A 55,280-nucleotide genomic window follows, 5' to 3' on the forward strand; every position below is an offset into this window, starting at 1 on the left:
CAGGAACACGGCCGACAGCACCGTGCAGGACACGAAGCCCGCGACGATGAGCCCCTTGTGCCGGTGCTCGAACTGGCTGAACGCGTAGAAGAACGCGTAGCAGGGGATGAGCAGCACCATCACTCCCGTGCCCACGCTGCGGCGGAAGGCATGGACGATGAGGAAGGCGGCGCACACCAGGGCGACGAGACTGGACAGGATGGCGAGCGGGAGCAGCGGCACGCCCTCCCCTTAACACGTTCCACCCCTGGCCAGGGCGTCGTGCACATACTAAGCACGGCCTGTCGTCCCCCTGCCGAGGTGATTGCGCATGAACGCCGCCAAGACACTGCTCAACTTCGTCCTCGCGGGTACCCTGCTGGGCATCCTCGTCGCGTCCTGGGCCGGTCCCCACTTCATCGGCTGGTACAACGAGACGCCCCTGGCGACCCAGACGATGTGCAACCTGCCCCAGGTGGTCCGCAACGTCAGCTCGGACCTGCTCACCTGGCAGACCATTGGCGCCGGCATCGGCGCCGCCGCCTTCCTGGCGCTGGGCATCCTCTTCACCCTCCGCGGCAACCGGAAGGCCCGCGAGCAGGAGGCCCAGACGCCGCCTCCGGCCGCACCGTCCCAGACCGCGCCCTGAAGGGACCTTCCCGGCCGACTACGGCACGCGCACCAGCACGGAAGGCGTCGTGCCCAGCACGCCGCCGCCCCCGCTGTCCATCACGTTGACCTGCAGCAGGAAGTGCGTCGGCTCCTTCACGCCCTCCGGAGCCGTCCAGGTCGGGGTGCGCGAGTGGGAGTCGCTGAAGTGACCCGCGGGCTCCGCGGGGTTCTGCGTCCAGACGTACTCCATCTCGTCACCATCGGGGTCCTGCACCTCGAACACGAGCTGCACGACGCCCCCGGGCTCCACCGTCTTCGGGCTCGGAATCGGCCCCGCACTGACATCCGGTGGATGGTTGACCACCCGGCCACACCCCAGGGCCAAGATGACCAGTGCGGCGAAGACTCCTGAAAGCGACCGAAGCATGGACTGCCCCCTGTGAAGAATGGTCCCACGGTAACGCGCGACACCGCGTTCGGGTATCGAGGGACCCGACACAAAAGACCCGGATTCCAGGATGATGACAGATGGCGGCGCGAAGGGTCGCCCACCAACGGTCATCCCCGCACGCCGGTATGACGAGGGAACCGGCTCAGCGTCCGCGGCGTCGCGGGGGCCGAGCGGCGGACACGAGCAGCAGCTTGTCGCCCCGGGTGAGGCGTTTGATGGCGGCCTCCCGTCGCAGGGCGGCGCCGCGGTCCTCGGCGGCCTCGCTCCAGACGAGGGTGACGGGCAATCGCGCCCGGGTGTAGGCCGCGCCGCGTCCGCGTCCGTGAGTGGCCACGCGCCGTTCCAGGTCATTGGTGGCGCCAGTGTAGAGCGAGCCGTCTCGGCAACGCAGCATGTAGACAGTCCAGCGGGGAAGGTCGTCCGGCACGGGGGGCGGCATTGTACCGCTCCCACGGCCTGCCCGCCGCATCAGGTCGCCGGACGCATCCGCCCCCCACGCCGCAGGCAGAAGCGCGGCAGGCGCAGGGACAGTCGCCTCCTTCCGCCCGGCAGCCCTACCCGCGCCATGACCTCCGACACGGGCGCCAGCGGATCTCCCCAGGCCGCGAGGATGTGCGCCTCACTCACCAGCCCCAGCAAGCCTCCCCCTTCCCCCACCACGCCCAACAGCTGCACCTGGTGCCGCTCCATCACTCTCAGGGCACGCAGGAGGGTGTCTGTGGGAAAAACGGTGGCGATGAAGGACGACAAAGCTTCCTTGATTGCCCTGTTTTGCCGCATCCAGTTTCCTCCGGACCGTTATACCTACATCTCCTTGCAACGGCCCTGCCGGCAGGGATGACCACCCAGCAATGGACACGGCAACGGGCGGCGGACCGGCTTAGAGTGGGGGGGTGACACGGAGACAGGTGGCGCGGCTGGGGCGGATGGCGGACCTCTTCTCGCGGACGATGAGCCGGGGAAAAGAGGGGTTGCTGACGCTGACGTTCCGCCCGGACGAGCTGTACCGGGTGCCCACGGACGACGGCGCGGCCATCGCCATGGGGCGCTACCACGCTCGGGGAGAGCGCCGGTACGCGGAGCCCGTCATCCTCTGCCACGGGCTGGGCGCCAACCGCTTCCACCTGGACTTCGACGAGCACTACAGCATGGCGCGCTACCTGGCGCGGGCGGGCTTCGAGACGTGGGTGCTGGAGCTGCGCGGGCGGGGGCTGGCGGGCGACTGCTCGGACTTCAACTTCGACGACCAGGCGGAGCACGACGTGCGCACCGCCCTGCGCACCGTGGTGTCCACGGGGGCGAAGGAAGTGCTCTGGGTGGGGCATTCCAAGGGTGGCCTCACGCTGTACGCCCACCTGGCCAAGAACCCGCAGGCCCCGGTGCGGGCCGCGGCGATTCTGGGCAGCCCCTTCACCTTCGCGGTGCAACCGGGGCTTCGCACCTTCATCCAGCGCGTGGAGCCGCTCTTGCGGCTGAAGGTCATCCCCACCGGCCGAGTCACCAGCATCGCGCTGCTGGGCGCGCCGCCGGGCCCGCTGAGCCGGTACATGATGCTGGCGGAGAACATGGAGCCGGAGGTCGTGCGGCGCGCGCTGGCCAACGTGCCGGCCAACATCTCCGGCGGCGTGGGCCGCCAGTTCGCCCGCTGGATTTCCACCAACCGCTTCACCACGTACGACGGGGGCTTCGACTACCGCGAGTCCCTGGCGGGGGTGAAGATTCCCGTCCTGCTCCTGGCGGGCAGCAAGGACCTCCTGGCCCCGCCCATGTCGGTGGCGCGGGCGAAGGAGGCGCTGGGGGGCCCGGTGAAGTTCCTCGTGGCCGGGCGAGGGCACGGCTTCGGCGCGGACTACGGGCATGCCGACCTGGTGCTGGGCCGCCGGGCACCGGACGAAATCTTCCCCCTGGTGGAGGCGTTCCTCTCCGCGCACGCCACCCGGCCGTGAGACGGCACACAGGCGACGGGACTCCGGGTTGTCCGGGCCCCCTTGGCGTGCTACCCGGAAGCCCCTCCCCATGAGTCTGTCCCCCCGCCTCCTCACCCTCGCCCTGCTGGCGCCCGCCGCGTGCGGGAAGGCCCCGGGCGAGGTGCCCGCCGGGCAGGCGGTGATGGACCTGCGCCACACGCGACGGACGGACGGACGGGCGGTGGCGCGCTGGAGCGGCGATGCCGTGACGGCGGAGGAGCTGACCGAGCGCTTCCTGGAGATGAGCCCCGCGCTGCGCGAGCGCTACGTGGAGCCCCGCGCCCGGCGTGAGTACGTGGAGTCGCTGGCCCGGTTTGATTTGCTGGTGCGCGACGCGCTCGCCCAGGGACTCCAGGACGACCCCGAGGTGGTGGAGGCCACGCGGCGCGCGCTGGTGGGCCGGCTGATGCGCTCGCGACTGGAAGAGGCGCGAGTGACTGTCACCGACGCGGAGCTGGCGGAAGCCTATGCCGCGCGCAAGGACGACTTCGTGCGCCCGGAGGCCCTGCGCCTGTCCCATGTCTTCCTCGCCGCGCCGCGGGCCGATGCCGCCCGGGAGAGCGCCGCGAAGGGTGAGGCACAGGCCCTGCTCGCCCAGGCGAAGGCGCTTCCGGCGGAGGACTTCGGGGGCTTCGGGAAGCTGGCGCGCGAGCACAGCCAGGAGCCGCGCACCGCGCCGCTGGATGGCGACATGCGCTTTCTCTCCGACGAGGCGCTCGCGCGCGAGTACGGAGCCGAGGTCGCCCAGGCCGCTCGCGCCCTGAAGACCGAGGGCGAGCTGAGCGGTGTGGTGCGGACCGACACGGGGCTCCACGTGCTCAAGCTGCGCGCGCGCAGGCCCGCGCTGGACCTCTCGCTGGACGACGTGCGCGAGGAGTTGCGCGTGCGCCTGGAAGGCGAGAAGCGCACCCGCGCGTGGGGCGAGTACCTGGCGCGCGTGGAGAAGCAGTTGTCGCTGTCGGTCGACACGGACGCGCTGGCCCGGGTGCCAGTGGACGTCCAGGCCCCCATGCGCAAGCCGTCGAGCCCGCTGCCGGGCACGGTGCCCGCGCCATGAGGGCCCGCTTGCCAGCTTGGGGGGCCATCCCCACCTTTGGGAGTCGCCCCCACCCTTCCCCCAGGACTCCGCGCATGCGTCTTTCTCCCACCCGCGCTCCCCTGCTGTCCCTGGTGCTCGCCCTGGCGCTGAGTCAGGGGTGCAACACGCCCGTCAAACTGACGCCCGACGACACGGTGGTGGCCACCGTGAATGGCGAGGTCCTCTCCCGCGTGGACTTCGAGCAGGAGCTGGGCCGGGAGCTGGCCTCCACGGAGGCCTCCCAGCGCACGCCGGAGGAAATCGAGCCCTTCAAGCGCACGCTGCTGGACACGTACATCCACCGGATGCTGCTGCTCCAGGCGGCGCGGAAGAACAACGTCACCGTCACCCCGGAAGAGGTGGACCGGGGCGTGCTGCGGCTGTCGGGCGACTACCCGGCGGGCAACTTCAACGAGGTGCTCGCCCAGGGCCAGCTGTCCATGTCGGAGCTGCGCGCGCGCGAGGCCAGCCGGCTGACCATCGAAAAGCTCTTCGCCAGCCACGTCTACGCCCGCGTGGGGGTGACGGAGGAGGAGCTGCGCGCGTACTACGCGGCGCACGAGGCCGAGCTGAACGAGAGCGAGCAGGTGCACGCCGCGCAAATCGTGGTGAAGGGCCTGGACGAGGCCCGGCGGCTCCAGACGCAGCTCAAGTCGGGCAAGAAGTTCTCGGACCTGGCGCGCAGGTACTCGCTGAGCGCGGACGCCAAGGTGGGGGGCGACCTGGGGTTCTTCCCCCGAGGACAGATGCCGCCCGCCTTCGACGAAGTGGTATTCAAGCTCGGGGTCGGGCAGGTTTCGGACGTGGTGTCCACCGAGTACGGCTACCACCTGTTCAAGGTGCTGGAGCGCAAGCCCGCGCGGAAGCGGGACTTCGCCGAGGCGCGTCAGTGGGTGGAAGCGAAGTTGATGGAGCAGAAGCGCACGGAGGCGCAGGACGCCTTCGAGAAGGAACTGCGGGACAAGGCGCAGGTCCAGGTGAATGAGACCACGCTGCAGGCCATCCGCGGACAGCCCGCGGCACTCCCGCAGGCAGCGAAGTGACGGAATCGTGGGCCCGGCGGACTGTTGGACGGGCCCGGTGTGGTGCGGAAGGATGCACGGAATGAAGAAGCTGGTGGCATTCGTCGCTGCGGCGGCGCTCCTGGGGGGCGCCACGTCGGCGCGCGCGGAGCTGGTGGACAAGGTGGCCGCGGTGGTGAACCGCGACGTCATCGCACTGTCGGAGGTTCAGCAGCGCGCGGCGCCGGAGGTGTCGCGCCTCAATGACCCCGACCCGCGCAAGCGCGCCGAGCAGCGCGCGCAGCTCATGAAGACGGCGCTCGACACCCTCATCGGCGAGAAGCTGATGGAGGCCGAAATCACGGAGATGGGCATCTCCGCGACCGAGGGCGAGGTGGACGAGCTCGTCAATGACGTGCGCAAGCAGAACAACATCACGGACCCGGCGCAGTTCGAGCAGGTGCTCGTCGCCGAGGGCCTGACGATGACCACGTACCGGGACATGCTGCGCAAGCGCATCCTCCGGGACCGGCTCCTGCGCATGAAGGTGGGCCCCAAGGTGAAGGTCACCGAGGAGGACCTCAAGGCCGCCTACAACCAGTACGCCCGCGCGGAGAGCGAGGACATGGAAGTCCACGCGCGCCACATCCTGGTCGCCGTGGACCCGAAGGCCACCGAGGAGCAGGTGGCCGCCGCGCGCAAGAAGGCGGAGGGCATTGCCCAGGAGGCCCGTCGCGAGGGCATGGACTTCTCCGCCCTGGCGCGCGCGCGCAGCGAGGGCCCCAGCGCCGCGGATGGCGGAGATTTGGGCTGGTTCAAGCGCGGCGTCATGGTGCAGGCGTTCGAGAAGGTCGCCTTCAACCTCAAGGATGGCGACGTCAGCGAGCCGGTGCGCACCAACTTCGGCTGGCACATCCTGAAGGTGGAGGAGCGCCGCTCCGTCGCCGCGACGACGTACGAGGAGATGCGTCCGAAGCTGGAGGGGAAGCTGCTCCAGGAGAAGACGGACAAGTTCCTGGACCAGTACGTCACGGAGCTGAAGCAGAAGGCCAGCATCGACGTGAAGATGTAGCCTGTCGTCCCCACGCGGGGGATGCTCGCCACCGTGAGCCTCCCCCTCGTCGGTATCTCCCTGGGTGATGTGTCGGGCATCGGGCCGGAGGTGACGGCCGCGGCCCTGGCGCTCCCCGCCGTGCGTCGCGCGCTCATCCCCGTCGTCTTCGGGGATGGGCCCACGCTGGAGCGCTTCCCCTTCTTCCGCCGCCATGCGCGCGTGGAGCCCTCCGCCCTGGGCCGCGTCGAGTCCCCCACCGTGGTGGTCGTGACTCAGTTGGCGGCCAAGGACCGCGTCCCGGGCAAGCCCTCGCGCGAGGGAGGCCGCGCGCAGTACGCGTACGTGACGGCGGCGATTGACGCCATGCGCGCGGGACACGTGGACGCGCTGTGCACTGCGCCGGTGTCCAAGGAGGGGATTTCGCGCGCGGGCATTCCCTTCATGGGCCACACCGAGGTGCTGGCGGAGGCCTTTGGCGTGGACGTCATGATGATGATGGACGGGCCGCGCGTGCGCATCGCCCTGGCCACCAACCACGTCCCCATCTCCGCGCTGTCCAAGCTGCTCACCGTGGAGGGCCTCACCGCGCGGCTCAAGCTCTTGTCACGCAGCCTCGCGCCCGTGGTGGTGGGACGCAGGCCTCGCATCGCCGTGCTCGGGCTGAATCCTCACGCGGGCGAAGGGGGCCTGTTGGGGCGCGAGGAGGTGGAGGTGATTGGTCCCGCCATCCGCAAGGCGCGCGCGGCGAAAGTCGATGCACACGGGCCGATTCCGGCGGACGGCCTCTTCGCGAGACCCGATGAAGTGGGCGCGCGGTACGACGCGGTGCTGGCGATGTACCACGACCAGGGACTCATCCCCGCGAAGGCGCTCGACTTCGAGCGCACCGTCAACGTGACGCTGGGACTGCCGGTGCCGCGCACCTCGCCGGACCACGGCACGGCCTACGCGATTGCCGGCAAGGGGCAGGCGAGCTGCGTGCCCATGGCGGAGGCGCTGCTCAAGGCCGCGCAGCTCGCTCGGCCTCCCGCGCGAGGTGGTCGGCCAGGTCCTCGCCGTCCTTCTCCGCGTCGATGAGCTTCACCTCGGAGCCCACGCCGCTCGGAGGAATCACCAGCACGCTGACCTTGTCGAGCGGGCATTCGCCCAGACAGCCCGAGGAGAACACGCGGGTGCTCGGTCCCAGGCCCCGCGCGGCCACGGCTTCCCGGATGCGGCGCGGCAGATCCACGCCCCCCAGGCGAGGGTCCAGGCGCACCGAGCAGTTGTGGCAGACGTGCAGCTCGGTTGGCTGGGAGTCCGGTGCGGCCTCGGGTGGAGGGGGTGTGCGCATCGCCTGGAAACATAAGGCGGATGAGACTCCGCCGCCGTAAGCTGGAGCGCGGGTGCCGAGGGGCGCCCACACCCGGAAAGACGACGTCACCCTCCTGGATCCGCGTTGAACCTCAGGTTCCTGGCGAGTTCCTTCCACGGCCCATGCACGGGTGAGGGCCGACCTTGAGGGACTTTTCGATGGGAATCAGAAACACGAGTCGCAGGTCATGAAGGCGCCTTTCGGCAGAGACCTGACGACAGGCAGCATCCCCCGACACCTGGTGGCCTTCTCCATCCCGATGTTGATGGGGAGCTTCCTTCAAACGGCATACAGCTTCATCAACGCCATCTGGGTGGGCCGGTTCCTGGGCACCGAGGCGCTGGCGGTGGTGACGGTGAGCTTCCCCGTCGTCTTCGTCCTGTTCTCCATCGGCATGGGCCTCACCATGGCGACGAGCATCCTGGTGTCGCAGAACTACGGCGCCCGGAGGATGGACGAGCTGCGCAAGGTGGTCGACAGCTCCACGGTGCTCATCTACTCGCTGGGCGTGGTGCTCACGCTGCTGGGCGAGTGGCTGGCGCCGACCATCCTCACGCTGATGGACACGCCGCCGGAAATCCATGCGGAGTCCGTCAGCTACCTGCGCATCTTCCTGTTGTCGATGCCCCTGGGCTTCGGATTGTTCCTCACGCGCAGCCTGCTGCAGGGCGTGGGTGACTCGAAGACGCCGCTGTATTTCCAGGCGGGCTCCGTCCTGCTCACCACGGTGCTGGACCCGGTGCTGATGTTCGGCTGGCTCGGGTTGCCCAAGCTGGGATTGAACGGCACGGCCTGGGCCACGGTGGTATCGCAGCTGCTGGCGCTCATCACGCTGCTCATCTATCTGCGCATGAAGGATGTCCCCGTCGCGCCGCGCAGGCCACGGCTGGCGCACCTGGGGCCCACCACCTGGAAGACGCTGCGCATCGGCGTGCCGGCCGCTGTGCAGCAGTCGCTCGTGTCCATCGGCATGGTGTTCGTGACGGGACTGGTCAACGGCTTCGGCGAGGTGTCCACGGCGGCGTTCGGCGCGGCCTCGCGCATCGACCAGATTGCCTTCATGCCAGCGATGACGTTCGGCATGGCCGTGTCCACGCTGGCCGGACAGAACCTGGGGGCGGGCCGTTACGACCGCGTGCAGGAGATCTTCAAGTGGGGGTGCCTGTTCAGCGGAGGCATCACCCTGGTCATCTCGGCGGTGGCCGTGTCGTTCCCGGAGGCGCTGCTGCGCATCTTCGTCTCGGACCCGGCGGTCATCGGGCCGGGCGTCACGTACCTGCACATCGTGGGAGGGACGTACGTCCTGTTCGCGCTCATCTTCGTGAGCAACGGCATCATCAACGGCGCGGGACGCACGTTGATGACGACGATTTTCTCGCTGGTGAGCCTCTGGGTGGTGCGGGTGCCGGTGGCGTACTGGCTGTCGCGCCGCATGGGCAGCGTGACGGGTGTGTGGATTGCGATGGCCTTGAGCTTCGGCGTGTCGCTGGTGGTCAGCATGGCCTACTACTTCTCCGGCCGGTGGCGGCGCCCCCTGGTCAAGAAGGCGCCCGAGGGCCCCACCACGCCCAACCCGGGCGACGTCTTCGGACACGAGACAGGCGAGGCCTGAGCGGCCCCGCCCTCTTGGGCTAGAAGACGAACGGGAAGCGGATGGGCTCCTGCATGCGGACCGTGTGCACGGGGAACTTCCAGCCGCGCACCACGCCCTCGATGCAGCCGGCGAGCGGCGTGGCGCGCAGCGCCTGCGTGTCCATGGCGACGCTCGTCGCCTCACCGCTCGGCAACACGGACCAGCGCACCACGAAGCGCCCGTCCTTCTGCACCGACGTGTCCGCGGCATGCTGGCGCAGGCACGCGGTGATGGCGGGCTGATTGGAGACCACCACCTGCTTCACGTCCTCGGGCGTGAGGTGCTCCTTCGCGTCGAGCGCGGGCGGGACGTACACGGTCCGCGCGACGGTGGACTCGGAGGCGGCGCGCTCCTCGCCGTCTTCGGTGAAGCCGAGCTCTCGCGCGAACTCCTCGTCCAGCTCCGACTCGGTGCTGGTCGCGCCATCGGGGTCGTCCGTGGTGTCCGCCGGAGCGGAGGTCGTCTGCTCGTCGGAGTCGGGCTCCTCGAAGGTCATCTCCATCACCGCGCCCGAGGAGGCCTCCGCGACACTCTGGGTGGGAGTCGTGCTCACGGGAGCGCGAGTCGTGGGCGCGCTCTCGGTTCGGATGCTCCGCTCGCCGGACTTCACAGCCAGGGTGTCACGGCGGGCCATCAGGTCCGCGCCGCTCGGGACCGAGAAGGACGTGAGGGCGCGAGCCGGGTCCGTGGACGCACCTTGCGCGTGCAGCCCGTTCGCGATGTCGCTGATGCTTCCGGGAGGGGCCCAGACGTAGGGGCCCATGTACCGAGGGGCGACGGGGTTCATCGCGTTGGTATCGGCCACACCCGGGAAGGCCGTGCCCGCCATGAGGCCAGGAATGGCCCAGTACCCCATGGCAACCGAAGAACCCGTCTGGCCGAACTGCCACGAAGCGCTCGCGCTGTTGAGCTGGCCCGAGACGTTCGCGCCGACCAGCGCGCCTGCGTTGCCCACGCCATTGAGTTGGCCCGAGGTGTTCGCGTCGACCAGCGCGCCTGCGTTGCCCACGCCGTTGAGTTGGCCCGAGGCGTTCGCGCCGACCAGCGCCCCCGTGCTGTTCGCACTGTTGAGCTGACCCGAGGCGTTCGCGCCGACCAGCGCCCCCGAGTTGCTCGCGCGGTTGAGCTGGCCCACGGAGCCGACGCTGCCGTCGGATCCCGCCACCCCTTGCCGCGCCGAAGCACCCAGGGCTCCCTGATGCGCCGAGGTACCCGCGACGCCATTCACCGAAGGGGAACTCGCGCCTTGCTCCCAGAAGCGCACGCTCGCGACCACGAGCATGCCCGCCGCGACCACGCCCACCGCCGCGACGCCGAGCAGGACGCCAGACACCACGTCGCGGCCTCGACTCGACGCCGTCGGCGCCGCCACGGGGCCACCCCAGGCGTGCTGCTGCCCTGGCGCCATGGAGCCGTCCCAGGCGTGCTGCTGCCCGGGCGCCATCGGGCCGCTCCACTGCTGCGCGGGCGGGACCATGGGAATACCCCAGGGTTGCTGCTGAAGATTGAGCGGACCCTGCACCTCGCTCACGGTGTTCTTCCGCGGCGTCGCCTGCGTGGACGAACCACCGCGAGCCGTCTTGACCGGAACCACCTTGGAGTGCCCCCACGGCAGACGCACCGCCTCCGCGACTGGCACCTCCGGATTCGCGCGCATCCACTCCGGAATCACCACGGGCGCGGACTCGGACACGGACTCACCAGGCTCCGCGTCGGAGAACGCGGGCCGAGGCGACTCGGAGATCCACCGCGTCTCCTCTTCCGCGAGGTCCAGCAGCGCGCGCATGTCCTCCGCGGCTTCGCGCGTGGGCGTGAGCGCTGCATCACCGTCGCCGTCGACTTCCGGCTCCATGGCGAGCTCTCGGTCCAGATATGCGTCGAGGTCGCAGTCCAGCGCCTCCGTCACACTCAGTGCCTCACCCGACTGCTCGTGCTCACAGCCATTCGCCTCGGGATGATTCATGCCCCGCGTACGGAACTGTTCGTCGCCTCCTGACAGAAGCTCGCCCACACACCCTCCCCTCAACCGCGCAGCCATTCCCGCGCCAGGGCTCGCAACGTAGGGACGCGTCCCGCTCACGCCAGCGTGACTGTCTCGCGCAAGACGTTTCTTCGCCGTGGCACGCGTTCGCTGTCCGCTGTCTCACCGCTCACGCGCGAAATACGGCGCCGCGCCACTCCTGCGCACCGACACCGCACGACGCGTGGCCACCTCACCAGCGACAACGCGCGCGGCCCACGTCGAGCACGCGCGCGAACACACCCGCTCCAGCGACTACCAGCGCTCCTCGTCGGACTTCGGAGCCATGGGCCACGCGGGCGCGGGGACACCGTTCACTGAAACTCCGCCGTGCATGAACGTGGGCGCGCCCTGAAGGAACTCCGCCGGGAAATCGAGCGTCGGCTTGGACGCGTCATCCAACGCCTTCACCTGCTCCGGCTTCAGCGTCACCTCCAGCGCACCCAGGTTGTTGTCGAGCTGCTCCAGCGTGCGCGCACCCAGGATGGTGGACGTCACACCGGGCCGCCCCTGCACCCACGCCAGCGCCACACGCGCCACCGTGGTGCCCTGCTCTTTCGCTATGCGCTGAAGCACGTCGATGAGCTTGTACGTCTTCTCCGTCAGCGAGTTCTCCGCCCACGCCCCCCGGTCCGCCTTCACCTTCCCCGCGTTCTCCCGCGTGTACTTTCCACTGAGCACGCCACTCTTCAGCGGCGACCACGGCGTCACCCCCAACCCCAGCTCCCGAGCCATGGGCACCAGCTCCCCCTCCACCGTCCGCTCCAACAACGAGTACTCGATTTGCAACGCCACCAGCGGAGCCCAGCCCCGGAAGTGCGCCGTCACCTGCGCCTGCGCCACCTTCCAGGCCGGTGTATCCGAGATACCGATGTAACGGACCTTCCCGGAGCGCACCAGGTCGTCGAGCCCGCGCATCGTCTCCTCGATGGGCGTATTCACATCCCAGCAGTGCATCCAGTACAGGTCGATGTAGCTCGTCTGGAGTCGGCGCAGCGACTCCTCGCACTGCGCCATCAACGACTTGCGTCCCGCGCCACCACCATTCGGGTCCCCCGGGAAGAGGCTGCTGAAGAACTTGGTCGCAATCACCACCCTGTCCCGCCTGCTCGGATACCGGCCCAGGTGGTCACCGATGATTTTCTCCGAGTGCCCTCGCGTGTATGCATTCGCCGTGTCGAGGAAGTTGCCGCCCCGCTCGAGGAAGCGGTCCAGGATGGCATTCGACGCCTCGACGCTGCTGCCCCAACCCAGGTCGGTACCGAAGGTCATCGTGCCCAGACACAGCGGGCTGACCCGCAGACCCGAACGGCCCAGCGTGACGTACTCATTCAGTGACATGGAGGACTCCCAAGGGAAGACGAAGGCATCCCTCACCGCCGGAGGTGGAGTCTCGACGCGCAGACGCGGGCAGGGGGGCGTGGACTATCGCGTCCATGGGAGCCGCCGCCACTCGGACGCGAGGCGTTTGACGAACAGCAAACGCCTCTGTCTGGCTTCCCCCGGAAGAACATGCTCAAACGCGGCCCGTGTCCCCACGCCACGCCTTCATCGCCCTCGTCGCGCTGATGACCGCCTGTGCTCGCGACCCTGGCGCCCTCAGGAGCCCACCGCCCATGACGCCCCACACCCCCTCCCAGACGGAGGACGTCCGCGCCCTCCTGGCACTCGAGGAGTCCATCGTCCGCGCCATCCAGGCCCGCGACACCCAGGCCCTGAAGGGCTTGATGGCGGAGGACCTCGTCTTTCGCGGCGTGGGCGACGTGGAGACGGACCGCACGGCGTTCCTCGCCAACATCGCCGCCATCCCCGGCACCCTCCTCTCTGTCGAAACCGAGACGGTGCGCGCGCACGTCTTCGGCGACACCGGCGTGCTCACCGGCACCCAGCGGGCCCGCGTGCGACTGCCCGATGGAACCGAAGTCTCCGACGTGGGGCACTTCACCGACGTGTGCCAGCGTCGCGAGGGCCGCTGGTGGGTCGTCCTCGCGCACAGCCTCCCCGCACCGCCCACCCAGGCCACGCCCGACTGACCCCAGGGCCCCACCCACACCTCCCCGTCGGGCGACCCGTGGCCGCACGAAAAATCGCGCGCCACCGGACACCGAGTGTCCTTTGCTGATACACTGAGTCCCACGGGGGTACTCAGCATGCCGCTCAATCGCGGTGAACGCCGGTGGACACTGCCGGCGCGGAACGCAGACTGGCTCGTCGTCTCGTCCGTCGACACCGACGCGAAAGAGCGCCGCCCGCGAGTGCCGGACGTGTTCGTCACGTCATCCCTGGACCGGTGGCTGTCCACCCCTTCGGCGCGCACGCTGTATGGCATCTACGAAGCGCTCGGCGGCAGCAGCCCCTTCGGCCTGACGGGCCTGGAGCGCTCCCGCTACGAGCAACGCCTCAAGCAGCGCCTCTCGGACGCCTTCACGCGCGGAGAGCTCGTCGCGCTCGAGGTGGCCCGCCCGAAGAGCGTGCCAGCGCCCTGGACGGCCAGACCCGAGGCCAAGGCCGACGAGGCCGTGGTGGAGGAGATGACCTGGCTGGCCATCGAGCTCAAGGACGAGGCGGGAAAGCCCGTCCCCAACGCGCGCTACGTCGTGAGCCTGCCCGACGGCAGCACGCGCGAAGGCACCCTCAACTCCAATGGCTACGCCCGCGTGGAGGGCGTCAATCCCGGCGAGTGCCAGGTCACCTTTCCCGAACTGGATGGCCAGAGCTGGAGCTGAACACCACCGCGAAGCTCAGGGACGACGCGGCCCAGGAGCGGACGAGGACATCCCCAGCGGTCTCTGGGGCAACAGCTTGAAGAGGAAGGCCAGGAGCGCCTCGAAATGGTCACCCTTGCGGAAGACGGCATCCACCGGCATGTCGATGGCGCTGTCGGCGCCGGTGACGAAGACCACCTTCGCGCCCGGCATGTGGTGACGCACCAACGGAATCAACCCCGTGCCGAAGCCGTCACCCAGGCTCTGGTCCAGCAACACCGCGTCGATGGGCCGCGGGTGGTTGAGCCACTTCTCCGCTTCCGCGTAGGAACCCGCTGTCACCACCGCGAACCCCGCTTCCTCCAGCAGCGCCGCGAGCGTCATCCGGTTGGACGGGTCATCTTCCACCAGCAGCAGGCAGCGCCCGAAGGTCCAGCTCGTCTCCATCACTTGCTCCCCCGTATCTCGTCATGGCCCGCGAGCCGCATCCTGGCCCCCGCCTCCGGGCGGTGCAGGAAGAGGACCTCGACGTGCGTGCCCCCCGAGGGGCCTCCGTCCAGTGCCACCTTCCCCCCATTGCGCAGCACCAATCGCTGCACGATGTTCAATCCCAATCCCGCGTGGCCGGGACGTGTCGAATAGAAGGGCTCGAAGGCACGTGAATACGCCTCCGCCGCCAGCCCCTCTCCCGCGTCCTCCACGCGGATGCCCACGCCGCCCTCACCTTCTTCAACGTCCCAGGTCCGCACGGTGAGCATTCCTCCGCGCGGCATCGCTTCCACGGCGTTGTCCACCAGACAGCGCACCAGCAGCGCCAGGTCCTCCAAATCCAGCGGCACCGTGCCCCGGGCCTTGAAGTCGCGCTCCACGCGCACCTGCTCCGGCACCCTCGCCTCACGCAACCCCTGCTCCATCGCCTCGCTCGCGTGGCACAGGGGCTTGTCGCTGCTGGCCACCGGGGCGCGTCGCGTCAGCACCTCCTCGGCCGCCGCCAGCTCCCGGTCGATGAGCTGGAAGAAGGCTTCCACCCGGGCATCCGTGCTCCAGACGTCCGTCTTCTGCATCTTCCGCATCAGGTAGAACGAAGCATTGCGGACACTGGCCAGCTTGTTGCGGAGGTCATGCCGCAGCGTGGAGGCGACGACGTCCGCCACCGCGGCCCGTTCCCGCGCTTGGAGATCTGCGCGCGCGCCCATCCGTCAATTCCTCGCACCCTGGGGCCCGGAGGGCCCCTGCGCCCGGGGTTGGCCTCTCACCCGGGCAATCGCTTGCACCAATTCCCGCAGCGGCACCGGCTTGGTCATACACACCACCGCGCCCTGCGCCGCCACCTTGCGTAACAATTCTGGCACCACGTGCCCGGACATCGCGATGACGGCCACGGACAAATCCGCCGCCTTCACCTTCGCCACCAGCTCCGGCCCGCTCATCTCCGGCATCACCAAATCCAGCACGCACACGTCGAAGTCGCCCGAGCGCAGGTACGTCAGCGCTTCCTCGCCGCTGTACACCGCGCGCGCACGCAGCCCCACGGTGCTCAGCGCGCGCACCATGGCGCGCGCCACCGGCTCCGTGTCGTCCACCACCAGCACCTGGGGAGCCCGCGCCGCGCGCAGAATCGTGTCCAGCGCGTGCGCCACGTCGAAGGGCTTGGGCAGCACGGTGAAGGCGCCCTCCGCGAGCGCGTCCTCCACCAGTTCTTCCGCCGTGAAGGCGGTCATCAGCACCACGGGCATGTCCGGACGCGCCTGCTTGATGCGGCGCAGCAGATCAACCCCGTGCAGCCCGGGCATGCGCATGTCGCTGAGCACCACGTCCACCGGGTGCTCGCCCAGCAGGCGCAGCGCTTCCTCGCCGTTGGCGGCCTCCAGAACGGTATGGCCCTCCAACTCCAGGTTCGCCGCGAGCGTGATGCGCAGCCCCTCCTCGTCGTCGACCAAAAGGATGCGAGCGGGGCCCAAAGCCACGTCCTCCATCATGCGGCCTGCGCCGCCGCGGTTGCCGGGAGATGAATATGGAATTCACTACCCCGGCCGGCTTCGCTTCGCACAGAGATTGTGCCGCCGTGACGTTGCACCATGTTGGCCACAATGGCCAGCCCCAAGCCGGTGCCACGCGTCTTGGTTGTGAAGAGCGGTTCGAAAATCTTGGGCAGCACGTCCGGAGGGATGCCCGTCCCGTCATCTACCACGCGAATGGCCCACGGCCCGGTGTCGCCGCCTTCCGCCAGCACTGAAACCTGACCGGTTCTTCCCTGGGGCATGGCCTCCACCGCGTTCTGCACCAGATTCACCAGCACCTGACGGAACTGTTCCTTGTCCAGGCTCGGCACCGGGAGCGACTCGGGCACTTCGTTGAGGATGCGGACGCCCTCGCGCGAGGGGACCACGCCAATGGCCTCGTCCACCAGTGGTCGCAACGGACACGGCTGCAGCGCCGGAGGCCGCTCGCGCGCGAAGTCGAGCAGGTCGGAGATGATTTTCGCGCACGCACCCAATTCGCGCTCCATCACCCCGAGGAACTGGGGGACGCGTGGGTCATCCGCGGCCCCGATGGCATCCCGACTCAGTCGTCGGGAGAGGTAGGCATGCGCGTTGCGCACGGCGGCCAGCGGGTTGCGCAATTCATGACCCACGCTGGCGGCGAGCTGACCCACCGCGGCCAGCTTCTCTACGCGGATGAGGTGCTCCTGGAAGCCGCTCAGCTCGCGCAGGGCGCGGTCCAGCTCCGCGGACTTGTCCTCCTCGCGCTCGCGCGCCAGCTCCAGCTCCGCGCGGCGCACCGCCACTTCGCGCATCTCCCGCCGCATCACCCGGCCCGCGTGCAGGAGCACCAGGTTCAGGAAGCCCACCCAGAGCGCATGCTCCAGGAAGCGCCACCACTCCGCGTTGGGCAGGCCGTACACGGACTCCGGCCACAGGACGCCTCGGATGACGTGGTCCGCGACGGTGGCGCACGTGGCCGTCAGGAGCACCCACGGGTCCCGGTACAGGGAGAGGAACGCGAGCGAGACGAAGATGTGGAAGTGCGTCTCGATGCGCCCACCCGTCAGGTGGATGAGCAGCGAGGACCACAACATCTGCGCCAGGGCCACCCCGTGCCGGGTGGAGACGGCCCCGGGGCGCCAGCGCGCCAGCGCGAGGGGGAACACGGTGAGCGCGGCGCCGAGGAAGAGCGCGGCGTACACGTGGGCGTGGAGGGCGCGGTCCTTGCCCTCCCAGCCGTAGGGCGAGACGAAGAGGGCCACGAGGATGCCGAAGGCCCATTGGGCCAGCATCAGTCCCGCGAAGAGGCGGTCCGTGCGGCGTCGCACCGTGGTCAGGTGCTCGTGGAACAGCAGAACGGCGCGTTCCTTCAGTGCCACCGTCGGGCCGCTGGCATCCTCCGTGGGCTTCATGGGGTGTTCGTGGCCCGGGCCTCGGGCGGTTCCTCCAGTGCGCAACCGTAGACAGCGTGCTCCGACGACCCGCCCACCCCACCCGCCTCCCGCAGCAGCGCCTCCACGGCGTCCCGCCCCGGGTTGTCACCTCGGTGTCCCCGCGCCCCGGTGATTCCACCGCTGAAGCGGAGCCGACCGGCGGCATCATAGAGCAAGGAATGTCCGGAAGTGACTGCTCCAAACCGGCGAGCTTGCTCGCCTCCCGCGTCCTTGAGCACCGTGACGCCCGGAATCGCGGCGGCGGCGCGCCACAGGGGGCCTTGTGTCCAGTCGCCGGAAGTGCCCTCGGGCTGGAGGAACAGGACGCGCGCGTCGAGCTGGCCCCGGGCGTGCTCCATCAGGACGGACAGCTCGCCCAGGCTGGCGCGCGTGCAGGGGCAGCGCGGGTGGGCGAGCATCACCAGGGTGGGCCGGCCCTCCGCGCGGGGAGGACTCACGGACGAAGGCCAGCGGGCTGGAGACTCGTGGGCGGTGCCCGGGGTGAGGGCATGTCGGGCGAGCAGCGCGAAGCCCACCACCATGGCGACCAGCCACAGCAGTCCCATCAACAGCCACCCTCCCCGCGACAGGGGGGGAACCTTCATCGGGGCCCCCACTTGTGCTCGGCCAGGCCGGAGGACAGTCGGCTCATGTCGCGCTTGAGGCGCGCGGACTCGGCGGCGCGGCGGATCATCGCGATGAGGTCCGGAGGCTGGTAGGGCTTGAGCACCAGGTAGAAGAGGCCCTGCGCGTCCAGGCGGTCTCTCCAGTCGAGGTACTCGCGAAAGCCCGTCACCAGCACGCCCGCGAGGTGGGGATATTGGATGACGGCCTCGCGCAGCAGCTGGATGCCGCTGGGGCCGGGCATGTGGAGGTCGGTGCACAGGACGTCGAACGGACGCAGCCCGAGCATCCGGCGCGCGGTGTGCGCGTCATGCGCGGTCTGGACCTCGAAGTCCTCGGAGAGCACGGCCGCGGTGGTGGCGAGGACAGCTGCCTCGTCATCCACCAGCAGCACTTGGAGCCGCGGGGCATTCATGGCGGGGACCGCGCGAGGATAGCGCCATCCCCGCCAGAGCGTGAGGGGATGCGGTGGACTGTTCGCCAATGGCGGGCAGCCGGTACGCCAGCGCTAGAGGGCGGGCACCTACACGTATGTGCGGGCGGGCCTCGCGTGGATCCACACGGGCAGGTGCCCCGGCGCTCGTCCCTTCGCCTGCTCCATCGTGAGCCGGGCACGGCGGACGCGGGGGCTCGGCCGGAGCGCGGCGTCATCCTCGCCGCTCACTCCCGGAGCTCTGGGGCCGCGCGGCGCGGGGTGCCTCGGAACGCGAGCAGCGCGGAGGCACGCCCTTGCGAGCACTCAACGGTGAGTGGTGAAGCGACCTCGCGCCAGGAAGATGTTCGCGTCGTCGATGACGATTTGCGTGCCCGCATCCGCGCGCCAGACGTCGATGAGCTCCTGGATACGCTCGGAGGAGAGGGGGAAGACATCGCCATGAGGCGGCTTCTCCACCAGCACCCACTCGTAGACGCGGCCGTCGGCGGGCTGTGGGCCGCCCACGGCGTAGATGTCATCCCGGTCCGCCAGCAGGGCGACGAAGTTGCTGCCCAGCAGCGCGAGCCCCGCTCGATTCTGGGTGAGCACGTCCACTCCTCGCGAGATGCTGGCCAGTCGCTCCGGGTCCCCCGGGCACTGGCGCGGATATGTGCGCGAGGACACCAACGTGCGAGTGAACTGGCGAAGATTGACTTCGTTGCTGAAGAGGAGGACCAGCCCCGTGGACACCAGGACCCACGCGGGCGGCTTCCGGGCGCGCAGGACGGGAAGGAAGCCCATCAGCGCCGCAGCCATCAGCGGCACGCCGTAGTGGAAGCGCCAGGCCATGCCGAGGAAACGGATGCCGAGCATCGGCAACAACACCAGCAGCCACGCCCAGTCCGGCTTCAAGCGCTCGCGCCACGCCCAGACCCCCAGCGGCAGCAGCAGCAACACCAGCGTGCCCATGCGCGACAGGTGGACCGGCGCCAGACGAAGCGTGAGGTAGTGAAGGAATCCACCCTCCATGCCCTGCCTGAGCCGGACGCCGTAGTCCTCCGAGGGCCCCAACAGCCACGGCCGCAGCCCGTAGACACCCGCGAGCCAGAGCAGCGACAGCACCCCCACGCCCACCGCGAAGCGCCGCTCGCCGCGCAGCCACAGCGCCACGGTGAGCATGATGCCCACGAAGGCGAACTCCTCCTTGCACATGAACAGCAACACCAGCGACACCAGCAGCCAGCCGTTGCGGCGCAGATGGAACGCCACGCCGGTCATCACCCACGGCAGCGCGGACCACGTCGTCGGATGGATGGGGAACTTCAGCGCCTCCACCGCGCTGGGGGTGAGCAGCAGGAACGCCGCCAGCAGCCCCGTGGCGGCGCGGCTCAGCAGCCCCCGTGCCTGGAGCCAGAGCAGCGGCGCCAGCGCGAGCAGCACGAAGAGCGCTTCACCCACCAACGAGGCCCACATCGGTGGCAGCACCTCCACCAGCGGGCGAACCACCCACAGGATGGGGTCGAAGTGGTCGTTGAAGATGTAGACCTGTCGCCCGGTGAGCCAGGGGTTTGGCTCCGCCAGCGACATGCGCGCCAGGGCCTGGGTGTAGATGCCCAGGTCGAAGTGCGAGAAGCAGGCGTGCGCGGCCTGAATCCAGACGGGCGCCACGACGAACACGAGCCAGACGAGGACCACGAACGGCAGGGCCAGCATGCCTGGCCATCGCCGTGCGCGTCCTGGGCTCGAGTCATCGGCGGAAGGAGTCATGAAGTCGTGAATCGAGGAGGCGCCGGCCACGGACCGGAGGGCGCGTCGTCTATCGCACTCCCACGACTCATGTCACCCGGCACGACACCTCGAGCCCACCACGGCCGAGCCCCATGCCCACGCTCGGCCCCTGGCTCCACCCCGGGGACCCGCGCACCCGAGGCTACGGCGCGCGACCCCAGGGACTTCCGCGCGCGTCAGTGTCGATGATGCGCGTGCAGCCCTTCTGCGTAGTGCTGGAGCTGCCGGCGCGCGGCCTCGAAGGCGTCCGACACGGCCTGGTAGGGGTCCTCGTGCGCGGCGTCGTGCTCCGGCTCCCTGCCCGCGATGATGTCTCTTCCAGGCACGTGCAGGTCCACGCGCACGCGGAAGTGATGGCTGTGCTGCTTGTGCCGGTGGGGCTCGTCCACCACCACGTGGCATCCGACGATGCCATCGAAGAACTGCTCCAGCTTCGCTGCGTGGTCGCGGATGTGCTCGTTCAGGGCCTCGCTCGTCGCCATGCCCCGGTAGGTAATCTGCAACGCTCGCTTCATCGTCGGCCTCGGGTCAGGCCCCGCTGTGTGCGCGGGGCTTCGGGTTGCACCCCTCCCCATTGCATCACCCTGGCCAACGCCAACCCCTTGGAATGCCGGGGCACCGTGCGCGCCCCTTGCGCGGGATTTGCGGCGGAATGGGGCCGCACGCAGTCCCTGCGGGGCGCAATGCCCCACGCCTACCTGCTCGTGTCGAGCACGGCCGCGCCGCGCACGTGGCCTTCACGCAGCGCGGTGAGCGCCTCGTTCGCCGAGGACAGGGGGAACACCCGCACCTCGGTGCGCACCGGCACGCTGGGCGCGAGCACCAGGAAGTCCATCGCATCCGCGCGCGTCAGGTTCGCCACCGAGCGCACCACCCGCTCCTCCCAGAGCAACGAATAGGGGAACGACGGGATATCGCTCATGTGGATGCCGCCGCACACCACCACCCCGCCCTTGTCCACGGCGCGCAACGCGGCGGGCACCAGAGCACCCACGGGCGCGAACAGGATGGCCGCGTCCAGCGGCTCCGGCGGCAGCACGTCCGAGCCTCCCGCCCAGACCGCGCCCAGTTCGCGCGCGAAGCGTTGCCCTTCCTCGTCCCCGGGCCGCGTGAAGGCGAACACGCGCCGCTTGCGATGACGCGCCACCTGGATGAGCACGTGCGCGGCGGCGCCAAAGCCATACAACCCCAGCCGCTCACCTTCTCCCGACAGGCGCAGGCTGCGAAAGCCGATGAGCCCCGCGCACATCAGCGGCGCGGCATGCACGTCCGGGTAGTTCGCGGGCAGCGGGAAGCAGAAGCGGTGATGCGCCAGGGTGTACTCCGCGTAGCCGCCATCCAACTGGTAGCCGGTGAAGCGCGCGAAGTCGCAGAGGTTCTCCCGACCGGAGACACAGAAGCGACACTGGCCACACGTCCAGCCGAGCCAGGGCACCCCGACGCGCGTGCCCGGCTCCAGCCCCATCACCTCCGCGCCCGCCTCCACGACGGTGGCCACGATTTCGTGGCCCGGCACCAGCGGCAGCTTCGGCCTGGGCAGCTCACCGTCCACCACGTGCAGGTCCGTGCGGCACACCGCGCAGGCGTGGACTCGCAACAACACCTCCTGCGGGGCCGGGCGCGGAATGGGCCACGTCTCCGCTCGCAGTGGCTGCCCCGGCGCGTGGAGAACCATCACACGCATGGTGCCTTCCATGGGGTCGCTCCCTCCGTCGCCCACCGACTGACGGGCGCATCCGTCCGAGGGAAACATGGGGGGCGGAGGGCCCCCCGGGAAGCACCCACGCTCACGTCAAATCTGCACGCCCGCGAGCAGGCCCGGCCAGGTGCGCACGGTGGTGCGTCCGCTGTCGGAGACCTCCTTCCACTCCGGGCCGATGCCCAGCTCCTTCCACGTGTCACTCCCGTTCCAGGTGACGAGCGTGTTGGCGCTGACTCCGCCGAACACGGCGAAGCGGCGCGACAGCTGCCAGCCGGCCATCACCCGGAACTGCCCGAGCACATGGTTCGTGTCTTCGTCGAAGTCGAAGAGGCGGTTGGCATGCAGGCTGGAGCCCATCACGTCCACGTCGACGTAGAAGCGGCCCACGGGGATGTGGCCACCCAGGCCCGCGCCCACCGTGTAGCGACGTCGGTCTCCATCCATCGGCGGCGTGAGGCCCACGGTGAGCAGCGTGTAGAGGTGCCGCCCGCCCAGCTTCAGGCCGATGTTCGTCAGCGACACGTCACTGGCCCACACCTGCACGTGGGCCTGACCGTTGCCAACGAAGCTCAAGAGGCCCACCGACTCGCCCTCCGTCTGGCCCGCCACGTTCAGCAGGCCCACCTGCGCGCCGTCCACGCGGCCGGCCACGTTCACCAGACCCACCTGCGCGCCGTCGACGTCGCCGCCCACGTTGATGAGGGAGAGCTGCGCACCGGACAGCTTGCTCGCGTAGCTGACGCCCGAGGACACCTGCATGCCCGTCAGCTCCGAGGCGACGTTGACGCCCGCCGCCATCTGGAGCCCTCGCGCGGTGCCTCGCGCCACGTTGGCGCCCACCGCCATCTGGACTCCATTCAGCGTCCCCGCCGCCAGATTGCCACCCACCGACATCTGGAGTCCCCGCAGCGCGCCCGACGCCAGGTTGCCGCCCACCGTGAGCTGCCCACCGTTCACGTCGCCGCCCGCGATGTTCGCTCCCACGCTGAGCTGCGTACCTTCCACCGCGCCCGTCGCCACGTTGGCGCCCACCGTGAGCTGCCCACCGCCCATGGAGCCGCGCACGATGTTGGCTCCCACCGACGCCTGCACGCCCTCCGCGTCCGCCGTCACCACGTTGCCGCCCACCGAGAGCAGCACCCCATCCACGGGGCCCCTCGACACGTTGGCGCCCACCGTGGCGAGCACGCCGCTCGCGCCATGCGTCACCCAGTTGCCACCCAGCGACAACCCCAGCGCCGTCACCCGCTTCGCATGCGTGGCAATCAACCCGATGGACACGTCATGCACGAGGTTCTGCCGAGCGAACCCCGAGGTGCTCAGCCCCGGCAGAATCGACAGGTTGAAGGGCACGTGGACGTCCTGCTCCGCGGCCTCCGTCTTCGCCACCGCCACGGGCGCGTCTCCGGCCGTCCCCGCGCTCACCACCCCCGCCGTCGTCGACTCCACCAGGGGAGGCGCCACCATCGCCCGCTCCACGCCCGGCCCTTCCACCACTGGCGCGACCTCGGTTCCCACCGCCGGGCCACCGTCACCGCCCGCCGAGACCACGGGGGCCGAGTCGCCCCCCTTCGCCTCCTCGGCGCCAGCGGACATCGCCACCATCGCCGCCATGACGCCCGCACACACCGAGACCTTGCGCTTCATCGCTGGACCTTCCTGATCTGATTTCCGAGAGGGCTCCTCCCACGCGCGGCGCGGGTACCAGAGCCAGGGTTGTTTCGCGGGAGACGTCACCGTCCCCCTTCGCGCAACAGAACACCGGGCCCACGAAATACTGTCACCACCATGTCCCAGACACCCCGACGCCCCAGGCCCCTGTCCCCGCCCTCGCGTCGGGACGTGCTCACCGCGGGGCTCGGCGCCGCGCTGCTCCCGGGCCAGACTCGGGCCGCGAAACCCGCTCCCACCGTGAAGACCCCCATGCTCACCCGTCCCATCCCCAAGTCGGGCGAGGCCCTGCCCGTCATCGGCCTCGGCACCTGGCAGACCTTCGACGTGGGGACCTCCGCCGCCGAGCGCGCGCCCTTGAAGCAGGTGCTCCAGCACTTCCTCGACTCAGGGGCGCGGCTCATCGACTCCTCGCCCATGTACGGCCGGGCGGAGCGCGTCGTGGGGGACGTGCTCGCCTCGCTCGCGGACGCGCCCAAACCCTTCCTCGCCACGAAGGTCTGGACGACGGGCCGCGATGCGGGCCTCGCCCAACTGGAGACCTCCGTGAAGGACATGGGGCGAGGGCACATGGACCTCTTCCAGGTCCACAACCTCGTCGACTGGCGCACCCATCTGCCCGTGCTGCGCGAGTGGAAGGCGCAAGGCCGCGTGCGCTACGTCGGCATCACCCACTACGCCCGAAGCGCCTTCGATGACCTGGAGCGCCTCTTGCGTGAGCAGACCCTGGACTTCATCCAGCTGCCCTACTCACTCGCCGAGCGCGACGCGGAGAAGCGCCTGCTCCCCGCCGCCGCCGAGCACGGCGTGGCGGTGCTCGTCATGCAGCCCTTCGCCACGGGGCAGCTCCTCCGACAGGTGAAGGGCCGCGCGCTGCCGGCGTGGGCCGCGGACTTCGACTGCGCGAGCTGGGCGCAGTTCTTCCTGAAGTTCATCCTCGGCCACCCCGCCGTGCACTGCCCGCTGCCCGCCACGAGCAACCCCGAGCACGTCGCCGACAACGTCCGCGCTGGCTTCGGACGCCTGCCCGACGCGAAGACACGCGAGCGCATGGCGCGCGTGCTGGACTCCTGAAACTTCGCGCGCTCGAAGGCCCGCGTGACGCGGGCTACAGCTCCGGGTCCGGCGTGAACTGGACCTCGGCGGTGGCGGACAACACCACGCCGGTGCCGGGCTCTCCCGCGTCGTCATCGCGGCCCACCTCGAGCACCTCGTCCTTCGCGTCCCACTGGCCCAGGTAGTACGAGCCGCCGGCCACCATGCACGCGCGGCCCTCCGACACCACCACCTCCACGACCTCCTGCTTGTCGCTGGTGGCCCTGAGCAGCGTCCACTTCTTGCCGTCCCCGCGGAACTCGTCGACGACCTCCTGGAGCTCCGCGTCGCTCGGCGCGCCGCCCTCCAGGGTCTGCCGCTCCCACCGGCGCCCATCCTTCTGCGGCTGCCGCCCCTTCCAGGCGCGCCCCAGCTCCAGCAACTTCTCCTCCGCCGCGTCCTGCAGCCCGTGCATCTCCTCGGGCAGCTCGATTTCCTCCAGTGCCAGGAGGGCTGTCTCAATCTGCAGCGCCTTCAGGCACCACTCGTTCCACGCGGTCTTCAGCATCGTCGCACTCGCTTTCCATCCCCAGGTTCCCCACTCACGTGGAGCCCCAGGTCTCCCCTCCACCAGGGAGGCCCTCGCCACCTACCACACCGCCCGCCTGCCCAGGCGCCATCCGACCGGCCGTCCCATGCTCGCTCCCCTCCACCCTGCCTACCTTTCCAACTCAGGAGGAGCGCATGAGCACCAAGAAGAAGGAGCAAGGCACCCGCGACGCCGTCGAACATCTGGGAGACCTCATCCACGGCATCAAGGTCGCGATGATGACCACGGTGGAGAGCGACGGGAGCCTGCACAGCAGGCCGATGTGGACCCAGGACCATGACTTCGACGGAGAACTCTGGTTCTTCACCCGAGAGCACTCCCACAAGGTCGACGAGGTGGAGCAGGACCACCACGTCAACGTCTCCTTCGCCGACCCCACCCGCGAACGCTACGTGTCCGTCAGCGGTCGCTGTCAGTTGGTGAAGGACGCCCGCAAGGTCCGGGAGCTGTGGAGCCCCGCTCTCAAGGCGTGGTTCCCCCAGGGCGTGGATGATCCAGAGCTCGCGCTTCTGTGCGTGCGCGTGGAGCGCGCCGAGTACTGGGACGCTCCCTCCAGCCGCATGGTGCAACTGGCCGGCATGCTCAAGGCCGTCCTGTCCGGGAAGCCCTACGCCCCTGGCGACCACCAGGCCCTGGAGCTGAACGGCGGCGGCGGCACGGGCCCCCACTGACGTCCCTCCCCGGGCCCACCCTCCCCTCTCTTTACGGGAAGTGGCGGGTGGGCCCTTCCTGCCTCGACTTGGGGTTGCGCCGGAAGCGCCTGGGCGCCATGACTGGCCCGTCCCACACCCCTCGAAGGCACACACGCAGCAATACACCCCCATACACCGTAGCCAGCGGGTCGGAAACGACTCCGACCTACCCGTCATGCCCATGTACGGTCGGGCAGGTGTCACTTTTCTCACGACCTGGTGTTTCTCTGACAGGCGCGTTCGGCTCGTCTTGTACCTGGGGCTGGGGTGATCCATCAGTCCGCCCCATGGCGTGCTAACCAGCCGCCCCACATGACGTTGAAGTCACGAACGCTTTAGAGTATCAACCATCCGCATTCGAGATTTTCCGCATACCCCACGGCATCAGGTCGGTGCGCAGCGGCGAATCCGAAGAAGACTCACCACAGGGCGTCAAAACCGCCTTTCGAAGGAATCCACGATGGAGAACAAGAAGTCGGTCTCGAAGCCCGAGGGCAAGCTGGCGGTGCTCATCCCCGGCCTGGGCGCGGTGTCCACGACGCTGATGGCGGGTGTGGAGCTGGCGCGGCAGGGCAAGGGCGCACCCATCGGGTCCCTGACGCAGATGGGGACCGCGCGCCTGGGCAAGCGGACGGACGGGCGCACCGTGAAGCTGGGTGAGCTGGTGCCCCTGACGGGACTGAACGACGTGGTCTTCGGCGCCTGGGACATCATCAGCGAGGACGCGTACCAGGTCGCGGTGCGCTCCGGCGTGCTGCACGACAAGCACCTGGAGCAGGTGAAGCCCTTCCTCCAGGGCATCAAGCCCAAGAAGGGCGTGCACGACGCCGAGTTCGTCCGCCGCATCGAGGCCAACCACGCCAAGGCCACCAAGACGCACCGCGAGAGCATTGAAGCGCTGCGCCAGGACATCCGCGACTTCAAGAAGGAGCTCAACGCCAAGCGCGCCGTCATGGTGGTGTGCAGCAGCGTGGAGACCTTCCGTCCCCTGCCGGAGTCCTTCAAGACGCTGGCCGCCTTCGAGAAGGCGCTGGACGAGAACAGCACGGACATCAACCCCACCGCGCTCTACACGTACGCCGCCATCAAGGAAGGCGTGCCGTTCGCCAACGCGACGCCCAACGCGAGCGTGGACACGCCCGCGCTGCAGGAGCTGGCGAAGCTGGAGGGCATCCCCGTCGCGGGCCGTGACCTCAAGAGCGGCCAGACGATGATGAAGACGGTCATCGCCCCCGCGCTCAAGGCCCGCATGCTCGGCCTCGAGGGGTGGTTCTCCACCAACATCCTCGGCAACCGCGATGGCGAGGTGCTCGACGACCCCGCGGCCTTCAAGGCCAAGGAAGTCACCAAGTCGAGCGTGCTGGACACCATCCTGCAGCCGGACCTGTACCCCGAGCTGTACAGCAAGTACTCGCACAAGGTGTCCATCCACTACTACCCGCCCCGCGGCGACGCGAAGGAGGGTTGGGACAACATCGACATCACCGGGTGGCTCGGCTATCCGATGCAGATCAAGGTCAACTTCCTCTGCCGCGACTCCATCCTGGCGGCGCCGCTGGTGCTGGACATCGCGCTGTTCCTGGACCTGGCCAAGCGGCTGGAGTGGCGCGGCATCCAGGAGTGGATGTCCTTCTACTTCAAGAGCCCCATGGCGCAGCCCGGCCTGCCCGTCGAGCATGACCTGTTCATCCAGCTCACCAAGCTGAAGAACACCCTGCGCGTCGTGGCGGGCGAAGAGCCCATCACCCACCTCGGACTCGACTACTACGGGGATGACCTCCCGCTCGCTCGCTAAGAGTCCGGCCTTCACGTGGCTCGTCACCCTGCTGGGTGTGGGCCACTTGATGCTCGTGACGGCCACCGGTCGGCTCCGGTGGGACCACGTCGTCGCGGACGTGCTGCTGGTGGGGGTGGCCTGGGCGGGCCCCCGCACGCGGCGCTTCCTCTTCGGCGGGTTCCCGCTATGGCTGACCGGCATGCTGATGGACAGCCAGGGACTCTGGCTGTTCCTTCGGGGCGGCATCCACACGGGTGACTTGTGGGACTGGGAGCGCCAGTGGTTCCCCGCCCCCGGGGGTGTCAACTGGCCCCTGTGGTGGAGCACCCGCTCGCACGCCGTGTTGGACCTGCTGTGCGGCTTCGCCTACGCGGCCTACCTTTACGAAGTCTTCTTGATGGCCATCTTCTTCTTCGTGAAGAAGGACGCGCGCTTCGAGAAGCTGTGCTGGGCCTTCCTGCTTGTGAACGCCCTGGGCATGGTCACCTACCTGCTCTATCCGGCGGCTCCGCCCTGGTACATCCTTCAGTACGGCCCGGGCCCGGCGAACCTCGCCGCACTGCCCAGTCCCGCGGGCACGGCGCGCTTCGACGCACTGTTGGGCATCAACTACTTCGCCGGCTTCTACGCCCGCAATCCCAACGTCTTCGGGGCCATGCCCTCGTTGCACGCCTCCTATCCCTTCATGGTGATGCTCTTCGTCTGGCGGGATGGCCCGAAGTGGCGTCTGGCCACGGGGGCGTTCGCCTTGCTGGTTGGTTTCTCCGCTGTCTATCTGACGCACCACTACATCCTGGATGTGCTCGCGGGCCTCGTGTTCGCGCTCGCCGCCTTCCTGGCGGTGGAGCTGGCCTTTTCGCGCAAGAGCGCACCCATGACCGTCACGCTGCCGCTGACTCCTGGAGGGGACACCCGTGCTTGAGAACGTGGTCGCCTGGTTGACCGGAAACCTGTCCCCCTCGGCTCGCATCTGGACCGCGTTGGGTCCGGCCATCCTCGCCTGTGTGTACTTCCTGGGAGGCCTGCTCATCTTCTGTATCCGCGTGGCCTTCAAGGGCGTGCCTCGCGACGAGGAGACGCTCAAGCGGGGCAACGCCGGGTTCGTCGGCTACTTCCTCCGGCACTACTTCTTCTGGGTCATCCAGCCGTTGTGGGCGCTGATTCTGCGCTCGGGCCTTCCGGCCAACGCGCTGTCCATGCTGTCGGGCCTGCTCGGCATCTCCTCCGGCGTGGCGGTGGCGGCGGGCCGCTTCGCGCTGGGCGGCTGGCTGTTCCTGGGCGCGGGCATCCTGGACGTCATGGACGGGCGCATCGCCCGTACACGCAAGGAGGCCAACCCCGCGGGCGCGGCGCTGGACTCGGTGCTCGACAGGTACGTGGACTCGGCCATGTTGATGGGCCTTGCCTGGTACTACCGGGACACCTGGGTGCTGCTGCCGGCGCTGGGTGCGCTGCTGGGTTCGTCGCTGGTGCCGTATGTCCGCGCCAAGGGCGAGGGCCTGGGCGTCAACGTGCGTGACGGCGCGATGCAGCGGCTGGAGCGGGTGCTCTTCCTGGGCGCGGGCACGGCGCTGTCGCCGATTCTGGAGGCCGTGTTCTGGCCCCAGGAGAAGCACCCCATGCACTGGATGGCGGTGGTGGGGCTCGTCTTCGTCGCCATCATGAGCAACCTGACGGCCATCTCCCGCTTCCGGAATCTGGTGAAGGCGCTGGCGCCCAAGCGGCAGGAGGCGCGTTCGGAGAAGGCGATTGTCGGCCTCAACGCGGCGGCGGGCGCGGTGGCCACGGTGGCGGACTTCGCGGTGGTGCTGGCGCTGGTGGAGTGGGCGGGGCTGTTGCCCGCGTGGGCCACGGTGCTGGGCGCGCTGTTGGGCGCGGTGGTGAACTACTCCATCAACCGCGTGTTCACCTTCCGCAGCACGGCGGCGGTGGGCCGGCAGATGATGCGCTACGCGGTGGTGAGCGGGACAAGCGCGCTGCTCAACGCGGGAGGCGTGGCGCTGCTGACGCTGCATCCGCAACTGGCCTACACGCTGGGCTGGTGGCTGGTGCGCGGCGTGGTGTACTTCGCGTGGAACCTGCCGCTGCAGCGCGACTACGTCTTCAACGACACGACGTCGCCGGACGCGCTGCTGGAGCAGCGCCCCCATGCGGCGTGAGGCGCGGCTCCGGGTCCTGGGTCTCCTCTTGTCGCTCGCGCTGCCCACCGTGGCGGCGGGAGCGACGCTGGAGCCCTCGGCCTCCCCGAGCGACACGTACGGGGAGAGCTTCACCTTCATCGGGGACCTGGAGGACAGCACCTTCGTGCTGGTGCAGTTGCAGGTGACGAACATCGGTCCGGGCTCGCGCACGGGCATCTGCCGCGCGACGGTGCTGCGGCCGGGCCAGCGCGCGTGGACGGCGCAGAAGAAGGTGGGCTCGCGCGAGTGGGGCTACGACGCGGCCACCGGCACGCTGCGCGTGGGCACGTGCTCGGCGCGTTCGGCGGAGGGCGTGACGCGGGTGGAAGCGCCGCTGGACGGTGGGCGGGTGGTGCTGGAATACGCGGCGCCCATGGCACCCCGCTCGCCGGAAGGCTCGGAAGTGGAAGTGGGCAACGCGCGCTACCGGCACGAGATGATGCTGGCCTTCAGCCCGCTGAAGGCGAAGGTGCAGCCGCCCAAGAGCGCGGAGCTGGAGCAGGCCGGTGGCGGCTACGCGGACCACACGCGCTCCACCATTGCTCCGGCGAAGCTGGCCAGGCGCTGGGTGCGCTTCCGGGCCCTGCGCGAGGGCGGGGAGCGGATGGTGTTGCTGGGGCGCGAGGGGCAGGACGGTGAGTTCGGTCCGGTGTACTCGTGGACGGAGGGTGGCACGCCGACCCAGTTGGAGTCCTTCACGCTCAGCCGCGAGGGCACGAAGGAGCGGAGCGTCTGGACGGTGGATGTCTTCGGCGGCGACGGGGCGAAGGTGATGGTGCTGCGCTCCACGTCGCTGTTGCAGCGCAGCGCGCCCGTGGAAGAGCTGGGCGTGCTGGGTGGGCTCATCAAGCCCGTGGTGGGCGCTCCCGTGACGTACCTGCACCGGGCGGTGTTGGAGCGCGCGGGGAAGGCGCCGGTGACGGGGTTGATGGAAGTGTCGCTCGAGGGAGACCCGTGAGCGTTTCGTTGTTGCGGGACGTGCACCATGTGCCCGGCGTGCGAGGCTGGGTGCGCAAGCAGGTGCTGCGCTCGGTGGCGCGCTGCGTGGAGTGGACCACGAAGCTGCCGGGGCGCGGCCTCAACGTGTCGCACGTGAGCGACTGGTTGCACGTGGGTGGCTCGGTGCCGCCGTCGCGTTACGCGGAGCTGAAGGCGCGAGGCATCACCGCGGTGATTGATTTGCGCGCCGAGAGTGTCGACGACGCGAAGGCGCTGGAAGCGCTGGGCATCGAGTTGTTGAACCTGCCGGTGACGGACCGCTATCCGCCGTCGGTGGAGCAACTCCTGCAGGGTGTCGAGTGGGCATTGCCCCGGCTGGAGCGGGGTGGGCACCTCTATGCGCACTGCGAGCACGGTGTGGGGCGGGGCCCGTTGATGGGGTTGGCGGTGATGGTGGCGCGCGGCTGGGAGGCTCCGGCGGCGTACCGCGCGCTGCGACAGGCCCGGTGGCAGTGCACGCTCAATGACCGGCAGCTGGGCGGCCTCGCGGACTTCGTCACCGCGTGGGCGGCACGGCGCGCGGAACGAGCGGCCTAGCGTCCTCGGCTGGACGGTTCAGTCCGGCACGGTTTCGCTCTGGAACCTGGGGTTCCTACCCTGGCGTCCCGGAGACGCCAAGGAATGCTGGAGCTCTTCACCGATGACGTGCGCCGCAATCCCTTTCCCCTCTACGCGAAGTTGCGCGCGGACTCGCCGCTGTTGCACGAGCCACGGGAGGACCTGTGGATTCTCTTCGACTACGACAGCGTGAAGTGGGCGCTGCAGGACCATGACGCGTTCAGCTCCGTCGTCACGACGGAGACGGGGACGACGCCGGACTGGCTGCTGTTCTCGGACCCGCCCCGGCACACGAAGCTGCGCGGCATCATCATGCGAGCCTTCACGCCGCGCTCCATCGCCAACCTGGAGCCGCACGTGCGGGAGCTGTCCCGGGAGCTGCTGGATGTGACGGTGGAGCGTGGGGAGTTGGATTTGGTGGCGGACTACTCCAGTCAGCTGCCGGCGATGGTCATCGCGAAGATGATTGGGATTCCCGTCGAGGACCGGGCGCGGTTCCTGCGGTGGGGGGACATCATCATGAAGCTCAGCTACACCATCGCGGGTGGGGACGAGTCGAAACGGGCGATGGAGGAGAACGCGGCGGCGCGGGACGAGATGCGGACCTATCTGGCGGGCATCCTGGATGAACGCAGGAGGGCGCCGCGGGATGACCTGCTGACCCGGCTGGTCGAGGCGGAGGTGGATGGGGAGCGGCTGGACGCGAAGGAGCTTCTGGGGTTCTTCCAGTTGCTCCTGGCGGCGGGGACGGAGACGACGACCAACCTCATCAACAACGCGCTGCTGTGTTTCATGGAGTCCCCGGACCAGGTGGCGCGACTGAAGGCGGAGCCGGGGTTGTTGCCCTTGGCCATCGAGGAGGTGCTGCGGTTCCGGTCTCCGGCGCAGTCGATGTTCCGCTCGACGAAGCGTGAGGTGGAGCTACACGGGCGGGTGATTCCGGAGGGGAAGTTCGTGCTGCCGATGATTGGCTCCGCGAATCGGGACCCGAAGCAGTTCCGTGAGCCGGAGCGGTTCGATATTGGCAGGGACCCCAATCCGCACCTCGCCTTCGGGCACGGCATCCACTTCTGCCTGGGTGCGGCGCTCTCCCGCATGGAGGCGCGGGTGGCGCTCACGGACCTTTTGGAGCGGCTGCGCGACTTCCGGCTCGCGAGCGACGAGCCCTGGCAGCCGCGTCAGGCGCTCCATGTCCACGGCCCCACGCACCTGCCACTGCGCTTCGAGCCTGGCGCACGGAGCTGACTTCGTCCCATCCCGCGAGTTTGGGAGAAGATGGGGAGGCCGACCCAAACTCGACATGGAGGATGGATGCGCGCTCCACCTGCCTGGCATCTGAGCCTGTGGTGTTGTGTCCTGGTCCTGCTTCAACTGGGCTGTGGTGCCGCCACCGTCAACCTTCGCGACTGGGGCAGCCTCCATGTCACGGCAGACGACGGTACCACCGGGGCCTTCCTGCCAGACGACATGCAGGTGGACACGGGCCAGGCCGAGAGCGAACGGCCAGATTCATACTGCGCTTCGCGGACCGACACCTCCTGCGAGAACGCGGGGATGAGGCCACCGCTTCGTCGGGGGCCTGGAGCACGCCAGTGGCGACGCGCGCCCTTGCTCACCCCGACGCCGACACCACAGCAGAGCCAGCTCCAGGCACACCGGCTGGCGAACCATCAAGTCGTCCAGCAGGCTCGTCAGCGCTATGCCCAGCGTCTCAAGGAAGCTCAGGCACGCTATCCGAGCAGCACGGGCTTCCAGGAACATCACCTGATACCGATGTACCTGGGCGGTGCTAAATCAGGCGCGACCTATCGACTGCCAACCGCCTACCACAAGGCCATCACCCAGGCGTTTCGAGAGCGCTGGGCCTATGGCCAGGAGCGGCCTCCTCCAGAGAAACTTCAACTCCTCCTGGTCCAGGTCTACTCCCAGTATCCCATCCCGCAGCTCATCGGACTCCAGCCCTGACCATGCGCGAAACCATCGAACTCCGTGTCGAGGAAACGGAAGCATGGCGACTCTTTCACGAAGACGAGGGCGTTGTGCTTCCGAGTGGCACGGTGCGCAAGGTCACTCTCCCCACCGACGATGGCCGCGTGTCGCGCGTCAGGGAGATTGACCGCGCCCTGCGTCAGCAAGGCCAGATGTTCTTCGCGGGCTGGCGCATCCTTCGCCACTACTCCGTGGGAGAACTGAAGTCCGCCGAGTTGCTCAAGCTGGGACTGGAGGCCGTCTTCGAGCCGGCTGGAGAGGCGTGTGGCACCGCATACGATGAATCCACCGCGTGCACGCTGTGTGGAGCGGGCGCGCGGCAGGTCTCCGACTTGAGCCTGGACGTGCGCCGGATTCCCCAGCGCGTGGACCTCGCTCGAACCATCTCCCACGAATGGGTCATCTCCGCTCGGCTCGCCGACCTCTGGCGGGAGCATGGAATCACCGGCGTGGACTTCCGACCCATCCGGCGAGCTGGTGCGCGGTCAGAGCCAGTGAAGGAGTGGCATCAGCTCATCGTGACAGCGCCCCCAGTCGACATCCTGCCCGCCACACTCACGGGCAATGACCCCTTCGACCACGATGAGGACAACGCGCAGCGCTGCCCCAAGGGACACGTCGTCGGCCTGAATGTGCTCTCGGAGCTCTCGCTGCGGCGCGGCGACTATGACGGAAGCGACCTGACCTGGACACGGCAACTGGTGGGGATGCGGAGCGGAATCCTGCGCCCTCACCCGCTCCTGCTCATGTCACCCAAGCTGCATGGGCTCCTGACAGAGCTGAAGGTGAAGCGACTGGACGTCGAAGTCGCTCACCTCGTGTAGCCCGTCCCCGCCCTACCAGCGCTGCTGCGGCTCCATCGCCGTGGGCCGGCGCTTGTCCGTGGGAGTCAGCGCATCCGCGGGCGAACAGCGACAGACCTCACAGCCACGGTCTCGGTCCATGGAACACTCCGTGCCAGTGATGCACGAGAGGTTCCGCGACTCCTCGCAGCGCGTGTCGCCCTTCTTCTCTTCCTTCTTCCCACCATGGCCACAGCCCGCCAGGGCCACAGCCACCGTCACCGCCGCGAACCATCCGCTCCGCTTCATACCCTGCCCTCCTCGGACACCGACCAGGGCACCACCACGGCGCCCCGGCCGCGCATGAATCACGCTTCCGGCGCGGGCTGCTCCGGCTGCTCCGCCGTGGCCCCGTGCTTGCGACGCCACCGCTCCACCAGCAACAGCAGCGACGGGAACCCCAGCAGCACGATGACCAGGTTCAACCCGAACCCCAGGTTCGCCAGGTCACCAATCGAGTTCAGCCCCGGGTGCTTCGCCAGCACCAACGCCACGAAGCCGATGGCGCTCGTCAAGAGGCCACCCGTAATCGCTCGCCCTGTCTCCCCATACACGGAGATGAAGTCCGCGCCCGGCTCACCCAGCCGCTGCACCAGATGCACACCCGCATCCACCGTGGTGCCCACCAACACCGGCAACACCATGATGTTCAGGTAGTTGAACTGCAAATCCAGGAGCGCCATCAACCCCACGAGCCCCGCCACCGACAGCAACGTGGGCACCATGCAGATGAGCGCCGTGCGCAGCCGCCCCAATGTCAGCCACATCGCCGCCAGCACGCTGAGCACCGCCGCCGCGAGAATCCGCGGGCCCTCGCGCGACACCATGTCCAGGATGTCCGCCAGGATGAGCGCCTCGCCCGCCGCCGACACCTGACTGCCGTCCGGCATGTGCAGCCCGCGCACTTCCTTGGAGAAGCGCCGCGTGCCCTCGCCGTCCGACAGGCTCACCCCGCCGCCCGCGTACACCAGCACCACGCCACCCGTGCTCCCATCCAGGCTCTCGAACTGGTGCCGCACGCTCGCCGGCAGCTCCGCCTGGGTGAAGGGCCTCGCCTGCGACATGTTCAGCGCGCGCGTCAGCGACGCCCGCGTGTCCTCCGGCAGCCGCTCCGGGTCCAGCTTGTTCAGCCGCGTGTGGATGGCCTCCAGTACCGCCCGCTTCTCCGACTGCTGGCGAGGCACCAGGTCCTCCAGCGCCCCCACGAAGTCGATGGTGGAGTCCTTGCCCCGCGCCGCCTTGCGCGCCTCCAACTGCCGGACGACCTCGCGCTCCATGTCCTGCGAGTCCGTCAGCACGACCACCGGCGTCTGCGAGTAGCCCAGGATGTTGTTCACCTTCTGGTCCAGCACCGCCGACGCCTGCTTGTAGTCCTCCAGCGTGCGCGAGTCGTAGTTGAACGAGATGCGGTACGCCTGCGAGATGAGCGCCAGCACCCCGACGCCAATCACCACCGCCACCCCTCGATAGGAACGCGGCAGCCACCGCCCCAACAGCGCCATGGGCCCCGTGCCACCCTGGTGCACGCGCGGCGACCAGCCAAAGCGCGAAGCCACCCCGAGCAGCGCCGGCAGGATGAGCACGTACGCGAAGATGCTCACCAGCATGCCCACCGCCGCGATGATGCCGAACTCGCGGAACGCCCTGAACTCCGACAGCGCCAGGCTCAAGAACGTCAGCGCCGCCACCAGCGCCGCGATGAGCGCGGAGAAGCCCGTGTGCCGGAAGGACTCGTGCACCGCCGCCTCGGACGTCATCCCCTCCGAACGCAACGTCCCGTAGCGCCCCAACAGGTGGATGCCGTGCTCCACACCCAGGCCGCCAAGCACCGCCGCCAGGAACCCCGTCAAGAGATTCACCTGCCCGTACGCCAGCCCAACGAAGCCGTACGTCCACCCCAGGCCCGCGAGCACCGGCAGCATGGTGAAGCCCACCGACAGCGCGCTGCGGAAGTGGAACGCCAGGTACGCCAGCAAGAGCACCATGGCCAGCGAGGACGCGGTCGCCAAATCACTGACGATGACGCGCTGCTGGTCGATCTTCTTCTTGAACGTGCCCGTCACCGCCGTCTTGAAGCCCGGCCCGTACTTGGACAGGTCCTGCTTCGCCAGGAAGTCCTCCACCTGGGTGACGACCTTCTTGGAGTAGTTCAGGTCCGCGGCGCTGCCCTTGGGCTTCGCCATCAACACCACCACGCGCTCCGTCGTGTCCAGGTAGTACAAATCTCCCTGGCCGGAGAGCCGCTGGTTGGCGCGGCCGGTGTACTTCTGCTCGATGTCGGCGAAGTCCACCGACGGCGGCGGCGCGTCATCCAGCCGGACGAACAGCGGGTTGGCCTGCTCCTTCTCCCAGGCGATGCGCGCGTCGATGCGGCCCTGGATGGTCTTCAGGTCATCCAGGTCCACGTAGTACAGCGCGTGCTTGTCGAAGAACTCGCTCGGCCGTTGGTAGTTGACGTAGCGGATCTCCGACAGCTCCGCGAGCTTCGGCGCCATGTCGTCCGCGAAGCGCTTGAGCACCTCGGGCTCCGCGCCCATGCCCACCAACACCACGTTGCCCTGGCCACCGAAGCGCTTGCGCAGCTTCTCGATGTCCTGGACGCTGGGGAACGCCTTGGGCAGCAGGCCCACGAAGTCCGCGCTGAGCGTCAGGGTCCTCGCGAACCAGGCCCCCAGCAGCGTGAGCACCAACGCCACCACCAGTGCCTGATACGGACGCCGGTGGCTGCGTGCGGCGAGTTGGCCCATCGCCCCCTCGAACCGCTCCGACCAACGCTTCTCACCCATGTTGCGACACCTGCTGTGTTGTTTGCGGGCCGAACAACGGCCGGCCCACCTTGGGCATGCGCCAACCAGGGAGTCAACGCGTTTATGCCGTAAGGCGGAATGTAAGGCACCGAATGACCTGACCTTCTCTAACAAGTCCCAACGACCCTCGCCCGGCTGTCTGCCCGGCTGCTTCCACGGGTGGAGCGCACGGCCGGGCGCGTCGCGCATCAGGGACGTGAGCAGCGGGTCCGCCGCCCTCCCGGGGGGCAGACGGCCAGTCGGCGAGCACTGCATCCCCCGCGCCGAGTCCCCACGTTCCCGACCACATGGGGCCGCTCACGCGGACACCCAAGGGAGGGGAAGCCGTGCCGCCCTCCACGCTACCGGCGGAGGCCGGAGCCTGGGGACGGGACGCCACCGTGACAGATGGACTCGGAGCCAACGACGACATCGACGCGGAGTGAGCGCCGCTGGATGCGACGCGTGGAGCGGAGCCTCGGGGCCCTGGCAACACGCAGTCACCAGCGGCCCATTCTCGCCTTGGGCCTGGCGCTGCTCCTGGCGGCGGTGGGGGGCTTCTTCGCTCGCAACCTCAAGCTCAACGCGAACCTGGTGGACCTGCTTCCGAACTCATTTGAGAGCGTGCAGGACCTGCACGAGTTGGAGACGCGCTTCGGCGCACTCGGCTGGGTGTCGGTGGTGGGCGAAGGAGGAGACGCCGAGTCGCTTCGCCGCTTCGCGGATGACCTGGCACCCAAGCTCCAGGCGCTGCCCGGCGTGCGCTTCGTGGAGAAGGAGCGCACGGGCGCCTTCTTCCGCGACAGGGCGCTCTACTTCCTGTCGGAAGAGGACCTGCGAGAGGTCCACCGTCGGCTCGCCGCGCGGCTCCAATGGGAGCGCCAGCAGGCCAACCCTCTCTATGTGCCGCTGGTGGACGAGCCCGAGCCGACGCTCGACTTCTCCGACCTGGAGGCGAAGTACGGCGGCGCCGCGGGACAGAAGCTGTCCTCCGCGAAGGACGACTACTACCTGGACGCGAAGGCCCGGCGCGTCGTCGTGCTCGTCAAGCCGGAGATGACGTCGGCGGACCTCGCCTACTCGCGCCGCATCGTGGACGAGGTGCGCGGGCTGCTCGACGCGCAGGACCTGTCCAGGTACGGCCCCGGCTTCCGGGTGGAAATCACCGGCACCTTCCAGAAGAAGCTGGACCAGCAGAAGCAGATCATCCGCGACATCGCGGTGTCGTCGGCCGTGGCCATGGCGCTGATGCTGCTCTACCTGCTCTTCCACTTCCGCAGCGCGCTGGCGGTGGGGCTCGTGCTGACACCGGTGGGCATGGGCCTCGCGTGGACGTACGGCCTGGTGGCCCTGCTGTATGGACAGGTCAATCTCTTGACGGGCTTTCTGGGCGCCATCCTCGGCGGCCTGGGCGTGGAGCACGGCATCCACCTGTTGGGGCGCTACCTGCACCTGCGCACGGAGGGCGAGTCCTCCGAGGAGGCCACGCGCGAGTCCTTCACGCACACCGGCGGCGCGGCCCTGGTGTCCGCGTTGGTGGCGGCGCTCACCTTCTTCGTGCTGGGGACGTCTCGGCTGCGCGCGTTCCGGGAGTTCGGCGTCATCGCGGGCATCGGCATGCTGGTGCTCATCGCCGCGTACGTGCTGGTGCTGCCCGCGCTGCTGGGACTGACGGCGCGCTGGGGCTGGCGTCCGAAGCGTGCGGCCGTCGCTCCGAGCGAGTCCCCCTTCGGGCGCGTGCTGGTGCGGCACCGCTACGTCATCACCGGCGTCTCGGCGGTGCTGTTGGTGGGGCTGCTGACGCAGGTGCCTCGGGTGCGCTTCGACTACAACTTCGGGACGCTCGAGGACCAGGACCTGCCCTCGTTCGTGCTCGACAAGCAGGTGAACGAAATCATCGGCTATTCGCAGACGCCGGTCGTCGTCCTCACGAAGAGCACACAAGAGGAACACGCGATGGCGTCCGCCCTGGCCCGGCGTCAGCGCGAGCGGGGCAAGGACTCCACCATCGACTTCGTGGCCTCGCTGTCGTCGCTCGTGCCCCAGGACCAGCCGCGCAAGCAGGCCGTGCTCCAGGACATCCACCGCCTGCTCGAGAACGTCCCTGAAGAGCGCCTGTCGCCCGAGCAGCGCACGCAGTTGGTGGAACTGCGTCGTCAGAGCGAGGCCCGGCCCTTCACGCTCGAGGACCTTCCGCCGAGCGTGCGTCAGCAGTTCATGGGACGCGAGGGGACACCCGGGAGCTTCGTGCTGGTGTACCCGGCGGTGGACCAGTCGGACGGGCAGGCCGTGCGGGCCCTGGCGCGCGAGGTGCGCGGTGCCCCGACGCTGGATGGGGGGCGCGTGTCCGCGGCGGGTGAGGCCATGGTGATGGCGGACCTGCTGGACATGGTGACGCACGAGGCGCCGCTCATCCTCGGAGGCACGACGCTGGCGGTGCTGCTCGCCATGTGGATGACCTTGGGCGGGCTGCGCATGGCGGTGCTGTGCCTCTTGCCCACGGTGGTGTCGCTGCTCGCGCTGATTGGCCTGATGCCGCTGGTGGGGGTGGAGTTCAACTATCTGAACATCCTCATCATCCCCGTCCTCATCGGGACGACGGTGGACGCGGGCGTGCATCTGCTGACACGCCTGGCGTCACCGGGCAGCGACTTCGTGGAGGTCTACTCGGAGACAGGTCGGGCCATCGCGGGGGGCCTGCTGACGAGCGCCATGGGCTTCGGCGCGCTCTTCCTGGCCAGGCATCCAGGCCTGAACTCCGTGGGGGCACTGGCCAGTATGGGCTTCGCCACCAATCTACTCGTCATGCTGGTGGCCTTTCCCGCGCTGCTGCTGGTGCTGACGGAGCGACGGAGGCGTCGGCACCGGGCGCGAATGGATTCGGAAGTGAAGGAACGGGCGGCGGCGGGGGCACCTGGCCCCGAGCACGCCACCCCTTGAGCTGAAGTGACGCACACCCACGGAAGGAGGAGGCAATGGCGAAGCACATGAGGCGGTGGATGTGGGCGGGTGCCATGGCGGGTACCCTGGCACTGGGCTCGGCGTGCAGTTCCACGGAGGCACCTGTCATGGTGGCCCAGACGGACCCGAATACCTCGGGGCAGCCCGCGACGGGCGGCTCCGGGAGTACGACGACTCCGGACACGACAACGCAGGACCCGACGATGATGGACCCGACGCAGACGGCGCCGGGCACGGTGCCCAGCACGCCACAGCAGAACCCCGGCAGCAGCACCACGACGACACCGGGCGACACCACCACGACGACGCCGGGCGACACCACCACGACGACCCCGGACACGACGACGTCCGCGCCGGGGACCACGCCCACGCTCGACGGTGACGCGGGCATGGGTGGCTCGGGCGTGGTGCCGGGCACCACGGATGACGACACGTTCCAGCCGCCCGCGGGCGGCGCGGTGATGGACGGCGGAACCTTCTGACGCCACACGCGACACGAGGTTGACGAGGCGGGGGCGGCCTTCAGGGCGGCCCCCGCCTCTTGTCGAACGAGCGGCCTTCACGAGTCAGGACCGCTGGACAGCGCCTCGCGCGCCTGCTTTGTCGCGCGAGTGATGGACACCGAGCTCCCCCGCATCCTCTCGCTCCACGTGGGCATGCCCCGCGAGTTCGGCACGCCGGGTGCCGTGGACCCGCTGGAGCGGCCGTGGACCAGCGCCATCCACAAAGAGCCCGTGCTGGGGCCCGTGTGGCTGTCGCGCACGGGGCTGGCCGGAGATGGTCAGGCGGACCTGCGGGTCCATGGGGGACTGGAGAAGGCGGTGCTCGCGTACCCCGCCTCGCACCACGCTTTCTGGCGCGCCCAACTGGCGCGTGAGGACGTGGGCCCGGGCGCCTTCGGTGAGAACTGGGTCGTCTCCGGTGGCGCCGAGGACAGCGTCTGCATTGGCGACGTGCTGCGGGTGGGTGGCGCCCGCGTGCAGGTGTCGCAGCCGCGTCAGCCCTGTTGGAAGCCCGCGCGGCGCTGGCGGCACAAGGAACTGGCGCTGTTGCTCCAGCGGACGGGACGCACGGGTTGGTACTACCGCGTGCTGGAAGAAGGCAAGGTCCGTGCGGGCGACGCGCTGGAGTTGGTGGAGCGTCCCTTCCCCGCGTTCACCGTCGCGTTCGCCAACCTGGCGATGCATGAGCACCGGCGGGAGGACGCCGCCGCGCTGGCGGAGTGTCCGCTGCTGACGCCGGGGTGGCGCGAGTCCCTGCGCCGCCGTTCCCAGGGCACTCGCGGGGATGACCAACCCCGGCTGGTGGGCCCGAACAAAGACGGCTGAAAGACAATCGCGCGCGGACAAGGTCCCCACGTGCTGCTTCCTGCCTTTGCCCGGGGAGCAGGCAGCCGGAGGGGCGTCCGCTGCAGGTCGCGATTTGGCTGCTCACGTTCTCGACCAGCAGCAGCCAGCCACACCACCAACCCAACCTTTCCAGTGGGAGAACCACCATGAAGAAGTTCCTGAAGACGAAGCTCGTCCTGGGTTCGCTCGCCGCCGGCGCTCTCGTGTTTGGTACCGCCTGCAAGTCCGACTCGAGCGCGAAGCGCGACGACACGACGGCCCCGACGACGGACACGGGCACCACGACGGGCAGCGAGACGACGACGCCACCCGCGGGCACCACGCCGGACCCCGGCACGGGCGGCACGGGCATGGATGACCCGACGATGAGTCCACCGCCAGCCACGGACCCCTCCGTGGACCCGGGCACGGGCGGCACGGGCGTGGATGACCCGTCCACGAGTCCGCCCTCCGGGCAGGACCCGACGCTGAACCCGCCCACGGGTCAGGACCCGACGCTGGACCCGGGCACGGGTGGCTCGGGCACGCTGGACCCCGCGGATGACACCGCCGTCGACCCCGGCACGAGCGGGGATGGAGACCTGACGCCTGACTCCAGCGACCGCGAGGACCCGTACGCGCCCGACACCAGCGCGCCCCGCGAGCCGGAGTCCGGCCGCAAGCAGTAGCCCCGCGCTGAATCGAGCGCACCCGATGCCCGCGCCCCGACCGGCGCGGGCATCACCATTTCTGGCGAGCGGCACTGGCTCGCACACGTCCGACAGCAAAAGGCCCGCGCCCTTTCGGACGCGGGCCTCGCGCGCTCCATCTCATGACGTTCAGCTCACACTCGTCCCGGGATAGCGGCCGGGGTTCATCTGCGGCTCGATGATGAGCGGATCCTCATCCGCCCCGGGGGTGCCTCCAGGCCCTGTACCCGGGTCCAACGTCGGAGGTACGCGGCGCGGTGAGGACTCGTCCTCGGTTCCCGCGTCGCGCTTGGGGATGGTGGGAAGGGCATCGGGCGGAATGTGCAGCACGTCTTTCTTGCTCATGACGGCCTCCTTTCCCTCAACGTGGACGCCGTCCCTGCTCCGAGCAGCAAGCCCCTGCTTGAATGGTTGGCCAGGTATTGGCAGCGTCCCCGCCCGAAACCTTCTCAAACCGGAGCCCTCCGCCATGCGCCGTCTCCTCACGGTCCTCGCCGTTCTTCACCTCACCGCCTGCGCCACCACCCACACCAACGACCCGAGCAACCCCTCCGGGCCCGTCCCCCGCCCCGTGCCGCCCGACGCCAGCGAGGCGCGCCGCCTGGGCGCCGAGGCCGACAAGCTCCTGGAGGACGGGCGCTACGAGGACGCGCTCTTCCTCTACCGCAAGGCGTGGGCCGACGGCTTCCGCCACCCCGACGCGCTCTACTACGCCGGTGTCATCGCCGCGCGCGCCGGCAGCCAGGACGAAGCCATCATCTGGCTGGAGCGCGCCGCCGACCAGGGCTTCTCCGCCACCACGTCGCTGACCACCGAGCCGTCGCTCGAGTCCGTGCGCCAGCACACCTCCTGGGCCCGCATCGCGGAGAAGGTCGCCGCCAACGCGCGCAAGGACGCGCCCGCCGCCGCCACCCAGAACTGAACCTCTCTTCAACTTCCGTGGCCTGATGCCTCCGGGTCACGAAAGCCTCACGTCACTGCAAGTCATTGCGACAAGGGCAGGCAGGCGGACGAGCGAAAGTCCTCTCGCTCGTGACTCCGCGCGACGTGGAGCACGGGCCGGCAGGCACCCGGGGTCGGTGGCACCTTCAAGGCGAAGCGCGCTTTCCTGACAAGACGCGGAGACATGCCCTGTCCCCGGATGAACCGTCGTCCCAACCCGAGAGAGGCGTGATGAGTGTGAAGTTGCTGCTGGCCGGCCGGCGTGGAGGGGATGTGCCCTTCACGCCGTCATCCGAGAACGCGCGCTCCTGGTTGCGGCAGGTGGAGCAATGGTTTCAGGGGAACGCGAAAGAATGGCTGGAGAGCAGTCATCTGAGCACCGGCCCCCACGGCGCGCCGATGCTGCGACTGCGATTGCATCCAGCGGCGGGCGAAGTCTCCATCCTCGCGGCCAGCGGCGCGCGCGTCGTCATCTCCGCGGAGACGACGGCGGTGGGCCCGGGCTACCACGTCTTCCTCTGTGACTTGCTCAAGGCGATGGGTCAATCGCTGGACCTGCACTGGGCGGAAGCCGACGAGGCGATGGGCGTGGGAGACCCCACGGGCTACTTCCACACGGACGACGCGGGCCCGGTGGAAGTCCACATGCTCGCGTGGCTCCAGGAGTCCGTGGGACAGGTGTTGCGGCTGCGCAGCCGGGGGGAGTCGGGCTTCGCGATGTCGATGCGCTTCGGCCACACCTTCGAGTATCCCGGCGCGCTCCTGACGCCGCTCGGCCCTCGGGACGAGCGGTGGATGCGGCGCGTGTACGAGGACCCTCGGCTGGGCATGGATGTGTTTCCCTGGTGGAAGCAGGGCGTGGGCGCGCACGCGCGGCTGGGCCGGGCCCTGTGCCGGCTGTGGACGGAAGTCGTGTGGCGCCCGCCGCTGCTGGATGAAGAGCGCCGGCTCTTGCGCGAGGTGGCGCGCGCGCTGGAGCTGGCGTGGCGCGAGGACCCGGAGCTGGCGTACCCGTGGCGCGAGTGGCGCGAGGTGCTCGGCTACCTGGGCGTGGGTGGAACGCTCGCGGAGCTCGTCCACCGGCACGCGGCGTTCCACGCGGCGAGGGGGCCGTCCATCGGCTACCGGCGGGGCGCGGTGCAGGTGGCGCTGCCGGCGGGCTGGGAGATTCGAATCCCGGGCTCGCTGGCGGAGGCGCACCTGGAGGACGGCACCTGGGTGGCCAGGGACCATCGGCGCAGCGTGCGCTTCGTTCCCCTGGAGGACGCGACGGAGGACAGTCTGGCTCCCACCACGGCGGAGCGCCGGGCCATGGAGCTGGAGTACCGGGGCGAGCGGGTGAGCGGCCGCGCCTCGCTGCACATGGAGCCGGGCGAGTGCCGGCTGACGGCGGTGTGCAGTTCGGGGAGGCACCGGGCGCTGTGCGTGGTGAGCTTCGACGACCCGGAGGAGGAGGACTGGGCGTTGGGGACGTGGCGCTCACTGGACCACGCAGTCGCTGCTTGACGGTTGCCGGTACGCGGGGGCCATCCCACATTCAGCGGGCCATATCCTTGAGAGGAATCGAGAGCCCGCATGAGCAGGGAGGTCTGGCCGGGGAAACCCTGGCCGCGTGGTGCCACCTTCGACGGCACGGGAGTGAACTTCGCCGTCTTCTCCCAGGTGGCCACGCGCATCGAGGTCTGTCTCTTCGACCCCGCGAATCCAACGAAGGAAATCGAACGTTTCCCGCTGCCGGAGGCGACGGACTTCGTCCACCACGGCTACGTGCCGGGCCTGGAGCCCGGGACGCTGTACGGCCTGCGGGTCCACGGCCCCTACGAGCCATCGAAGGGGCACCGCTGCAATCCGCACAAGCTCTTGGTGGACCCGTACGCCAAGGCCCTGCACGGCGACGTGGACTGGAAGCAGCCGGTGTTCGGCTACCCGCTCGGCAACCCCCAGCAGGACCTGGCGCGCGACGAGCGCGACAGCGCGGCGGGGGTGCCCAAGGGCGTGGTGGTGAGCGACTACTTCGACTGGGGCAATGACCGCCGGCCGGAAATCCCCTGGCGCAAGACGGTCATCTACGAGGCCCACGTGCGCGGCCTCTCCATGCGGCATCCCGACGTGCCCGAGCACCTGCGCGGCACCTATGCGGGGCTCGCCTCGCCGCCCATCATCGAGCACCTCCAGAAGCTGGGCGTCACGTCGGTGGAGCTGTTGCCCGTGCACGCGTTCGCGGACGACTCGTTCCTCAACGACAAGAAGCTGTCCAACTTCTGGGGCTACAACACGCTCGGCTTCTTCGCGCCCGAGCAGTACTACGCCAGCCGCAAGACACCGGGCGCCGCGGTGGCCGAGTTCAAGGCGATGGTGCGTGCGCTGCACGCGGCGGGGCTCGAGGTCATCCTCGACGTCGTCTACAACCACACCTGCGAAGGCAACCACCTGGGGCCCACGCTGTCGCTGAAGGGCATCGACAACGCGAGCTACTACTGGCTGATGCCGGACGCGCGCTACTACCTGGACTTCACCGGGTGCGGCAGCAGCGTCAACGCGTCGAACCCGAACGCGGCGCGGCTCATCATCGACAGCCTGCGCTACTGGGTGAATGAGATGCATGTGGACGGGTTCCGCTTCGACCTGGCCACGGTGCTCGGGCGCACGGGCGAAGGCGGGTTCGACCCGAGGGCGGCGCTGTTCCAGATTCTTCAGCAGGACCCGGTGCTCAGCCGGGTGAAGCTCATCGCGGAGCCGTGGGACGTGGGGCTCGGCGGCTACCAGGTGGGCGGCTTCCCCGCGCCGTGGCGCGAGTGGAATGGCAAGTACCGGGACGCGCTGCGCCGCTACTGGAAGGGGGACGAGAACCTCGCGGGCGAGGTGGGCTACCGGCTGACGGGGAACTCGGACCTGTACGCGGAGGCGCGGCGCAAGCCGCAGGCGAGCATCAACTTCGTGACGGCGCACGACGGCTTCACGCTTCACGATTTGGTGACGTACAGCCACAAGCACAACGAGGCGAACGGCGAGCACAACCGCGACGGAGCGGACGACAACCAGTCGTGGAACTGCGGCGTGGAGGGCGAGACGGAGGACGCAGGCGTCGTCGCCTTGCGCGAGCGGCAGAAGCGCAACCTCCTGGCCTCGCTGTTCCTGTCCACGGGTGTCCCGATGATTGTCGCGGGCGACGAGATGGGGCGCACGCAGCGGGGCAACAACAACGCGTACTGCCAGGACAACGAGCTGTCGTGGGTGGACTGGAAGCTGGATGCCCGGAGGGAGAAGCTCCTGGAGTTCACCCGGAAGCTCATCCACTTCCGACACCGGCAGCCGGTGTTGCAGCGGCGGCGCTACTTCAAGGGCGCGCACCTGTGGGACTCCGAGCACAAGGACCTGGCGTGGTTCCGTCCGGATGGGACGGAGATGGGCGCGGAGGACTGGAAGAAGCCCTTCGTGCGCTCGCTGGCGTTCCTCCTGGGAGGCGACGCCATCCCCACGCCGGACGAGCGCGGCCAGCGCATCATCGGCGACGCGGTGCTGGTGTTGCTCAACGCGCACCATGAGCCGGTGTCCTTCACCGTGCCCGCGGTGGTGACGGGCCAGCGGTGGGAGCTGGCGCTGTACACGGCGGACGACACCCGGGGCGCGGAGAAAGTCACGCCTCGGGGGAAGTTCGAGCTGGTGGGCCGCGCGATGGCGGTGTTCCGGCAGGTGGAGGACTGAGCCACCCGGACGTCCGAGGGCCTCGTCATCCGGGCGAGGTCCTGTTGCATCCGTGATAGCGTGACGGCGTGTTGCGGCAGGGAGCACGCACGACATGGCGATGATTCAGTTCACCCGGAACTACACGGACCGCTCGAACGACTACGGGTTCCAGTTCGAGTTCTTCTGCGACAAGTGCGGCAACGGGCACATGTCGCCGTTCATCGCGAGCAAGGTAGGCGTGGCCACGGGCCTCTTGCGCGCCGCGGGCTCGTTCTTCGGCGGGACGATTGGACGCGCGGCGCACGCGGGCACGCACCTGAAGGACGCGCTGCGCGGCCAGGGCTGGGATGAGGCCTACGCGGAGGCCGTGGACGCGGGGAAGCAGCACTTCAAGAACTGCACCCGGTGCGGCAAGTGGGTGTGTCCGCGCTCGTGCTGGAACGAGGGGCGCGGACTGTGCGAGGCGTGCGCTCCCGATTTGGCGGAAGAGGCGGCCTCCATCCAGGCGCACGTGGCGGTGGAGCAGGCGCGCGAGAAGGCGCGTACGGTGGACCACGTCGCGACGCTGGACATGAAGGAGACGCGGCTGGCGACGTGTCCGCACTGCGCCGCCAAGGTGGACGGCGGGAAGTTCTGCATGGAGTGCGGCAAGCCCCTCGCGGCCCGGAAGGTGAGCTGCGGGACGTGTGGCCTGGAGGTACCGGAGAGCGCGAAATTCTGCCCGGACTGTGGCGCTCCCCGGAACAAGTGACGCGACGGCGAAGGCTCCAGCGTTCATCCCCGGACGCTCACCTCACGGAGTGTCCGCGTGTGTTCCACGCCACCTGGGCCCTCCTCGTGCATAGGCTGCGGCGCCATGTCGCGGGATGCTCAGGAAGAGGACGTGAAGCAGGTGTATGGGGAGATTGCCTCGGCGTACGAGGCGCTCTTCCCCGTGCTTCACCGATATGAGGACCGCGTGGAGCGCTTCCTCGCGGAAGCGGTGACTCCGGGGTGTCGAGTGCTGGACGTGGGGTGCGGGCCGGGGCTCCATACGCGAGGCCTGGACGCCTCCATCGACGTGGTGGGAGTCGACCTGTCCCCGGAGATGCTGGAGCTGGCGCGACAGGCCCGGCCCGAGGGCGCGTGGCACGTGCACAGCTATCACCGCCCCTTCCCCGAGGAGTGGGGGCGCTTCCAGGTGGTGCTGGCCATCGGTTGCCTCGACTTCTGTGACGACCTGCCGCGCGTGCTGAGCCATCTCGCCGCGACGTTGGCGCCCGGTGGTCGGATGTTGTTCACGGTGCTGGAGCAACGGCCCGGCTTCGAGGGACATGAAACCGCCACGCACGAGGTCCAGACGGCGGGCCCGGCGGTGACGCTGCATCTGTATTCCTTCGAGGACACGGCTCGCGCCGTCGTGGAAGCGGGGCTGCAACCGCGCGACTACGTGCATGCCCCGGGTTGGGTGCAGCTCACCGAGGAGCGGACGATGTGGTTCGGTTGGTGGGACGTGGAGCGGGGGTAGCGTCGTCGCGATGGAAGTGGCGCACCCCGAGTAGGTGGCCAAGGCGGACTCGCGACGCTACAGACTCCACCGTGACTGGCATCGAGCCAAGGGAGCGACACGGATGATGACGGAAGAAGACCTTCTTGCCGCCGAGGAGTCGCTGCGGCAGGCGATGCTCCGGGGTGACGTGGCCGCGCTCGACGCGCTCATCTCCGACGACCTCGTCTTCGTCAATCACACCGGACAGGTGTTCGACAAGGAAGCGGACCTGGCGGCGCATCGCTCGCGCGCGCTGCGCCTGACGCGGCTGGACGTGTCGGCGCCCATCATCCGCTACCTCTCGGCGGGCGCGGTGGTCATCGTCAGCGCCTCCGTGAAGGGAACCCACGACGGCACCGAGTTCGAAGCGCGGCTTCGCTACAGCCGCGTCTGGCAGTGGGTGGATGAGCGCCCCCAGGTCGTCACGGGCCAGTGCACGGTCATCCTCGGTGGCGAGCCCTCATGAATCGCCCCCTCTTCCGCACGAGTTCAGCAGCCCACGTCATGACCTCACAACGCCTTCGCGCCCTCGTCCTCGCGCCCGTGATGATGCTCGCTCCGGCCTGTACCTCGACACCCGGGCGCCCCGCCTCCACGGTGGCAACACCCGACACGGGCCCGAGTGAGTACACGCTCACGGAGGACATCTCCGTGCGCCGCATCGCTCCGGGTGTCTGGGTCCACACGACGCTGTCGGGCCCGGACTTCGGGCGCTACCCCGCGAACGGATTGGTCATCGAGGACGGCGCGGAGTCGCTGCTGGTCGACACGGGCTGGAGTCCGGCACAGACGGAGCATCTGCTCACCTGGGCGAAGGAGACGCTGCGCAAGCCCGTGCGCGTGGCGGTGTCCACGCACTTCCACGTCGACCGGACCGCGGGCATCCCGGTGCTCGTGGCGCGGAACATTCCGGTGTACGGGCTGGAGGACACGGTGAAGCTCGCGACGGAGCATGGACGGCCCGTGCCCACGGAGAGCTTCTCGGGAGCGCACACGCTGGGGCCGGTGGAGTTGTTCTTCCCTGGTGCGGGGCATGCGCGCGACAACCTCCTCGTGTGGCATCGGGACAGCGGTGTGTTGTTCGGTGGCTGCTTCGTGAAGGATGGAGCGGCGAAGGACCTGGGCAACGTGGAGGACGCGGACCTCGCGGCCTGGCCCGCGAGCCTGGAGCGCACGCGTGAGCGCTTCCCAGAGACCCGCGTCATCATCCCGGGCCACGGCGCGCCGGGCGGACCGGAGCTGCTGGAGCACACGCGAAGCCTGATTCCCTGAGCAGCGCGAGGAGACTGGTGGACGGTGGAGCGCATGCTCGGCCGCCCACCCCCTTCGGAGGGTGCGAGCGTTGAGCGGCGCACACGGGGTGGGTCGAAGCATGCTCGCCTGTCTGCCCGGGTCCGTTGAGTCGAGAACAGGCGCCTTGCGCGAGAGGGCTCCGCCGAATGGGCGAGGCCTTCCATCGTTCCTACCGTGCCTTCGAGTGGCGAAGAGGTGAAGCACGGGCCGGCGGGCGGGATGGAAGGCGGGGGCGTCATGAAGCGTGTGGCTGCGGTGGTGCTCGCGGTGGCGGTGAGCGGGTGCGCGTCGGTGAAGGTGGAGCAGCGGGACGGTTGCTGGGTGAAGCAGGTCCGCACCTTTCCCTCCAGCTTCAAGGAAGAGGTGGGTCCCTGCGCGCGGCCGAAGCCGGAGTGGTCGGCGGACCGTGTGACACGATTGGTGCAGGAGTGCGTGATGCACGCGGACTACCGCTGGCAGAGCAGCGCGATGGTGGCCTGGAATCGCGGTGAGCCGCTGCCGACGCGCGAGCCAGACGAGAAGGTGCTCGAGGCGTGCATGGTCACCACGGAGAAGATGCTCTCGGCGGAGAAGGGGGAGTTGGAGCAGCGCCTGAGTGATGTCTCGAAAGAGCGCGACAGCCTGCGCGCCAACCAGGAGCAGGAGCGCGAGTCGTATCGGACGAAGCTGGATGCGCAGCGTGACGAGGCCCAGGCGGCGCTGGTGAAGGAGCGCGAGCGACTCCAGGGCAGCATGGATGCGCAGCGCGAGCACGCGCAGGCCAGCCTGGACCGGGCACGGGACCAGATGCACGAGAGCAACGGACGGCTGGCGAACGCGCTCGGAGAAGCAGCGAAGCGGCCGACTCCCTCCGCGGTGGCGACGGCCACATCCACCTCCACGAGCGAAGGCAAGGCGGACACGCGCAGCGACTCCAACTCGCGAGGTGATTCCCGCGCGCGAGGTAACTCCGCGACGCCGAGCAATCCCCGCGTGGCGAAGCCCATCGTGGCGACACCGACAAGCACCATGTGCTCGCTGCCCTCCAAGAGCGCCGCGAAGCAGGCCACGGCGAGCGAGACGGACACGAAGAGCGAGACTCCGAGCTGCCAGCCGATGCAGCCCACCGAGTCCACGGAGCCCGAGCCGTCCCTCGCACCCCAGGCACAATCCCAGACGGCCTCCGTGCCGCTGCCGCTGAAGTCGGCGCAGCCAGGCGCGGTGGAGTAGCCCCTCCACATTCGAGACGAGGGCGCACCGCGTGGGCCGTCGCCTCAAACGAAGTGAGCCACCTCCAGGGCATGGCCCTTCGCGTTCATCGCGGACAGCACGTCGCGGAGTCTTGGGGAGATGAGCCACCGGGGCTCGGGGCGAAGCTCGCCCCGCCTGTCACCAAAAAGTTTGTCCGTGATGAAGACGTCGGAGTCATCATGACTGGCTCGCTCGACGTACAACTCGGAGAGCTGATTGAGTCCAGCGATATGTCCCTTCGGGCACCGGTGCTCGTCACGTTCATCGAGGTCAAAGGGGTTGTTTCCCGCCAACGTCTTCGCAGCCAGCCGCAGCGGCTTCGAGGTCACGACGGGTTGATACCAATCCGAGGATTGCAGCGCCTTGCCGCCCCCATGCATCACCGGACGGAACTCCGCGCCTCGAAGCCCCGCCGTCTGGAATGCCTCCACGAATCGCGAGGAGACCACCACCTCTCCCGCGAGCGTCTGGGCCATGTCCTTGCTCTTGGCGATGCGTCGCGTGTCGAGGATGAGCGCGGTCGTCTGCCGCGCGCCGGCACCGCAATGCTCACAAGCCACGGACTCGTCATAGCCGGTGCCGCACATGGAGCCCGTTGGCTCGAAGGACGTGCGAATGACGAGGTTCAGCAGCTCCGCCGACTTCAGTTCCGTGGCTGAGTAGCGGCGCTCGATGTTCCAGTAGGTGAAGAAGAGACCGCCCTGCTCTCGGAGCTTCCGCTCGATGGCGCCGATTTCCCGCACACGGCGGTCATCGGTCGGCAGAACCACCTTCCTCAACGTCTCGTTCACGAGCGTCCCGAGCCCTGGGTCCAGGAACCGCTGGGCTCGCTCTTCCGCAATCCTGAACTCGATGGTCTCGCGCATCTTCAGGGGGAGATTCCGATGAGTTGAGGAACCGGACAAGAAGCACCCAGCCCGGCATGGCCTTCGACACTCCGGTTGTCAGCCTCCGTGCCACGGTGGCGTCCCTCGCCCCCGACGCATCTCCAGAGGTGTCACGGGTCTGTCCCTGGGCTCCCGAAGGCTGGACCGGGGCGCTCTGCGCTCACGTGCCGGTCAGGGTGTTCCCGGGTCCATCGTCCGCGGTGTCTCCCTCACATTGGTTGCGTCAGGCCGGCCGCCTCGAAAGCCATTTGAGTGGCCCCTCACGGGGACTCTCAGAACTAGCTCAATGGGAGAGCACAAGACTCTTAATCTTGAGGTTGAAGGTTCGACTCCTTCGTTCTGAACCGAATTGAAAACTCGGCTCCGCCAGGAAGCTCCACCCCTAGCCGGTAAGAGCGCTGGCCCACCCCGTCCACCCTCCCCCACCGCGAAGCCTCGCCGTCCGCCAGGGCGACAGTCCCCTTCCGAGCCGTCAACGGAAGTCCTGTCGTCGTCCGCGCCCGGCCCGGCCCGCGAGCGCGGGATGCGGTGACGAGGCCGGGCACGCAGTCAGCGCTCTCCACCCGCGAAGGGTGGGGCTTCCACTTTTCAGCAGTCCCCGGGACGCGCGCTTCCTCGCGCCACCTCGCCTCCCGGGTTTCATCAAGTCCCCCACGGGGGAAAGGAGGTGCGCGATGAGCTTCTTCCAGCGTGTCGATGTCGTGCAGCACGAGCGGGCGTTCGTCCTCGTCGACGAGGTGCCCACGCGCTACCTCGTTCCGGGCCGCTACCGGCTCACCTACCCCTTCCGCAACGTGCGCATCGTCCGCGTCGCCACGGGCATGCCGCTGACGAACCTGGACACGGAGCTGCTCGCGCTCGTGCCCCCGTCGGACCTCCAGGTCCTCGAGCTGGGTCCCACCGAGCGCGCCATGCTCTACCACCGCGGCCGCCCCACCCTGTGGCTCGGCCGTGGCCAGCACCAGGTGTGGACGGTGGAGCGCCTCCCCAGTCGCGACTCCGTCCCTGCTGCCTCCGCCGTGAGCATCGAGCGCCTGGACACGTCCGGCGTGGCCACCGCGCCACTGCAGGACGACGTGCGCGCCAAGGTCCCCGCCAGCGACTACGTGGAGGCCACGGCCACCGAGGGCAGCGTCGTGCTGCGCTACGTGGACGGCACCCTGGACGCGGTGCTGCCCGCCGGCCGTCACGCCGCGTGGACCGTCGCCCGCAAGGTCCAGCTCGCCGTCATCGACCTGCGCGAGCGCCTGCTCCACGTCACCGGCCAGGAAGTCATGACCAAGGACCGCGTCACGCTGCGGCTCAACCTCTCCACCGCCTTCCGCGTGGCGGATGCCCGCCGGCTCGCCGTCGTCGCCCGCGCGCCGGATGACATCCTCTACCTCGCCATGCAGCTGGCGGCCCGCGAGTCCGTCGCCACGCGCACGCTGGACGAGCTGCTCGCCTCGCGTGAGGCCGTGGCCGAGGACCTCTTCGCGCAGGTGAAGGAGCGCGCGGAGTCGGTGGGTCTGGAGCTGCTGCGCTTCGGCATCAAGGACGTCGTGCTCCCGGGTGAAATGAAGGAACTGCTCAACCGCGTCATCCAGGCCCAGAAGGAGGCCGAGGCGAACGTCATCACCCGCCGCGAGGAGACGGCCGCCACGCGCTCCATGGCCCAGACGGCGAAGGTGCTCGCGGAGAACCCGCTGCTCGTGCGCCTCAAGGAGCTGGAGGCCTACAAGGACCTCGCGGCCAAGGTCGGCCAGGTCCACCTGGTGCTCGGCGAGGGCGCGGTGCCCTCGCTCCAGCTCAAGGGCTGAATCCCCGTCACACGTGACACACCGCTGAGCGAAGGGCCTCTGGGGCCGGTTCCCCGGGGGCCCTTCGTGCGTTCACGGCACCGCGCGTCATTCACCGTCCGTGGCGCCCGGCAACCTGGGCTGACTCGAAAATCAATCTCGGCTACCCTCAGGGCTTTCGTTCCCGTGAGGAGTCCGAGATGTCGTCGTCCGCGAACCACTACGTCCCCAACCTGCGCGATATCGAGTTCAATCTCTTCGAGTTCCTCGACATCGGCCGTACCTCCCTGGGACATGCGCCCTTTGGCGACCTGGACGAGACGGCCGCCCGGCAGATGTTGCAGGCGTTCGCCGTGCTCTGCGCGAACGAGCTGGCGCCCTCCTTCGACGAGGCCGAGCACACACCGCCCAAGCTGGAGAACGGCGAGGTGACGCTGCCTCCCGGGCTGAAGAAGTCCATGGGGGCGTTTTTCGACGCGGGGATGCACCTCTTGGAGCAGCCGCCGCACCTGGGTGGCATGGGCGCGCCGCCGTCGCTGGGCTGGGCCGCGTTCGAGCTGATGGTGGGCGCCAACGCCTCGCTGGCCTTCTACACGCTGGGCAACCTGCTCGCGCGCATCATCGACCGGCTGGGGACGGACTCGCAGAAGAAGCGCTTCCTGCCGCACATGCTGGAGAAGCGCTGGGGCGGCACCATGGTGCTCACCGAGCCGGACGCCGGCAGCGACGTGGGCGCCGCGCGCACCAAGGCGCGTCCCGTGGGCGGCGACGTGTGGGAAATCGAGGGCGTGAAGCGCTTCATCACCAACGGCGACTCGGACATGTCCGAGAACATCATCCACATGGTGCTGGCGCGGCCGGAAGGCGCGCCTCCGGGCACCAAGGGCCTGTCGCTCTTCGTCGTGCCCAAGTTCTGGGTGAACGAGGACGGCAGCCAGGGTGAGCGCAACGGCGTGGTGTGCACCAAGTTGGAGAAGAAGATGGGGCTGAAGGGCTCCGTCACGTGCGAGCTGACGTTCGGCGACGGCCAGCCCTCGCGCGGCCTCCTGCTGGGCGAGGTCCACGACGGCATCCGGCAGATGTTCTACATCATCGAGCAGGCGCGCATGGCGGTGGGCGTGAAGTCCATGGCCACGCTGTCCGCGGGCTATCAGCGCGCGCTGGCGTTCTCGAAGGACCGGCTCCAGGGCGCGGACCTGCTCCAGGCGCGCAACAAGCTGGCGCCGCGCGTGCCCATCTTCCAGCACCCGGACGTGCGCCGCATGCTGATGGCGCAGAAGGCGCACGCCGAGGGCATGCGCGCGCTGTGTCTCTACACCGCGTCCGTGCAGGACGGCGTGGAGATGAAGGGCGGCCACCGCGCCACCGAGGCCGGAGAGCTGGACACGCTCAACGACATGCTGCTGCCGCTGGTGAAGGGCTACTGCTCGGAGAAGGCGTTCGAGCTGCTCGCGGTGGCGCTGCAGGTCCACGGTGGCTCCGGCTACCTGCAGGACTACCCGGTGGAGCAGTACCTGCGGGACCAGAAAATCGACACGCTCTACGAGGGCACCACGCACATCCAGGCGCTCGATTTGCTCATGCGCAAGGTGGCGAAGGACGGCGGAGCGACGCTGCAGGGCCTCTTGTCGCAGGTGCGCGAGACGGCCGAGGGCGACCTGGGCGGCGGCGAGCTGCAGACGGAGCGCGCCACGCTGGGCAAGGCGCTCGGTGATTTGGAGACGATGCTCGGCACGCTGATGGGCAAGCTGGGCGAGTCCGTCTACCACGTGGGCCTGCAGGGCAACCGCGTGCTGGCGAGCGTGGCGGAGCTCGTCATCGGCTGGCTGCTGGTGCGTCACGCGGGCGTGGCACTGGAGCGAATGAAGAGCAACCCCGGTGACAGGGCCTTCTACGTGGGCAAGCTCGCCAGCGCGCGCTGGTACTGCGCGGAAGTGCTCCCGGGCCTCGCGCACGCCGCCCGCATGGTGGAGGCCGGCACGCTGGACCTGATGGA

General features: G+C 69.0%; 55 protein-coding genes and 1 tRNA gene (2 of these 56 only partly in view). 34 read left to right on the forward strand and 22 right to left on the reverse strand.

Annotation, left to right across the window (positions count from 1 at the left end):
- Positions 1–222: the 5' portion of a hypothetical protein gene (locus tag HUA74_RS27670; protein WP_141648231.1), read on the reverse strand. It extends 60 nt beyond the left edge of the window; only the first 222 of its 282 coding nucleotides appear in the window; the start codon lies at positions 220–222; the stop codon falls past the left edge of the window.
- A gap of 88 nt (positions 223–310) precedes the next feature.
- Here HUA74_RS27670 and HUA74_RS27675 point away from each other — a divergent pair, with 88 nt between their 5' ends.
- Positions 311–628 (forward strand): hypothetical protein, encoded by a 318-nt coding sequence (locus tag HUA74_RS27675; protein ID WP_141648232.1) that lies wholly within the window; start codon positions 311–313, stop codon positions 626–628.
- Positions 629–646: 18 nt separating this feature from the next.
- On the opposite strand, the gene HUA74_RS27680 is transcribed toward HUA74_RS27675, so the two are convergent.
- From HUA74_RS27680 to HUA74_RS27690, 3 genes are all read right to left on the reverse strand, one after another.
- Positions 647–1,018 carry a hypothetical protein gene (locus tag HUA74_RS27680; RefSeq protein ID WP_174456955.1) on the reverse strand — a complete coding sequence of 124 codons (372 nt, stop codon included), beginning with the start codon at positions 1,016–1,018 and terminating at the stop codon, positions 647–649.
- A gap of 166 nt (positions 1,019–1,184) precedes the next feature.
- The gene (locus HUA74_RS27685) at positions 1,185–1,481 is read right to left on the reverse strand and encodes a GIY-YIG nuclease family protein (protein ID WP_141648233.1); all 297 of its coding nucleotides are present in this window, start codon (positions 1,479–1,481) and stop codon (positions 1,185–1,187) included.
- Between the two features lie 29 nt (positions 1,482–1,510).
- Positions 1,511–1,822 (reverse strand): CBS domain-containing protein, encoded by a 312-nt coding sequence (locus HUA74_RS27690; protein ID WP_141648234.1) that lies wholly within the window; start codon positions 1,820–1,822, stop codon positions 1,511–1,513.
- Positions 1,823–1,968: 146 nt separating this feature from the next.
- Here HUA74_RS27690 and HUA74_RS27695 point away from each other — a divergent pair, with 146 nt between their 5' ends.
- The 5 genes from HUA74_RS27695 to pdxA all read left to right on the forward strand — a co-directional run bounded on the left by HUA74_RS27695 (position 1,969) and on the right by pdxA (position 7,219).
- On the forward strand, positions 1,969–2,988 hold the full coding sequence (locus HUA74_RS27695) for an alpha/beta fold hydrolase (protein ID WP_141648244.1): 1,020 nt from the start codon (positions 1,969–1,971) through the stop codon (positions 2,986–2,988).
- A gap of 70 nt (positions 2,989–3,058) precedes the next feature.
- Positions 3,059–4,066, forward strand: a complete 1,008-nt coding sequence (locus tag HUA74_RS27700; RefSeq protein WP_174456956.1) for a peptidyl-prolyl cis-trans isomerase — start codon at positions 3,059–3,061, stop codon at positions 4,064–4,066.
- Positions 4,067–4,140: 74 nt separating this feature from the next.
- Positions 4,141–5,130, forward strand: coding sequence for a peptidyl-prolyl cis-trans isomerase (locus tag HUA74_RS27705; RefSeq protein WP_141648236.1), 990 nt, complete (start codon positions 4,141–4,143; stop codon positions 5,128–5,130).
- Positions 5,131–5,191: 61 nt separating this feature from the next.
- Positions 5,192–6,160, forward strand: coding sequence for a peptidylprolyl isomerase (locus HUA74_RS27710; protein ID WP_174456957.1), 969 nt, complete (start codon positions 5,192–5,194; stop codon positions 6,158–6,160).
- Between the two features lie 33 nt (positions 6,161–6,193).
- Positions 6,194–7,219: a 4-hydroxythreonine-4-phosphate dehydrogenase PdxA gene (gene pdxA / locus HUA74_RS27715; RefSeq protein WP_174456958.1), complete on the forward strand. Its 1,026-nt coding sequence runs from the start codon at positions 6,194–6,196 to the stop codon at positions 7,217–7,219.
- Here the strand turns inward: pdxA and HUA74_RS27720 are convergent.
- Positions 7,143–7,475: a hypothetical protein gene (locus tag HUA74_RS27720; RefSeq protein WP_141648239.1), complete on the reverse strand. Its 333-nt coding sequence runs from the start codon at positions 7,473–7,475 to the stop codon at positions 7,143–7,145. The genes pdxA and HUA74_RS27720 overlap by 77 nt on opposite strands.
- Positions 7,476–7,683: 208 nt before the next feature.
- Between HUA74_RS27720 and HUA74_RS27725 the strand changes: the two genes are divergently transcribed.
- Positions 7,684–9,108, forward strand: a complete 1,425-nt coding sequence (locus HUA74_RS27725) for an MATE family efflux transporter (protein WP_141648240.1) — start codon at positions 7,684–7,686, stop codon at positions 9,106–9,108.
- Between the two features lie 19 nt (positions 9,109–9,127).
- Here HUA74_RS27725 and HUA74_RS27730 read toward each other — a convergent pair whose 3' ends face one another.
- Positions 9,128–11,092: an AgmX/PglI C-terminal domain-containing protein gene (locus HUA74_RS27730; protein WP_174456959.1), complete on the reverse strand. Its 1,965-nt coding sequence runs from the start codon at positions 11,090–11,092 to the stop codon at positions 9,128–9,130.
- A gap of 312 nt (positions 11,093–11,404) precedes the next feature.
- Positions 11,405–12,490 carry an aldo/keto reductase gene (locus tag HUA74_RS27735; protein ID WP_141648242.1) on the reverse strand — a complete coding sequence of 362 codons (1,086 nt, stop codon included), beginning with the start codon at positions 12,488–12,490 and terminating at the stop codon, positions 11,405–11,407.
- Positions 12,491–12,765: 275 nt separating this feature from the next.
- Between HUA74_RS27735 and HUA74_RS27740 the strand changes: the two genes are divergently transcribed.
- Positions 12,766–13,182 (forward strand): SgcJ/EcaC family oxidoreductase, encoded by a 417-nt coding sequence (locus tag HUA74_RS27740; protein WP_174456960.1) that lies wholly within the window; start codon positions 12,766–12,768, stop codon positions 13,180–13,182.
- 117 nt (positions 13,183–13,299) lie between these two features.
- A complete protein-coding gene (locus HUA74_RS27745) occupies positions 13,300–13,875 on the forward strand; it encodes a carboxypeptidase-like regulatory domain-containing protein (RefSeq protein ID WP_141649374.1) in 576 nt (191 codons plus the stop codon).
- Positions 13,876–13,890: 15 nt separating this feature from the next.
- Here HUA74_RS27745 and HUA74_RS27750 read toward each other — a convergent pair whose 3' ends face one another.
- The 10 genes from HUA74_RS27750 to HUA74_RS27795 form a co-directional block, all read right to left on the reverse strand.
- On the reverse strand, positions 13,891–14,301 hold the full coding sequence (locus tag HUA74_RS27750) for a response regulator (protein WP_174456961.1): 411 nt from the start codon (positions 14,299–14,301) through the stop codon (positions 13,891–13,893).
- Entirely contained in the window at positions 14,301–15,050 is a 750-nt protein-coding gene (locus tag HUA74_RS27755; protein ID WP_141649372.1) for an ATP-binding protein, read from the reverse strand. Before HUA74_RS27755 ends, HUA74_RS27750 begins: the two co-directional genes overlap by 1 nt.
- A gap of 3 nt (positions 15,051–15,053) precedes the next feature.
- Positions 15,054–15,830 carry a response regulator gene (locus HUA74_RS27760; RefSeq protein WP_246137892.1) on the reverse strand — a complete coding sequence of 259 codons (777 nt, stop codon included), beginning with the start codon at positions 15,828–15,830 and terminating at the stop codon, positions 15,054–15,056.
- Positions 15,830–17,251 (reverse strand): sensor histidine kinase, encoded by a 1,422-nt coding sequence (locus HUA74_RS27765; protein WP_141649370.1) that lies wholly within the window; start codon positions 17,249–17,251, stop codon positions 15,830–15,832. Before HUA74_RS27765 ends, HUA74_RS27760 begins: the two co-directional genes overlap by 1 nt.
- A complete protein-coding gene (locus HUA74_RS27770; protein ID WP_174456962.1) occupies positions 17,248–17,877 on the reverse strand; it encodes a RedB protein in 630 nt (209 codons plus the stop codon). The genes HUA74_RS27765 and HUA74_RS27770 overlap by 4 nt, the downstream gene beginning before the upstream one ends.
- Positions 17,874–18,311 (reverse strand): response regulator, encoded by a 438-nt coding sequence (locus tag HUA74_RS27775; protein WP_141644997.1) that lies wholly within the window; start codon positions 18,309–18,311, stop codon positions 17,874–17,876. The genes HUA74_RS27770 and HUA74_RS27775 overlap by 4 nt, the downstream gene beginning before the upstream one ends.
- Before the next feature lie 324 nt (positions 18,312–18,635).
- A complete protein-coding gene (locus HUA74_RS27780) occupies positions 18,636–20,024 on the reverse strand; it encodes a DUF2079 domain-containing protein (RefSeq protein WP_254625281.1) in 1,389 nt (462 codons plus the stop codon).
- Positions 20,025–20,275: 251 nt separating this feature from the next.
- A complete protein-coding gene (locus HUA74_RS27785; RefSeq protein WP_174456964.1) occupies positions 20,276–20,614 on the reverse strand; it encodes an HPF/RaiA family ribosome-associated protein in 339 nt (112 codons plus the stop codon).
- Positions 20,615–20,793: 179 nt separating this feature from the next.
- Positions 20,794–21,795, reverse strand: coding sequence for a zinc-dependent alcohol dehydrogenase family protein (locus tag HUA74_RS27790; protein ID WP_174456965.1), 1,002 nt, complete (start codon positions 21,793–21,795; stop codon positions 20,794–20,796).
- 96 nt (positions 21,796–21,891) lie between these two features.
- Complete coding sequence (locus tag HUA74_RS27795) at positions 21,892–23,448, reverse strand: hypothetical protein (RefSeq protein WP_174456966.1); 1,557 nt, start codon at positions 23,446–23,448, stop codon at positions 21,892–21,894.
- A 141-nt stretch (positions 23,449–23,589) separates the two neighbouring features.
- Here HUA74_RS27795 and HUA74_RS27800 point away from each other — a divergent pair, with 141 nt between their 5' ends.
- Complete coding sequence (locus HUA74_RS27800; protein ID WP_174456967.1) at positions 23,590–24,546, forward strand: aldo/keto reductase; 957 nt, start codon at positions 23,590–23,592, stop codon at positions 24,544–24,546.
- A 34-nt stretch (positions 24,547–24,580) separates the two neighbouring features.
- Here the strand turns inward: HUA74_RS27800 and HUA74_RS27805 are convergent, their stop codons facing one another.
- Complete coding sequence (locus tag HUA74_RS27805; RefSeq protein ID WP_141645000.1) at positions 24,581–25,075, reverse strand: hypothetical protein; 495 nt, start codon at positions 25,073–25,075, stop codon at positions 24,581–24,583.
- A 176-nt stretch (positions 25,076–25,251) separates the two neighbouring features.
- On the opposite strand from HUA74_RS27805, the gene HUA74_RS27810 reads away from it, so the two are divergent.
- From HUA74_RS27810 to HUA74_RS27850, 9 genes are all read left to right on the forward strand, one after another.
- Positions 25,252–25,788 (forward strand): pyridoxamine 5'-phosphate oxidase family protein, encoded by a 537-nt coding sequence (locus HUA74_RS27810; protein WP_174456968.1) that lies wholly within the window; start codon positions 25,252–25,254, stop codon positions 25,786–25,788.
- Between the two features lie 481 nt (positions 25,789–26,269).
- On the forward strand, positions 26,270–27,604 hold the full coding sequence (locus tag HUA74_RS27815; RefSeq protein WP_174456969.1) for an inositol-3-phosphate synthase: 1,335 nt from the start codon (positions 26,270–26,272) through the stop codon (positions 27,602–27,604).
- The gene (locus HUA74_RS27820) at positions 27,582–28,508 is read left to right on the forward strand and encodes a phosphatase PAP2 family protein (RefSeq protein WP_174456970.1); all 927 of its coding nucleotides are present in this window, start codon (positions 27,582–27,584) and stop codon (positions 28,506–28,508) included. The genes HUA74_RS27815 and HUA74_RS27820 overlap by 23 nt, the downstream gene beginning before the upstream one ends.
- Positions 28,501–29,745, forward strand: coding sequence for a GtrA family protein (locus tag HUA74_RS27825; RefSeq protein ID WP_141645004.1), 1,245 nt, complete (start codon positions 28,501–28,503; stop codon positions 29,743–29,745). Before HUA74_RS27820 ends, HUA74_RS27825 begins: the two co-directional genes overlap by 8 nt.
- A complete protein-coding gene (locus HUA74_RS27830) occupies positions 29,735–30,724 on the forward strand; it encodes a hypothetical protein (protein WP_141645005.1) in 990 nt (329 codons plus the stop codon). Before HUA74_RS27825 ends, HUA74_RS27830 begins: the two co-directional genes overlap by 11 nt.
- Positions 30,721–31,302: a dual specificity protein phosphatase family protein gene (locus HUA74_RS27835; RefSeq protein WP_174456971.1), complete on the forward strand. Its 582-nt coding sequence runs from the start codon at positions 30,721–30,723 to the stop codon at positions 31,300–31,302. The genes HUA74_RS27830 and HUA74_RS27835 overlap by 4 nt, the downstream gene beginning before the upstream one ends.
- 84 nt (positions 31,303–31,386) lie before the next feature.
- Complete coding sequence (locus HUA74_RS27840) at positions 31,387–32,568, forward strand: cytochrome P450 (RefSeq protein ID WP_254625282.1); 1,182 nt, start codon at positions 31,387–31,389, stop codon at positions 32,566–32,568.
- Between the two features lie 66 nt (positions 32,569–32,634).
- The gene (locus tag HUA74_RS27845) at positions 32,635–33,288 is read left to right on the forward strand and encodes a hypothetical protein (RefSeq protein ID WP_174456972.1); all 654 of its coding nucleotides are present in this window, start codon (positions 32,635–32,637) and stop codon (positions 33,286–33,288) included.
- A 92-nt stretch (positions 33,289–33,380) separates the two neighbouring features.
- On the forward strand, positions 33,381–34,136 hold the full coding sequence (locus tag HUA74_RS27850) for a hypothetical protein (protein WP_174456973.1): 756 nt from the start codon (positions 33,381–33,383) through the stop codon (positions 34,134–34,136).
- A gap of 12 nt (positions 34,137–34,148) precedes the next feature.
- Here HUA74_RS27850 and HUA74_RS27855 read toward each other — a convergent pair whose 3' ends face one another.
- Both HUA74_RS27855 and HUA74_RS27860 read right to left on the reverse strand, forming a co-directional pair.
- Positions 34,149–34,403 (reverse strand): hypothetical protein, encoded by a 255-nt coding sequence (locus tag HUA74_RS27855; protein ID WP_174456974.1) that lies wholly within the window; start codon positions 34,401–34,403, stop codon positions 34,149–34,151.
- 59 nt (positions 34,404–34,462) lie between these two features.
- Positions 34,463–36,940: an RND family transporter gene (locus tag HUA74_RS27860; protein WP_174456975.1), complete on the reverse strand. Its 2,478-nt coding sequence runs from the start codon at positions 36,938–36,940 to the stop codon at positions 34,463–34,465.
- 456 nt (positions 36,941–37,396) lie between these two features.
- On the opposite strand from HUA74_RS27860, the gene HUA74_RS27865 reads away from it, so the two are divergent.
- From HUA74_RS27865 to HUA74_RS27880, 4 genes are all read left to right on the forward strand, one after another.
- Positions 37,397–39,880, forward strand: coding sequence for an RND family transporter (locus tag HUA74_RS27865; protein ID WP_254613982.1), 2,484 nt, complete (start codon positions 37,397–37,399; stop codon positions 39,878–39,880).
- 35 nt (positions 39,881–39,915) lie between these two features.
- Positions 39,916–40,383 carry an Erp protein gene (locus tag HUA74_RS27870; protein WP_141645013.1) on the forward strand — a complete coding sequence of 156 codons (468 nt, stop codon included), beginning with the start codon at positions 39,916–39,918 and terminating at the stop codon, positions 40,381–40,383.
- Positions 40,384–40,515: 132 nt separating this feature from the next.
- Positions 40,516–41,229 (forward strand): MOSC domain-containing protein, encoded by a 714-nt coding sequence (locus tag HUA74_RS27875; RefSeq protein ID WP_174456977.1) that lies wholly within the window; start codon positions 40,516–40,518, stop codon positions 41,227–41,229.
- A gap of 167 nt (positions 41,230–41,396) precedes the next feature.
- Positions 41,397–41,918, forward strand: a complete 522-nt coding sequence (locus HUA74_RS27880; protein ID WP_174456978.1) for a hypothetical protein — start codon at positions 41,397–41,399, stop codon at positions 41,916–41,918.
- Positions 41,919–42,068: 150 nt separating this feature from the next.
- Here the strand turns inward: HUA74_RS27880 and HUA74_RS27885 are convergent, their stop codons facing one another.
- Positions 42,069–42,284, reverse strand: coding sequence for a hypothetical protein (locus HUA74_RS27885; RefSeq protein ID WP_174456979.1), 216 nt, complete (start codon positions 42,282–42,284; stop codon positions 42,069–42,071).
- Positions 42,285–42,408: 124 nt separating this feature from the next.
- Between HUA74_RS27885 and HUA74_RS27890 the strand changes: the two genes are divergently transcribed.
- From HUA74_RS27890 to HUA74_RS27925, 8 genes are all read left to right on the forward strand, one after another.
- Entirely contained in the window at positions 42,409–42,861 is a 453-nt protein-coding gene (locus HUA74_RS27890) for a hypothetical protein (RefSeq protein WP_174456980.1), read from the forward strand.
- Positions 42,862–43,112: 251 nt separating this feature from the next.
- Positions 43,113–44,387 carry a hypothetical protein gene (locus HUA74_RS27895; protein WP_141645017.1) on the forward strand — a complete coding sequence of 425 codons (1,275 nt, stop codon included), beginning with the start codon at positions 43,113–43,115 and terminating at the stop codon, positions 44,385–44,387.
- A gap of 69 nt (positions 44,388–44,456) precedes the next feature.
- On the forward strand, positions 44,457–46,586 hold the full coding sequence (glgX, locus tag HUA74_RS27900; protein ID WP_174456981.1) for a glycogen debranching protein GlgX: 2,130 nt from the start codon (positions 44,457–44,459) through the stop codon (positions 46,584–46,586).
- Between the two features lie 94 nt (positions 46,587–46,680).
- Positions 46,681–47,319, forward strand: a complete 639-nt coding sequence (locus HUA74_RS27905) for a zinc ribbon domain-containing protein (protein WP_174456982.1) — start codon at positions 46,681–46,683, stop codon at positions 47,317–47,319.
- Between the two features lie 105 nt (positions 47,320–47,424).
- Positions 47,425–48,075, forward strand: a complete 651-nt coding sequence (locus HUA74_RS27910) for a bifunctional 2-polyprenyl-6-hydroxyphenol methylase/3-demethylubiquinol 3-O-methyltransferase UbiG (protein WP_141645020.1) — start codon at positions 47,425–47,427, stop codon at positions 48,073–48,075.
- A 103-nt stretch (positions 48,076–48,178) separates the two neighbouring features.
- Positions 48,179–48,562 (forward strand): nuclear transport factor 2 family protein, encoded by a 384-nt coding sequence (locus HUA74_RS27915; protein WP_141645021.1) that lies wholly within the window; start codon positions 48,179–48,181, stop codon positions 48,560–48,562.
- A gap of 38 nt (positions 48,563–48,600) precedes the next feature.
- Positions 48,601–49,368: a subclass B1 metallo-beta-lactamase gene (gene bla, locus HUA74_RS27920; protein WP_174456983.1), complete on the forward strand. Its 768-nt coding sequence runs from the start codon at positions 48,601–48,603 to the stop codon at positions 49,366–49,368.
- Between the two features lie 258 nt (positions 49,369–49,626).
- Positions 49,627–50,598, forward strand: a complete 972-nt coding sequence (locus tag HUA74_RS27925) for a hypothetical protein (protein ID WP_174456984.1) — start codon at positions 49,627–49,629, stop codon at positions 50,596–50,598.
- A 44-nt stretch (positions 50,599–50,642) separates the two neighbouring features.
- Here HUA74_RS27925 and HUA74_RS27930 read toward each other — a convergent pair whose 3' ends face one another.
- Positions 50,643–51,485, reverse strand: a complete 843-nt coding sequence (locus HUA74_RS27930) for a hypothetical protein (protein ID WP_174456985.1) — start codon at positions 51,483–51,485, stop codon at positions 50,643–50,645.
- Positions 51,486–51,778: 293 nt separating this feature from the next.
- Here HUA74_RS27930 and HUA74_RS27935 point away from each other — a divergent pair.
- The 3 genes from HUA74_RS27935 to HUA74_RS27945 form a co-directional block, all read left to right on the forward strand.
- Positions 51,779–51,850: transfer RNA gene (locus HUA74_RS27935), tRNA-Lys, on the forward strand.
- Between the two features lie 330 nt (positions 51,851–52,180).
- Positions 52,181–53,305 carry a slipin family protein gene (locus tag HUA74_RS27940; RefSeq protein ID WP_174456986.1) on the forward strand — a complete coding sequence of 375 codons (1,125 nt, stop codon included), beginning with the start codon at positions 52,181–52,183 and terminating at the stop codon, positions 53,303–53,305.
- A gap of 179 nt (positions 53,306–53,484) precedes the next feature.
- Positions 53,485–55,280 carry the 5' portion of an acyl-CoA dehydrogenase gene (locus HUA74_RS27945; protein WP_174456987.1) on the forward strand. It continues 22 nt past the right edge of the window, so only the first 1,796 of its 1,818 coding nucleotides appear in the window; it begins with the start codon at positions 53,485–53,487; the stop codon falls past the right edge of the window.

This window comes from Myxococcus sp. CA051A, from assembly GCF_013336705.1.
Taxonomy (GTDB): domain Bacteria; phylum Myxococcota; class Myxococcia; order Myxococcales; family Myxococcaceae; genus Myxococcus; species Myxococcus llanfairpwllgwyngyllgogerychwyrndrobwllllantysiliogogogochensis.

Bases quoted from the DNA above. Each gene is read 5' to 3' on its own strand.
- HUA74_RS27675 (WP_141648232.1), top strand. From the start codon at position 311: ATGAACGCCGCCAAGACACTGCTCAACTTCGTCCTCGCGGGTACCCTG.
- HUA74_RS27680 (WP_174456955.1), bottom strand. From the start codon at position 1,018: ATGCTTCGGTCGCTTTCAGGAGTCTTCGCCGCACTGGTCATCTTGGCC.
- HUA74_RS27685 (WP_141648233.1), bottom strand. From the start codon at position 1,481: ATGCCGCCCCCCGTGCCGGACGACCTTCCCCGCTGGACTGTCTACATG.
- HUA74_RS27690 (WP_141648234.1), bottom strand. From the start codon at position 1,822: ATGCGGCAAAACAGGGCAATCAAGGAAGCTTTGTCGTCCTTCATCGCC.
- HUA74_RS27695 (WP_141648244.1), top strand. From the start codon at position 1,969: ATGGCGGACCTCTTCTCGCGGACGATGAGCCGGGGAAAAGAGGGGTTG.
- HUA74_RS27700 (WP_174456956.1), top strand. From the start codon at position 3,059: ATGAGTCTGTCCCCCCGCCTCCTCACCCTCGCCCTGCTGGCGCCCGCC.
- HUA74_RS27705 (WP_141648236.1), top strand. From the start codon at position 4,141: ATGCGTCTTTCTCCCACCCGCGCTCCCCTGCTGTCCCTGGTGCTCGCC.
- HUA74_RS27710 (WP_174456957.1), top strand. From the start codon at position 5,192: ATGAAGAAGCTGGTGGCATTCGTCGCTGCGGCGGCGCTCCTGGGGGGC.
- HUA74_RS27720 (WP_141648239.1), bottom strand. From the start codon at position 7,475: ATGCGCACACCCCCTCCACCCGAGGCCGCACCGGACTCCCAGCCAACC.
- HUA74_RS27725 (WP_141648240.1), top strand. From the start codon at position 7,684: ATGAAGGCGCCTTTCGGCAGAGACCTGACGACAGGCAGCATCCCCCGA.
- HUA74_RS27730 (WP_174456959.1), bottom strand. From the start codon at position 11,092: ATGAATCATCCCGAGGCGAATGGCTGTGAGCACGAGCAGTCGGGTGAG.
- HUA74_RS27735 (WP_141648242.1), bottom strand. From the start codon at position 12,490: ATGTCACTGAATGAGTACGTCACGCTGGGCCGTTCGGGTCTGCGGGTC.
- HUA74_RS27740 (WP_174456960.1), top strand. From the start codon at position 12,766: ATGACGCCCCACACCCCCTCCCAGACGGAGGACGTCCGCGCCCTCCTG.
- HUA74_RS27745 (WP_141649374.1), top strand. From the start codon at position 13,300: ATGCCGCTCAATCGCGGTGAACGCCGGTGGACACTGCCGGCGCGGAAC.
- HUA74_RS27750 (WP_174456961.1), bottom strand. From the start codon at position 14,301: ATGGAGACGAGCTGGACCTTCGGGCGCTGCCTGCTGCTGGTGGAAGAT.
- HUA74_RS27755 (WP_141649372.1), bottom strand. From the start codon at position 15,050: ATGGGCGCGCGCGCAGATCTCCAAGCGCGGGAACGGGCCGCGGTGGCG.
- HUA74_RS27760 (WP_246137892.1), bottom strand. From the start codon at position 15,830: ATGGAGGACGTGGCTTTGGGCCCCGCTCGCATCCTTTTGGTCGACGAC.
- HUA74_RS27765 (WP_141649370.1), bottom strand. From the start codon at position 17,251: ATGAAGCCCACGGAGGATGCCAGCGGCCCGACGGTGGCACTGAAGGAA.
- HUA74_RS27770 (WP_174456962.1), bottom strand. From the start codon at position 17,877: ATGAAGGTTCCCCCCCTGTCGCGGGGAGGGTGGCTGTTGATGGGACTG.
- HUA74_RS27775 (WP_141644997.1), bottom strand. From the start codon at position 18,311: ATGAATGCCCCGCGGCTCCAAGTGCTGCTGGTGGATGACGAGGCAGCT.
- HUA74_RS27780 (WP_254625281.1), bottom strand. From the start codon at position 20,024: ATGCTGGCCCTGCCGTTCGTGGTCCTCGTCTGGCTCGTGTTCGTCGTG.
- HUA74_RS27785 (WP_174456964.1), bottom strand. From the start codon at position 20,614: ATGAAGCGAGCGTTGCAGATTACCTACCGGGGCATGGCGACGAGCGAG.
- HUA74_RS27790 (WP_174456965.1), bottom strand. From the start codon at position 21,795: ATGGAAGGCACCATGCGTGTGATGGTTCTCCACGCGCCGGGGCAGCCA.
- HUA74_RS27795 (WP_174456966.1), bottom strand. From the start codon at position 23,448: ATGAAGCGCAAGGTCTCGGTGTGTGCGGGCGTCATGGCGGCGATGGTG.
- HUA74_RS27800 (WP_174456967.1), top strand. From the start codon at position 23,590: ATGTCCCAGACACCCCGACGCCCCAGGCCCCTGTCCCCGCCCTCGCGT.
- HUA74_RS27805 (WP_141645000.1), bottom strand. From the start codon at position 25,075: ATGCTGAAGACCGCGTGGAACGAGTGGTGCCTGAAGGCGCTGCAGATT.
- HUA74_RS27810 (WP_174456968.1), top strand. From the start codon at position 25,252: ATGAGCACCAAGAAGAAGGAGCAAGGCACCCGCGACGCCGTCGAACAT.
- HUA74_RS27815 (WP_174456969.1), top strand. From the start codon at position 26,270: ATGGAGAACAAGAAGTCGGTCTCGAAGCCCGAGGGCAAGCTGGCGGTG.
- HUA74_RS27820 (WP_174456970.1), top strand. From the start codon at position 27,582: ATGACCTCCCGCTCGCTCGCTAAGAGTCCGGCCTTCACGTGGCTCGTC.
- HUA74_RS27830 (WP_141645005.1), top strand. From the start codon at position 29,735: ATGCGGCGTGAGGCGCGGCTCCGGGTCCTGGGTCTCCTCTTGTCGCTC.
- HUA74_RS27840 (WP_254625282.1), top strand. From the start codon at position 31,387: ATGCTGGAGCTCTTCACCGATGACGTGCGCCGCAATCCCTTTCCCCTC.
- HUA74_RS27845 (WP_174456972.1), top strand. From the start codon at position 32,635: ATGCGCGCTCCACCTGCCTGGCATCTGAGCCTGTGGTGTTGTGTCCTG.
- HUA74_RS27855 (WP_174456974.1), bottom strand. From the start codon at position 34,403: ATGAAGCGGAGCGGATGGTTCGCGGCGGTGACGGTGGCTGTGGCCCTG.
- HUA74_RS27860 (WP_174456975.1), bottom strand. From the start codon at position 36,940: ATGGGTGAGAAGCGTTGGTCGGAGCGGTTCGAGGGGGCGATGGGCCAA.
- HUA74_RS27865 (WP_254613982.1), top strand. From the start codon at position 37,397: ATGCGACGCGTGGAGCGGAGCCTCGGGGCCCTGGCAACACGCAGTCAC.
- HUA74_RS27870 (WP_141645013.1), top strand. From the start codon at position 39,916: ATGGCGAAGCACATGAGGCGGTGGATGTGGGCGGGTGCCATGGCGGGT.
- HUA74_RS27875 (WP_174456977.1), top strand. From the start codon at position 40,516: ATGGACACCGAGCTCCCCCGCATCCTCTCGCTCCACGTGGGCATGCCC.
- HUA74_RS27880 (WP_174456978.1), top strand. From the start codon at position 41,397: ATGAAGAAGTTCCTGAAGACGAAGCTCGTCCTGGGTTCGCTCGCCGCC.
- HUA74_RS27885 (WP_174456979.1), bottom strand. From the start codon at position 42,284: ATGAGCAAGAAAGACGTGCTGCACATTCCGCCCGATGCCCTTCCCACC.
- HUA74_RS27890 (WP_174456980.1), top strand. From the start codon at position 42,409: ATGCGCCGTCTCCTCACGGTCCTCGCCGTTCTTCACCTCACCGCCTGC.
- HUA74_RS27895 (WP_141645017.1), top strand. From the start codon at position 43,113: ATGAGTGTGAAGTTGCTGCTGGCCGGCCGGCGTGGAGGGGATGTGCCC.
- glgX (WP_174456981.1), top strand. From the start codon at position 44,457: ATGAGCAGGGAGGTCTGGCCGGGGAAACCCTGGCCGCGTGGTGCCACC.
- HUA74_RS27905 (WP_174456982.1), top strand. From the start codon at position 46,681: ATGGCGATGATTCAGTTCACCCGGAACTACACGGACCGCTCGAACGAC.
- HUA74_RS27910 (WP_141645020.1), top strand. From the start codon at position 47,425: ATGTCGCGGGATGCTCAGGAAGAGGACGTGAAGCAGGTGTATGGGGAG.
- HUA74_RS27915 (WP_141645021.1), top strand. From the start codon at position 48,179: ATGATGACGGAAGAAGACCTTCTTGCCGCCGAGGAGTCGCTGCGGCAG.
- bla (WP_174456983.1), top strand. From the start codon at position 48,601: ATGACCTCACAACGCCTTCGCGCCCTCGTCCTCGCGCCCGTGATGATG.
- HUA74_RS27925 (WP_174456984.1), top strand. From the start codon at position 49,627: ATGAAGCGTGTGGCTGCGGTGGTGCTCGCGGTGGCGGTGAGCGGGTGC.
- HUA74_RS27930 (WP_174456985.1), bottom strand. From the start codon at position 51,485: ATGCGCGAGACCATCGAGTTCAGGATTGCGGAAGAGCGAGCCCAGCGG.
- HUA74_RS27940 (WP_174456986.1), top strand. From the start codon at position 52,181: ATGAGCTTCTTCCAGCGTGTCGATGTCGTGCAGCACGAGCGGGCGTTC.